Source organism: Raoultella sp. T31 (assembly GCF_002806725.1).
Classification (GTDB): domain Bacteria; phylum Pseudomonadota; class Gammaproteobacteria; order Enterobacterales; family Enterobacteriaceae; genus Klebsiella; species Klebsiella electrica.
On sequence record NZ_PIBO01000001.1, the window covers coordinates 57,672 to 113,621 of the forward strand.

Below are 55,950 nucleotides of genomic sequence, written 5' to 3' on the forward strand. Positions count from 1 at the left end.
GAGCGAATACGAAACGATGCGCGCCAGCATCATTAAAGACATTTAACGCTTGCTGAATACGCTGCCGGGTAGTTTTCTCCCGGCATTTCCGCTACTGTATGCGCCATTTTTCTACCACGACGAGCCCGTTTATGAAAACCGGACCCCTGAACGAAAGCGAACTTGAATGGCTGGACGAGATCCTGTCGAAATACGCCGCCGAGGGCGCCATCCTTGATGTCTCAGAGCTTGACGGCCTGCTGACGGCCATTCTCTCCGGCCCGAAAGATATTGAACCGGCTCAATGGCTGCTGGCCATCTGGGGCGGAGCGGACAATGTGCCGCGCTGGGCGAATGACCGCGAGCGTGACCACTTCGTTAACCTGACTCTGCAGCACATGAGTGATGTTGCCGAGCGTCTGGACGAATATCCCGATCAGTTTGAACCGCTGTTTGGAACCCGCGAAGAGGAAGGTCAGGAGCTGACGATTGTTGAGGAGTGGTGCTTCGGCTACATGCGTGGCGTCACTCTCGGGAACTGGCCTGCACTGCCAGAAGAGCCGCGGAGGGCGCTGGACAGCATTGCTTTACACGGCACGGAAGCGCAGTTCACGGCGGTTGAGGCACTCTCTGTCGATGAGTTTATCGCCAGCGTGGACCGTATCCGCCCGGCAGCGCTCTCGTTGTACCAATACTGGACCGAGCATGCTGAGCCGGACGTCGTGCCGCAACCGATCCGCAATGAAGTCAAGGTCGGGCGTAACGATCCCTGTCCCTGTGGCAGCGGTAAAAAATATAAGCAGTGTTGTTTAGCGAAATAACAAAGGGGCCTGATGGCCCCTTTGTTTATCCTACAGCCGGCAGCAGACCCGCGACGATGCAAAACTGAATAGCGACAATCGCGATACCGCACAGCAGAACCAGCCACAGCGCCGGTGTTCCCCCTGCGAGCCGCCAGGGAGCGTCAGGGTGCTGTTTTCGACTCCGCATCGCCAGCAGCGAGGGCAGGATGAGCGCCAGCACCGCCAGCGCGACGCCGGCATAGCCCAGCGCCATCACGAAACCGCGCGGATAAAACAGGGCAAAAGCCAGCGGCGGGAGGAAAGTGATTGCCCCGCTTTGCAGACGACCGCCGGGGCTGTTTTTGCGCTGAAACAGGTCTGCCAGATAATCAAACAGCCCAAGCGCCACGCCGAGGAACGAGGTGGCCAGCGCGAGGTCGGCGAAGAGATGCACCGCCAGTTCAACGTGCGGCGACGCCACGACTTCGCGCAGCGCGTCCAGCAGTCCGTTCAGCCCGGCATTTTGCGCCAGCAGCGCGGTGAAGGCGGGTGAGTCAATACTGCCGAGCGTCGCCAACTGCCAGAAAATATAGGCCACCAGCGGGATAAAGCTGCCGATGATAAAGACCCGACGCAGCTTGCGAATATCGCCGTTGAGATAGCTGACGATGCTCGGCACGCTGCCGTGAAAACCGAAAGAGGTAAAAATCACCGGGATTGCTGACAGCGCCAGACCTTGCTGGAGCGGGAGCGTCAGCAGGTTGATCCGGTGAATATGCGGCAACAACAGCGCCAGCATAATGGCGAGAAAAATGATCTTGGCGCTAAACAGGAAACGGTTAAACAGATCGACCAGCGATGTGCCGAGGCAGACTACCGCGCCGCCGACGGCGGTAAACAGCAGCACGCCGCCCGCAGGAGGCAGCGACCAGTCCAGCCACTGGTTAAGGCTGGAGGCCAGCAGTTCGCCCGCGCCGCTGATGTAGGCAGCGGTCAACGCATACATCAGAAATAACATGCAGATACCGGTCAGCCATTGCCCGTAACGCCCGAGATAACGTGCCGCCAGCGAACCGAGTCCCATATCGGCAGGGACGTGCTGATAGACCTCCAGCAGTAATAATGCGGTGTAGCACATCAGCGCCCACAGCGCGATCAGTAAGCAGAAGGTGACGCCGAAACCCACGCCCGCAGAAGCCAGCGGCATTGCCAACATCCCTGCGCCGATTGTGGTTCCGGCCACGATTAAAATACTACCCAGAGTGCGGTTCTTCACGTTTCTCTCTATCCATGAAGGAATTAACAATCAAATGTGTCGCGCAGAGTATGTGAAATTATCATTCTCGTCAAATGAGGGTTACAGTGGTTGTAACTTAATGTTTACACTCGCGCGGGCCGCCTGAAGACTGCGCTGGCGCAAAGCTTCCTGCCAGCCGTCGGGCTATTCTGGGCGTTTTACAGGAGGAGTTATGCAATCGATTCATGGTCATGAAGTGCTGCAGATGATGCTCGCCTCGGGCGAACCTTACTCGACGGCCAGCCTTGAGGCGGCAATCGTCGCGCGCTTCGGCGCAGATGCCCGTTTTCACACCTGCTCGGCAGAAAATTTAAGCGCGGCGGAGCTGGTGGCGTTTCTACAGAAAAAGGGGAAGTTTGTTGCCGTAGAGGCGGGGTTTAATACGCGTGAGAGTAAAATTTGTCGGCACTAATTTAGCGGCGAATTTAGCGGCGAAGCCGAAACTTCGCCGCCGGGAGAATTAATTCTGCGAGTCGAGCGTCGCCAGCTCTTTATCAATAAAGTACAGGCCTTCGCCGCTTTTACCGACGAGGGTCAGTTTATCAATGACAGATTTAAATAATTTCTCTTCTTCGTGCTGTTCAGCCACATACCACTGCAGGAAATTAAACGTCGGATAATCCTGATTTGTCATGGCGGCGTGGGCCAGCTCATTAATTTTCCGGGTAATCAGCTGTTCGTGTTCGTAGGTGACGCGGAACAGCTCATCCAGCGATGCATACTCGGCAAACGGCGAGGCGATGGCGTTGATGCAAGGCAGGCTGCCGGTATCGGTCAAATAATCAAACAGGCGCTGCATATGGGTCATCTCTTCCTGCGCATGACGGCGGAGGAATGCGGCGGCGCCTTCAAAGCTGTGGTAGCTGCACCATGCGCTCATTTGCTGATAAAGCAGAGAAGAATAAAGCTCAAGATTCATCTGCTCATTTAGTTTATCGATCATTTCTGTTTTCAGCATCGCGTGTGCTCCGAAAATAAAGACGTAACATAAGGGTGTCGCCACTATAATTTGTTATTAATTTATTTGCAAAAAGTAAATTAAAAAAATTATTTATTAAAAATGAAAATGGGAATAAAACGCATTGGCAATTTAATAAGTAATGAGAATGGTTCCGGTTTAATATTTTAGCCAGGGCATATTATCAAAATAAAAACAGAAATAAGGTATCTGGCGCAGGCAGAAAAATGGACTGCCTGAGCGGAGCTTTGTCGGTGCCCGCGGAGACGGGCGCGGGAAGGGCAGGGGCCACGGGCAAAAATGTGAAGCGTAACGTAATTTATAAAACATCTTTTCATAAAATTTGAAAGTGTGTTTATTAAGTAGTAAAGTCCATCACAACGCTAACGAACGATCGCGGGAGTGTCCGCACAGCATTCAGGAGAGTAAAGCATGAAAATTGCACTGATGATGGAAAACAGCCAGGCCAGCAAAAACGCTATCATCCTCAATCAGTTAAACGCTGTTGCCGATGAAAAAGGCTTCCCGGTTTACAACGTCGGGATGAGTGATGAGCACGACCATCATCTGACCTATATTCATCTGGGCATTATGGCCAGCATTCTGTTGAATTCGAAAGCAGTTGATTTCGTGGTGACCGGCTGCGGCACAGGCCAGGGAGCGCTGATGTCGCTGAACATCCACCCAGGCGTAGTGTGCGGCTACTGTATTGATCCGGCAGATGCTTTCCTGTTCGCGCAAATTAATAACGGTAACGCGCTGTCTCTGCCTTTTGCCAAAGGTTTTGGCTGGGGCGCTGAGTTGAACGTGCGCTTTATTTTTGAAAAAGCCTTCACCGGTCGCAATGGCGAAGGTTATCCACCGGAGCGTAAAGAGCCGCAGGTGCGTAACGCCGGCATCCTGAATGCGGTGAAAGCCGCCGTGGTGAAAGATAACTATCTGGATACGCTGCGTGCTATCGACGCGGAACTGGTTAAAACGGCGGTCTCCGGTCCGCGTTTCCAGCAGTGCTTCTTCGAGAACGGCCAGGATAAAGAGATCGAGGCTTTTGTCCGCCAGATAGTCGGCTAAGTCCCTGGTTTTGTCCCGATAAGGCCAGCTTCCGCTGGCCTTTTTGCTTATTTCTTCCTCGCAGAGACGCTGCTGCCGGCCTCCTGGCTCAGCCGCAGACTATCCACCATTCCCACCAGACAAATTAAGGCAATAAAGACGAAGGAGAGCCGGAAGCTGATCCCCGGCAATGCGGTGAGGCTTAACCACTCGCTGGCTTTTTCACCCAGGCGAATGCCGATCGCGCCAAGGGTGATCCCCATGCCCACGGCCAGCTGCGACGCGGTACTGAACAGCGTATTGGTGTAGCTCATCTGCGCCGGTGGGACGTCGGCAAAAGCAAGCGTGCTCACGCCGGTAAACTGAATCGAGCGGAACACGCCGCCGAGAAACAGGATCAGGCAGATGAGCCAGACCGGAGTCTGCGGCGTGAAAAAAGCGCAGGCGAGCAGGGAGATGACGTTTAGCGTCCCGTTTATCAGCAGCAGGCGGCGGAAGCCGAGCCAACGGATGAGTGGCGTGGTCATGGGTTTAATGGTGAGGTTGCCGACAAACACCGCCAGCACCAGCAGCCCGGAGTGGAAAGGGTCCATACCAAAGCCGACCTGAAACAGCAGCGGCAGCAGAAACGGAACTGCGCTGATGGACGCGCGGAAAAGCGATCCCCCGTACATCGTCACCCGGAAGGTCGGTACCCGTAGCGCATCCAGACGCACCATTGGCCAGTCCGCCCGGCGAAAATGGCGAAGTGCGAACAGCATACATCCTGTCCCAAGCCCCAGCAGGGCCAGGGTTGCCCAGCCTTGCGCGCGGGTATCGCTAAGCAGCTCCATGGCGCTCACCAGGCTCACCATGGCAATCGATGTCGCCAGGAAGCCGGGGAGGTCAAAGGGGCGCCGCTCCTCTTCCCGGATATCGGGAATGATACGCAGCGACAGCGCGATCGCTATCAATCCCAAAGGAACATTAATAAAGAATATCCAGTGCCAGCTGGCGTAGCGGGTAATAAAACCACCCAGCGGCGGGCCGATGATCGGCGCAACCAGCGCCGGCCATGTCAGCGTCGCAATGGCCTGGATGAGTCGATCTTTCGGCGTGGTGCGCAGGACCGCCAGACGGCCGACGGGAACCATCAACGCGCCACCGATCCCCTGCAGAATACGCATGGCGACAAAGGTATCCACGTTGGTGGAAAAGCCGCAAAAAACGGAGGCAAGCGTAAAAATGGCCAACGCCAGCGTGAAGATCTTACGTGCGCCAAAACGATCGGCAATCCAGCCGCTGGCCGGGATCAACACCGCCAGCGTAATCAGGTAGGCGCTGATGCCAATATTGAGGTCAACCGCCGCCATGCCAAAATCCGTTGCCATGTCCGGCAGCGCGGTCGCGATCACCGTCCCGTCAAGAAATTCCATGAAAAATGCCCCGGCGACCAGCAGGGCGGGAGCGGAGAAGGCGTGGCCTTCCCGTGAAGAGATATCTGTACTCATGGTGTCAGCCATCGCCAGGTGAGGTGCCGATCGCGGGAAAAACGCGCGGGCGTTTCACTCTGCGATTTTTCTCAATTTTGTTTAATGTATAAATTATTTTTGTGAAAAAATTGTGAGGTAAAGCATGTTTCTATTGATTTATGTGATGCAAGTCATATTATAAGCCCATAAATGGTAACACCTGCATAACAAAACCGGAGTCGCTTCATGAAGCTGCGCAAAATTCTGAAGAGCATGTTCGAGCAGTACTGCAAAACATTCAAAGATGTACCGCCTGCCGGTATGTTCTGATAAAAAAACCTGCTGCGGCAGGTTTTTTTATCTCGCGGGATTTAGGTTACTATGACGCTCCTCGAAAAAGGAGTAATAAATGTCTCAACATCTCACCGAACAAGACGAACTGGTTTCTGACGTTGTCGCCTGCCAGTTGGTTATCAAACAGATTCTCGACGTCATTGATGTCATCGCCCCTGTTGAAGTGCGCGAAAAAATGACCACGCAACTGAAAGCCATCGATTTTGCCAGCCATCCGGCTTCGGCCGATCCGGTGACGCTGCGTGCGGTCCAAAAAGCGATTGCGCTGATTGAGCTTAAGTTTACGCCGCAGGGTGAAGCTCACTAAGTTGTTTCGCCCCGCTGTCATTGGCGATGGCGGGGCGAAAACCCGATGTTAATGCGAGATAGCGGTCCTTGCTGGCTCTGGCTGCTCATCTTTAAATCGCCTACTGTTGCCCCAGCACTCCTCATAACGGTGGCCGACTAAATCTTCCACAATACTGCGCACATCGGCCGGGATATCGCCAACCTTACCGCCTGCTTTAATCCGCGCCACTTCCTGTAATACCACCAGGTACGCTTGACGATCCAGCTTCATCTGCTTACTGAAGACAATGGCCGCCAGCGCCAGCAGGATCACGCCGCTACAGAACACCACCGCAATGGCGGTGACTGCGCTTTCTGGTTGCGTATGCGCTTTCGACTGGAACCCGTAGAAGCTGAGAATGGCTCCCATCGTGAAGACAATAATCGAACGCAGGATCTTGCCGGAGAAGGTCATGGCGCCCGCATAGATCCCTTCGCGACGGCGTCCGGTATAGATCTCATCAACATCGGCGAGGAAGGTGTAAACGGTACATGGAATGTAGTACACGCCACCGGTCCCGAGACCAAACAGGACCGTGATCCCGAACATTAGAATGGTAGCCAGATGGGCAGGCAGGTGGAAAAACCACAGCGAGGTGTACAGCAACACGGAGAAAATCACGATGCTCAGCGCCAGGATATAGGGCTTGCGGGTTGCTGATCGCATCGATGATGCTGGCGACAGAAAAAATAAATGACGCCTCAATCAGCGTCAGTCCGCAGAAGGTGGTGTAGAAATAAAGTAGCCAGGCGCCGCTGATCGCCAGCGCGCCGCTCCCGAGTAAATTCCCGCCGCCGTAAGCTAGCTGATGGCGTAACAAAATCGGTCTTCCCTGCAACCCTGGTGAGGTTGAAGCCGCGTATCTTGCCATTAACATAAACCTCTTGTTTTAAATTTTTGAAACAATTTTTTATATTATTAATTCCAATGGCGAAAAGTGATCGCCATCACTAATCATCCGCTACGTGATTACACGGAGAAGTAATGCGATCGGCTTAAAAGTTTTTAATGCTTTTCAGGAATAAGAACCGCGCCTGAGCGCCGAATATGATGTTGCGGAAATGGCGAGCGCTGGAACGTTATCGGCGATGGGGAGGCGTAAAGCAGGGAATTGACAGGCGGGTGGCATTTATCCGCGAAGCGGTACCACGGCCATACTGTGATTTGCATCGCTTCTATCGTAAACGTCGGGTGAGGGCGCCGGTCAGGGCGAGGGCGATCAGATGGTGCTGAACATTCCCTCAGGCTTCATCCTCCCTGAGGGAACCGTGGATGTGGCGTTCACCGCTACGGTTTTAATCCTCGCAGTGCGCCACCAGACTGAGCAGATGGCGATCGGTTTGCAGCATACATAAACCGGCTTTATCCGCGTTACGGACCTCTTCAAGTACGCTTTGCAGCAGCATGCCGTCTTGCTGCTGCTCTTTCGCGAGCAGCGCCAGGAAGCGACAGGTGGTGTCATCGCGTTGTGCTTTGGCTTCTTCGGTCAGCCCGGACAGCATGCTGCTGCGCTGTTCATAATCGGCCAGAGTCGCGGTAAACAGCTCTTCGAGGGAGTGACAGCTATGGCTGTAACTGCCTTCATTTTTGACGATCGGCCAGCTTCCGCCGGTCTTCATAAAATCGAATACGCGCATCATCTGCGTCACGTGGGATTGTGCCCGGGAGCGCAAAAAGATGGCGGTACCGTTCAGACGCTGTTGCTCGCACCATTCGCTGAGATGCAGATATAAATTTGATGCACGAAACTCAAGGTTCATCTGATTATTGAGCTTTTGAGCCATTCCAGGAACGACCATAAAAAATGTCCTTATTAAGCTGGAGTTATCATTCGCGCGTCGAAAATCTTCGCCGGTGACGATAAAATGCGAGATTTTTTACGCGTAACATTGTCGGCAAAATAATAAATTTGCAATTTCCCTGTGTGTATCGGTAATTAATTAGTGACTACCGATATATACAGAATACCCCCAAGAGTAGGCTAAGAAAACTCTCAAATGGCCTTGTTTTACTTTTAGTTACAATATGTATGAAAAGCACGTTTTTTAACTCTGTTTACCGTTTTTTATTTATTTAACTAATTGATTTTATTTATTTTTATTAATTTCGGGTTTTTTATGCTATGGATGATATCTACGACATATTTATTAAATATGAATTTAATCCTCTGTTCATAACTCTGTCATATCACATCAACAATTCGCTAAAGAATAAATCATGGTAAATGGCGATGACGCCATTTTTACCGGATGAGATAAACGGAGTTATGAAGTGTATTCTGTTATTAACGGTAATAAAATTTCCCTGAGCGATATTTCATCTGGTGAGAAGCCATATCGGTAAAGGAAACGGCTGAAGAAGGGGGGGGGCTGCGCTTTTCGGCAAACCCGCTGAGAAGGGGGCGACGATAGCCACAAGGATAAGTCTGCTGATGATATGGATAATTTTGCTATATTCAGAATTAATTGTCTGACAATTAGCGCTTTTTTTATGTCATTTTTCGCTAAATCTATGCACGCAATTACTGTAATTCCGCGATGTGATAATGCTCTCGTATGGAGAATTGATTTCCGGTTATTACTTAATGAACAACGGCAGTGCGGTGTGCGATTTTTCTAATGCCTTGTTTTAAGTCTGATAAAAAAATTAAGTCCGATACTTCCCTACAGAAATGCGAAATAAAGCTGGAGTTTACCATGCACAAATTTACTAAAGCGCTGGCGGCGATCGGTCTCGCTGCGGTTATGTCACAATCAGCTATGGCTGAAACACTTAAACTCGGATTTCTGGTGAAACAGCCTGAAGAACCCTGGTTTCAGACCGAGTGGAAATTTGCTGATAAGGCCGGCAAAGATTTGGGCTTTGAGGTGATTAAAATTGCGGTTCCGGATGGCGAGAAGACCCTCAACGCCATCGACAGCCTGGCGGCCAGCGGGGCCAAGGGCTTTGTTATTTGTACGCCTGACCCGAAACTCGGCGCGGCGATTGTCGCCAAAGCCCGCGGATACGATATGAAAGTTATCACCGTCGATGACCAGTTCGTTAATGCCAAAGGTAAACCGATGGAGAGCGTGCCGCTGGTGATGATGGCCGCCAGTGAAATTGGCGCTCGTCAGGGGCAGGAGCTGTATAAAGAGATGCAAAAACGCGGCTGGGATGTGAAGGATACCGGCGTGATGGCGATTACCGCCGATGAACTCGATACCGCCCGCCGTCGTACCACCGGTTCCATCGACGCGCTGAAAGCGGCCGGCTTCCCGGATAAACAGATCTACCGCGTCCCGACCAAATCCAACGATATCCCGGGCGCCTTCGACGCCGGTAACTCCATGCTGGTGCAGCATCCTCAGGTGAAACACTGGCTGATCGTGGGGATGAATGACAACACCGTGCTGGGCGGCGTGCGCGCAACCGAAGGCCAGGGTTTTAAAGCCGGGGATGTGATAGGCATTGGCATCAATGGTGTGGATGCGGTTAATGAACTCTCCAAAGCGCAGGCGACCGGTTTCTACGGCTCTTTGCTGCCTAGCCCGGACATCCATGGATATAAAACCAGTGAGATGCTCTACAACTGGGTCACGAAAGGCGTCGAACCGCCGAAATTCACCGCGGTGACCGATGTGGTGCTGATCACGCGCGACAACTTCAAAGAAGAGCTGGCGAAAAAAGGGCTGTAAGGCCTGGTTGACCCTGCCTCCCGCACTCTGCGGGAGGCTGAGCATAGAAGAGCGGAGTTGTTATGCAACAGTCTACCCCTTATCTCTCATTTCGCGGTATTACCATGACCTTTCCCGGCGTTAAGGCGCTGTCTGATATTAGCTTTGACTGCTACAGCGGACAGATCCACGCCCTGATGGGGGAAAATGGTGCCGGAAAATCGACGCTGCTGAAGATTCTCAGCGGCAACTATATCCCTAGCGCCGGTGATCTGCAGATAGACGGTCAGCCGCGCGTATTCACCAACACCACCGAAGCGCTTAACGCCGGAGTGGCGATAATTTATCAGGAGCTACACCTGATTCCGGAGATGACCGTCGCGGAAAATATCTACCTCGGCCAAATCCCGCATAAGTACGGGTTAGTGAACCGCTCGCTGCTCAACTACGAAGCTCGCCTGCAGCTGGAGCATCTGGGGCTGGATATCGACCCGGAAACGCCGTTGAAATACCTCTCGATCGGCCAGTGGCAGATGGTAGAGATTGCCAAAGCGCTCACCCGTAACGCCAAGGTCATCGCGTTTGATGAACCGACCAGCTCTCTTTCGGCGCGCGAGATAGAGCATCTGTTTCGCGTCATCCGCGAACTGCGTGAGGAAGGGCGCGTGATTATTTATGTTTCGCACCGCATGGAGGAGATTTTTGCCCTCAGCGATGCGATCACCGTATTTAAAGATGGCCGCTACGTCCGTACCTTCGATGATATGCAGACCGTGAATCATGATGCGCTGGTGCAGGCGATGGTGGGGCGTGAGCTGGGCGATGTTTACGGCTGGAAACCACGTGAGTATGGCAAAGAGCGTCTGCGTCTGGAGCAGGTCAAAGCACCCGGCGTGCGTAAGCCGGTCGATCTCTCGGTGCGCGGCGGGGAAATCGTCGGCCTGTTCGGGCTGGTTGGGGCCGGGCGCAGTGAGCTGATGAAAGGGTTGTTTGGCGGAACCCGGATCACCGGCGGTCAGGTGTATATCGACGGCCAGGCGATCGATATTCGTAAACCGGCGCAGGCTATCGAGGCCGGAATGATGCTGTGCCCCGAAGACCGCAAAGCGGAGGGCATAATTCCGGTGCACTCCGTACGCGACAATATCAATATCAGCGCGCGTCGCCGGCATATTCGCGCGGGTTGCATCATTAATAACGGCTGGGAAGCGCACAATGCCGATCGGCATATTAAGTCGCTCAATATCAAAACCCCAGGCCCGGAGCAGCTGATTATGAATCTCTCCGGCGGCAACCAGCAGAAAGCGATTCTGGGGCGCTGGCTGTCGGAAGAGATGAAAGTGATCCTGCTGGATGAGCCGACCCGCGGTATTGATGTGGGCGCTAAGCATGAAATTTATAACGTTATCTATGCCCTGGCGGCCTCCGGCGTCGCCGTCGTTTTCGCCTCCAGCGATTTACCCGAAGTGCTCGGTGTCGCCGATCGTATTGTGGTGATGCGCGAAGGCGAGGTGGCAGGCGAACTGCTGCATGACGATGCCAATGAACAGCAGGCGTTAAGCCTTGCGATGCCAAAAGTGAGCCAGGCGGTCGCCTGAGTAAGGAGTCAATGATGTCCTCTGTTACCACCCCTAATGCCCGCCAGACTTCGTTTAGCTTTGCCCGAATCTGGGATCAGTTTGGCATGCTGGTTGTTTTTGCCGTGTTGTTTATCGGCTGCGTGATTTTTGTGCCCAATTTTGCCTCGTTTATCAATATGAAAGGTTTGGGGCTGGCGATTTCAATGTCCGGTATGGTGGCCTGCGGTATGCTGTTTTGCCTGGCGTCCGGAGATTTTGACCTGTCGGTGGCATCGGTTATCGCCTGCGCAGGCGTAACGACGGCCGTGGTGATTAATCTGACGGAAAGCATGTGGATAGGGATTGCCGCCGGTCTGCTGCTGGGGGCAATCAGCGGGCTGGTTAACGGCTTCGTGATTGCCCGTCTGAAAATTAACGCCCTGATCACCACGCTTGCCACAATGCAGATTGTGCGCGGCCTGGCTTATATCATCTCCGATGGCAAGGCGGTCGGTATTGAAGATGAGCGCTTCTTTACCTTAGGCTATGCCAACTGGTTTGGCCTGCCGGCCCCCATCTGGCTGACCGTCGCCTGCCTGATTATTTTTGGTTTGCTGCTCAACAAAACCACCTTTGGCCGCAATACGCTGGCTATCGGTGGTAATGAAGAGGCGGCCCGACTGGCGGGCGTGCCGGTGGTGCGGACCAAAATAATTATTTTCGTGATCTCAGGCCTGGTGTCTGCCGCCGCGGGGATCATTCTCGCCTCGCGCATGACCAGCGGCCAGCCGATGACCTCGATTGGCTATGAGCTGATCGTCATTTCAGCCTGTGTGCTGGGTGGCGTGTCGCTGAAAGGCGGGATCGGTAAGATCTCTTATGTGGTTGCCGGGATCCTGATCCTTGGCACCGTCGAGAATGCCATGAACCTGCTGAATATCTCGCCGTTCTCTCAGTACGTGGTGCGCGGCGTGATTCTGCTGGCGGCGGTTATCTTCGACCGTTACAAACAAAAAGCAAAACGGACGGCTTAACTCTCCCCCAACCTTTTAGTCTACTCCTCGATTATCGCCAGCGCCCGCTGCGCTGGCGATAGCTATCAAAAATGGCGATCCCGGTCACACTGTCTATACTTACATGGCTAACAATCCGTTAACAACCAGCGTTGTGCTGGCCATGAAAGGAGGAAAACAGGGTGGCTGACAAGATATCTGTACCGCCTGTGCCAACCGAACATCATGCCTTTTTCTTTGACCTCGACGGCACGCTTGCCGATATCAAACCTCATCCCGATCAGGTTGTTATCCCCACACAAGCGCTTCAGGCGCTACGGCAGCTTGCGCAGCAGCAGAGTGGGGCGGTGGCATTGATTTCAGGGCGCTCCATGGTTGAACTTGATGCGCTTACCCATCCATACAGGCTGCCGCTGGCCGGTGTTCACGGGGCAGAACGCCGCGATATCAATGGTAAAACGCACATTGTCACGCTTCCTGATGCGCTGCTCCGCGAACTGGATCAGCAGCTGCGGGCTGCGCTGGAGACGATGCCGGGGTGTGAACTTGAACACAAAGGGATGGCGTTTGCGCTGCATTATCGCCAGGCGCCAGCGTACCAGAGCGCGGCGCTGTCGCTGGCGCAGGGGATTGTCAAACGTTATCCGATCCTCGCATTGCAGTTGGGTAAGTGCGTGGTGGAGATTAAGCCGCGTGGGGTCAATAAAGGGGAAGCGATCGCGACGTTTATGCAGGAGGCGCCGTTTCAGGGGCGCAAACCGCTATTCGTTGGCGACGATTTGACGGACGAAGCCGGGTTTAGCGTCGTGAATCAGCTCGGCGGCATGTCGATAAAAGTTGGCAAGGGCGACACCCAGGCGCAATGGCGTCTGCCGGATGTCGCGGCCGTTCAGCATTGGTTAATCAGCATCGCAAATAATAAGCCACAACCAGATGCGCAAAATGACAGGAGAGAGGGTTATGGGGCGCTTAATCGTAATATCTAATCGTATTGCGCCGCCGAATGATAAAAAGGCCAGCGCGGGCGGCCTGGCCGTGGGCATTTTGGGCGCGCTGAAGGCCGCCGGTGGATTATGGTTTGGCTGGAGCGGAGAGATAGGGGATGACCAGAAGCCGCTAGACACGGTGACGCGAGGGAATATCTCCTGGGCTTCGTTTACGCTCAATGAACGGGATCATGACGAGTACTACAACCAGTTTTCCAACGCCGTGCTGTGGCCCGCATTCCACTATCGCCTGGATCTGGTGGACTTCCAGCGCCCGTCCTGGGACGGTTACCTGCGGGTTAATGCCAACCTGGCGAAAAAGCTGCTGCCGCTGATTGAGCCCGATGATATTTTGTGGATTCATGATTATCATCTGCTGCCTTTTGCCAGCAAGCTGCGCAAACTTGGGGTCAATAACCGTATCGGCTTCTTTTTGCACATCCCGTTCCCGACGCCAGAGATTTTTAATGCGCTCCCCCCGCATGCAGAACTACTGGAACAGCTCTGCGACTACGATCTGCTTGGCTTCCAGACTGATAACGACAGGCTGGCGTTTCTTGATAGCATCTCGCTACAGACCCGGGTGGTGACGCGAGATGGCCGACATCATGAGGCATGGGGTAAACATTTCCGTACCGGGGTTTATCCGATAGGCATCGATCCTGACGAGATTGCGCGGAGTGCGAAGGGGCCGCTGCCGCCCAAACTGGCGCAGCTAAAAAGCGAGCTCAAGGGGGTAAAAAATATCTTCTCCGTTGAGCGGCTGGATTACTCTAAAGGTCTGCCGGAACGTTTTCTCGCCTATGAAGCCCTGCTGGAAAAATACCCGCAGCATCACGGTAAGATTCGCTATACGCAGATTGCGCCAACCTCCCGCGGTGAGGTGCAGGCCTATCAGGATATTCGCCATCAACTGGAGACCGCCAGCGGCAGAATCAATGGCCAGTACGGGCAGTTGGGCTGGACGCCGCTGTACTATCTGAATCAACATTTTGAACGCAAACTGCTGATGAAGGTCTTCCGCTATTCCGATGTCGGACTGGTGACGCCTCTACGTGACGGGATGAATCTGGTGGCGAAGGAATTTGTTGCCGCCCAGGATCCGCAGGATCCCGGCGTGCTGGTTCTGTCGCAGTTTGCCGGCGCGGCAAATGAGTTGACCAGTGCGCTGATCGTCAATCCCTACGATCGCGACGAGGTGGCCGCGGCGCTGGATCGCGGCCTGACGATGCCGCTGGCGGAACGGATTGCGCGTCATGCGCAGATGCTGGCGGTCATCAAGGATAATGATATTCATCGCTGGCAGGAGCGGTTTATCGCCGATCTGAAGCAGGTGGAACCGCGTAGTGAGGAGAGCCAATTGCAACGCAAAGTCTCGACTTTCCCCAGACTGGCATAAGTGAGGTAAGCGCGATACAGGCTGACGCCCTGGCGTCAGCCTTTTTCCAGGGAGACCAGTAAAACGTCCACGCCGCTGCTGCCGACGATACTTTTCGCCGAGCAGGTGGCGCGCGAAAACAGGCTATGGTTGTGATTGCCGCATATCACCAGGTCCACGTGATGCTGCTGGCAAAAATCCTTGATGTGGTGGTTCAGTTCGCCGCTGGCAATCGTTACGTTATCAATAGGGTAATCGGCTTCTTTCGCCAGAGCGGAGAGAAAATCTCGCGTTTCTTCATGCATTAAGTCCCGCAGGTTTTCCAGCATTGGCGCCGCAAACTGGTTATATAGCTCCGGGTCGGTGGCCAGCGTAATCAGACTGACTTTGGCATCCAGCGGGCGCGCGATAGAGACCGCTTTATTGATAAGCACGCGGCTTTCCGGCGTTGGGGCGACGGCAACGAGCAGATGAGAATAGGGCATCAGGCCTCCTTCAGATACGCGAATCGATACGCGAAATAACCCTTCCTCCTTTCTTTACTCCCATTTTTTATCTCCCGCAAGGTCTGTCCATCACACATCAGGCGCCCGGTTTTTAGGCGGGAGCAATCACGTTTTCGCCAGCCGGGATTTAGTTTTGGTCATTCGTTTTGCCATAAAAGAAACGCCGTTTTATAAATAGGTGATGCGTGTCTGTCGGCTTGATAAGCGTCGCGCCATCGGCCATTTCCCCGGCGGCGCGGGCTTGCCGGGGCTCCCCCCCCCCTAAGCAACAAAACCCGACATGGCCGGGTTTGACGCTTAGCAGCGCCAGGTGGTGTCGCTGCCGGGTGTATTTTTTGTAGGCCTGATAAGCGTAGCGCCATCAGGCATTTCCCCGGCGGCGCGGGGCTTGCCGGGGCTACAACTCCTGCGCCATCGGCATTTCCCCGGCGGCGCGGGGCTTGCCGGGGCTACAACTCCTGCGCCATCAGGCATTTCCCCGGCGGCGCGGGGCTTGCCGGGGCTACAACCCCTGTGCCATCAGGCATTTCCCCGGCGGCGTGGGGCCTGCCGGGGCGACAAAATCACCGGCCTGACTTACATACGCTCGACGGTTTCAATCCCCAGCGTATCCAGACCCTGCTTCAGGGTTCTGGCCGTCAGCTGCGCCAGCTTCAGGCGGCTGTTGCGTACGGTTTCGCTCTCGGCGGTGATAATCGGGCAGTGCTCGTAGAAACCGGAGAACAGGCCGGCCAGATCGTAGAGATAGGCACACATGACGTGCGGCGTCCCTTCACGGGCCACAACGGTCAGCGTCTCTTCGAACTGCAGCAGGCGCGCGGCCAACTGCGCTTCGCGCTCTTCGCTAATGATAACCGGCGCCGCAGCCAGCGCCTGCGCGTCAACTTCCGCTTTACGGAACACGGACAGCACGCGGGTATAGGCATACTGCATATACGGCGCGGTGTTGCCTTCGAACGCCAGCATATTATCCCAGTCAAACACGTAGTCGGTGGTCCGGTTTTTGGACAGATCCGCGTACTTCACTGCGCCAATACCGACCGCATTGGCCAGTTGTTCCAGCTCATCGGCAGGCATCTCCGGATTCTTCTCGGCCACCAGGCGGCGCGCGCGCTCCAGCGCTTCGTCCAGAAGATCGGCAAGCTTCACGGTACCGCCGGCGCGAGTTTTGAACGGCTTACCATCTTTGCCCAGCATCATGCCGAACATGTGATGTTCCAGCGGTACCGATTCCGGCACGTAGCCCGCTTTACGCACGATAGTCCACGCCTGCATCAGGTGCTGGTGCTGACGGGAGTCGATATAGTAGAGCACGCGGTCGGCGTGCAGCGTTTCATAACGATACTTCGCACAGGCGATATCGGTCGTGGTGTAGAGGTAGCCGCCATCCTTTTTCTGGATGATGACGCCCATCGGTTCGCCTTCCTTGTTTTTGTACTCATCAAGGAATACCACGGTCGCGCCTTCGCTCTCGGTCGCCAGACCTTTCGCTTTCAGATCGGCAACAATACCTGGCAGCATCGGGTTGTAGAGACTTTCCCCCATCACGTCATCGCGAGTCAGGGTGACGTTCAGACGATCGTAGGTAATCTGGTTTTGGGTCATGGTGATATCAACCAGCTTGCGCCACATCTCCAGGAAGTACGTGTCGCCACCCTGGAGTTTTACCACGTAGTTACGGGCGCGTTCGGCAAAGACTTCATCTTCGTCATAATGCTTTTTCGCATCGCGGTAGAAGCCTTCGAGATCGGACAGCGCCATCTCGCCGGCGTTTTCCTGCTGCTGTTTTTCCAGCCAGGCGATTAGCATACCGAACTGGGTGCCCCAGTCGCCAACGTGGTTCGCGCGGATCACCTTATGACCGAGAAACTCCAGCGTACGGACGGCGGCGTCACCGATGATGGTGGAACGCAGATGGCCGACGTGCATCTCTTTGGCGACGTTTGGCGCGGAGTAGTCAACGACGATAGTTTGCGCCTGCGGCTGAGCGACGCCCAGGCGCTCTGATGCCAGCGCGCTGTTCACATTTTCTGCTAAAAAGGCCGGGTCGAGGAAAATATTGATAAAGCCGGGCCCGGCGATTTCAACCTTGTTGGCAATCCCGTTAAGGTCGAGATGAGACAGTACCTGCTCTGCGAGTTGTCGCGGCGCCATACCCAGTTTTTTCGCTACTGCCATCACGCCATTGGCCTGATAGTCGCCGAACTGGATTTTTGCTGACTGGCGGACCTGAGGTTCGCAATCGGCAGGCGCACCTGCCGCGATCAGGGCCTGGCTGACTTTTTCTGAGAGAAGAGCCTGAATATTCACCGGAATACCTTACGTTTAAGGCGCTATAACCCCTGCGGGGCGGCGCCGGAATGTGGACAAATTAGGGCAGGAGTATACTGCATTTGCGCCCATGCGTCAGCACCGCGCGCGCGTTGCCGGGCGGCACGCTTAATGAATCGCCACTCGGCGCGCCCCGCGGAAGATTCCCGGTTGGTCGCCGCCGGGAAACACGATAAATTACCCCCCTTTGACGTGCATTGAGGTGCAGTATGGCAAACTGGCAGCAAATTGATGAGCTAAACGATATTTCCGCGGATCTGCCGCGTTTCACCGACGCGTTAAGCGGACTGGCCAGGCGACTTGGTCTGGATATCTCCCCGCTGGATGCCGACCATATTTCCCTGCGCTGTCACCAGAACGCCACGGCGGAGCGCTGGCGTCGCGGTTTTGAACAGTGCGGCACGCTGCTGTCGGAAAATACCATCAACGGTCGACCTGTCTGCCTGTTTAAACTGAATGAGCCGGTTTCGGTGGCCCACTGGCGTTTCAGCGTGGTTGAGCTGCCGTGGCCGGGGGAAAAACGCTATCCGCATGAAGGATGGGAACACGTTGAAATCGTGCTGCCGGGCGAGCCGGATGCGCTCAATGCCCGCGCGCTGGCGCTGCTGTCTGATGAGGGATTGAGTCAGCCGGGGATTTTTGTCAAAACCAGCTCGCCGAAAGGCGCGCGCGAACGACTGCCAAACCCGACTCTGGCGGTGACGGACGGCAGCGTCACGATTAAATTTCACCCGTGGTCAATTGAGCAAATTGTCGCTAGCGAACAATCTGATGCGTAACAGTGTGAAGCGACGCGGTATTTGAACGGATAAATCATGACATGCTGTGTTGCCCGCAGCGTAAGGAGAAGGAAATGACGCTACTGGAAGTCTGCTGTTATAGCATGGCCTGTGCGCAAGAGGCGCAGCGTTGCGGCGCCGATCGCATTGAACTCTGCGCCGCGCCGCATGAAGGGGGATTAACCCCGTCGCTGGGCGTGTTGAAAACAGTACGTGAAACGGTGACCATTCCGGTGCATCCGATTATTCGCCCGCGCGGTGGTGATTTTTGCTACACCGAAAGCGAGTTTGCGGCGATGCTCGAAGATGTAGCGACGGTCAGGGAGCTGGGTTTTCCCGGCGTGGTCATTGGCGTGTTGGATGTCGATGGTCAGGTCGATAGCGCGCGCATGCAAAAAATCATGGCGGCGGCCGGTTCGCTGGCGGTCACGTTTCATCGGGCTTTTGATATGTGTGCGGATCCGTATCAGGCTTATCGTGCGCTGGCCGATTCCGGCGTCGCCCGTATCCTGACATCGGGTCAGCAGGCGAGCGCTGAAAAAGGTCTTTCATTAATTATGGAACTTATTGCCCTGGGGGATACTCCAACAGTTATGGCTGGTGCAGGTGTTCGAGCGGCCAACCTGGCAAAGTTTCTCCAGGCAGGCGTAAAAGAGGTGCACAGCTCGGCCGGGCACTGGGTGCCATCGCCAATGCGCTTTCGTCATTCCGGGTTATCAATGTCCGCCGATGCCGACGCAGATGAATATTCGCGCTATGCCGTTAATGGCGTAGCGGTGGCAGAAATGAAGCAAATCATTTCTGCGCAGAGAAGTTAAACCGTTTTTTGCTGCACATCATGTCGCCCAATATGATGATTGCCCGTACCAGGCCCCTGCAATTTCAACAGGGGTCTTTTTTTGACCTTTATTTGCGCAGCGCTGACTTTTTCGCCAGCGACTGCTGGGTTTCGGGTTTGTTGGCAATAATCACCGCGCGCACCGGCGCCGGGTAACCTTCAAGCGTTTTACTGCTGTCGTCGGGGTCGAGGAAGTCAGCCAGCGACTCCGTAATCATCCATTCGGTACGGCGCTGCTCTTCGGTAGTGGTGGCGCAGACATCGACAATCCGCACATCGACAAATCCACACTTCTCCAGCCACATTTTCAACGCCGCGGCCGACGGAATAAAGTAGACGTTGCGCATCTGCGCATAGCGGTCGCCCGGTACCAGCACGCTATTTTCATCCCCTGCGATAACCAGCGTCTCCAGTACCAGTTCGCCACCGTCGACCAGCTGATCTTTGAGCTGCCATAAATGGTCGAGCGGCGAGCGGCGGTGGTACAGCACGCCCATCGAAAAGACGGTATCGAAGGCGTTGAGCGGCGGAAGCTGCTCAATACCCAGCGGCAGCAGGTGGGCGCGCCGATCGTTACCCAGCAGCTTACGCACCGCTTCAAACTGGCATAAAAACAGCTGCGTCGGGTCGATCCCCACCGCCAGATGCGCGCCGGCGCCGATCATGCGCCACATGTGATACCCGCTGCCGCAGCCAACGTCGAGAATCGTGCGCCCGGTCAGGTCGGAGAGGTGCGGCAATACGCGCTCCCATTTCCAGTCAGAACGCCATTCGGTATCGATATTCACGCCGTAAAGCGAGTAGGGCCCTTTGCGCCAGGGCATCAGGTTTTTCAGCAGGTTTTCTATGCGTAGCCGATGGCCTTCGCTTAACGGCGTTTCGCTTTCGGCGGTGACGCTATGCAGCAGGTCCAGGCGATACGGGGCCAGTTCGGGCAGAAACTCTACGGCCCGTTCCCACTCGCGGAATTTGCCGTGCAGAGCTTCCCGTTGCCAGGCCGCTACCTGCGCGGGGAGGGTCTCCAGCCAGTGAGATAGCGGGCTGAGAGCGATACGTTGATAAAAATGATTGAAATCGATCATGCTTTTTCCTCTGATTTCACCGCCACCAGTGAACCAAAGTTAAAGCACTGGAACCACAATTCGGCATGTTCAAAACCGGCTTTATGCAGGCGGGCTTTGTGCGTTTCGACCGAATCGGTCAACATGACGTTTTCCAGCATGCTGCGCTTCTGGCTGATTTCCAGCTCGCTGTAGCCATTGGCGCGCTTAAAGTCGTGATGCATGTTGAACAGCAGCTCGCCAACATGCGCATCTTCAAAACTGAATTTTTCGGACAGCACCAGCGCGCCACCGGGGTTCAGCCCCTGGTAAACCTTATCCAGAATAGCCTGGCGTTCATCGGGGGCCAGAAACTGAATGGTGAAGTTCAGCACCACCATGGAGGCGTTGTCGATGGCGATATCACGAATATCGCCTTCCACAACCTCAACGGGCGTTGGCGCTTTGTAGGCATCGATATGGCGACGGCAGCGCTCGACCATAGCCGAAGAGTTATCCACCGCCACAATTTTGCAGCCAGGGTGGGCAATGTTACGCCGGATAGAGAGCGTTGCCGCCCCAAGCGAGCAGCCGAGGTCGTAAACCTGGGTATCGGGCTGAACGAAGCGTTCAGCCAGCATGCCGATCATAGAAATGATATTGGAATAGCCGGGCACGGAGCGCTGGATCATATCCGGGAAGACTTCAGCAACCCGTTCATCAAAGGTCCAGTCGCCGAGGCTGGCAATCGGCGCGGAAAAAAGCGTATCGCGGTGAGACATAACGTTAAACCCGAAAAAACGAAAACGGCGTATTGTGCGCTAATGTAAGGAGAAAACCAACTCCCAGGGCATATACCACAGATTCGCGAGCACCATCAGCAGCAGGGCGCACCAGGTGGCGCTCATTCCGGAGCGACGCCAGCTGAAGAGCCGGTGGTGAAAACCGTAAGAGTGCATCAGTCGTCCGGCAATCAGCAGCATTCCGCAGAGGTGCACCATCCAGTTTTGCGCGCCATTCATCTCCATAAACAGCAACAGAATGATACCAATGGGCACATACTCAACGGCATTGCCGTGCACGCGGATAGCAACCTGCAGCTCGCTAAACCCTCCGTCACCATACCCGACGTGGTATTGCGTGCGCAGGCGTACAACATCGAAAGAAAACTTGATGAGCAATAACGCACCCAACACCGCGTACAGCGCGCTGACCATACAAAAAACTCCCTTTTACTCTTTCAGATGGCTCCGATTAGCATAGCAGGATATCAGAAAAGCGCGGTTTGCTGCGGAATTGACGGTGCGTCCCCGACTTCAGGCATCACCCGGCGTAAATCTTGCCAAAGCGTGCTGACCAGCTCCGGGGCCTGCGCGATGTCCGGGGTGTGGAGAAATAAATAGGGGGTCGTCGACGGGCTCCATTTCGCTAAGGTCTGCAGCCAGACACCAAACAGCCGGTGGTTATGGGCCATGTCGTCGCTGCCGATAAAGCGTACCAGCGGATTACCCGCGGTCACCACGGCATGAACCGGGAGTTTGGGCTTTTTACGCTGGGCGTCAATCATCGCCGGATTTCTCGCGATGGCGCTATGCACCGGGCGACTGTCGAGGATGGCGCGATTCACGTTACGTTGATGCAGCCCGCGATTGAGCGCCTTTTCGGCGTCCCCTTTGGCGAAAAACTCCGGATGCCGCACTTCGACGCCATAGGTGAAATGGGCCGGCAGCGTATCGAGAAACTGCCACAGGGCAGGGAGATCGCCGGGGCCAAAGGTGGCGGGCAGCTGCAGCCAGTACTGGCCAATACGTGTTTCCAGCGGTGCCAGACGGTCAAAAAACTCACGACTTAAATCATCACAATGACGCAGCGCGGCCTGGTGCGTAATCGTCGCCGGGAACTTAAAACAGAAGCGAAAATTATCGTGGGTTTGCTCATACCAACGGCTGACTATTTCAGCCTTCGGCAGGGCGTACAGGGTCGTGTTGCCTTCCACGCAGTTAAAGTGGCGAGCATAATCTTCAAGGCTGGTGATGCCCAGACGCACCCACTTAGGGTGCGACCATTGGGGGAGCCCGATATAAATCATAAGGCGGCGAGAACGTCCTCGGTACTGCGCACGCGAGCGATGCGCGGGAAAATATGCGTCATGCTGCCCTGGTGCTGCCCGGTTGAGGCGGCGCTGCAGGCGTCTTCAACAATAACCAGATTGAAACCCAGCTCCCAGGCATTGCGCGCGGTGGATTCAACGCCGATGTTGGTGGCGATGCCGCAGAGAATAATCGTATCAATACCGCGACGGCGTAGCTGCAGCTCGAGGTCGGTGCCATAGAAAGCGCCCCACTGGCGTTTAGTGACCTCGATATCGCTCTCCTGCTTGCCTAGTGCTGCCGGCCAGGCCCACCAGTTTTCCGGCAGCGCATGCGCGGCGCTCTGAGCATCAACCGGTTGCTTTAGCGCCTCGGCAAAATCAGCGGACCAGCCTACGCGGACCATAATGACCGGTGAACCGTGCTGGCGGCACTTTTCAGCCAGACGGGCCGCGCGCGTTACCACGTCATCGGCACGATGCGGCCCGCCGGCGAAGGGCAAAATGCCCTCTTGCAGATCGATGACGACGAGCGCTGTTTTTTTTGCGTTGAGTTCTGGCATGGTATCCCCGTATCTTCTTCTGTGATTTGGCCGTTACAATACCGTTGCCGATCCGGCTCAAGGGTAACAATTTTTGTTAATTTTTGTGAGCACAGGCAATAAGCGTACAGCAAAGCAACGTACAAACTGCGTCGGGCTTATCGTGCGGCGGAAATTCTATTATAATGACCGCCTTTTTTCATTCAGTTGTGACATTCAGCTAAAGCTGCGACTCCGTCGCCTGCGAGGCAGGCAACAATCCGCCTGCGGCTAAGTTAAGGGATATCTCATGCGTACAGAATATTGCGGACAGCTACGTCTGTCCCACGTGGGGCAGCAGGTGACTCTGTGTGGTTGGGTCAACCGTCGTCGTGATCTTGGAAGCCTTATCTTCATTGATATGCGTGACCGCGAAGGCATCGTGCAGGTGTTTTTCGATCCGGATCGTGCGGAGGCGTTAAAGCTGGCTTCCGAACTGCGCAATGAGTTTTGCATCCAAATCACCGGTACCGTGCGTGCGCGCGACGAAAAAAACGTCAACAGCGAGATGGCCACTGGCGACATCGAAGTGCTGGCTTCTTCGCTGACAATCATCAACCGTGCAGAAGCGCTGCCGCTTGACTCCAATCATGTCAACACCGAAGAAGCGCGACTGAAATACCGTTACCTGGACCTGCGTCGTCCGGAAATGGCTCAGCGTCTGAAAACCCGTGCGAAAATCACCAGCTTCGTACGCCGCTTTATGGACGATCACGGTTTCCTCGATATCGAAACCCCAATGCTGACCAAAGCGACCCCGGAAGGCGCGCGCGACTATCTGGTGCCGAGCCGCGTTCACAAAGGCAAATTCTACGCCCTGCCGCAGTCTCCTCAGTTGTTTAAACAGCTGCTGATGATGTCCGGCTTCGACCGTTACTATCAGATAGTGAAATGCTTCCGTGACGAAGACCTGCGTGCGGACCGCCAGCCGGAATTCACCCAGATCGACGTCGAAACCTCCTTTATGACCGCGCCGCAGGTGCGGGAAGTGATGGAAGATCTGGTTCACAAACTGTGGCTGGACGTGAAAGGTGTCGACCTGGGCGCCTTCCCGGTGATGACCTTCGCGGAAGCCGAGCGCCGCTACGGCTCTGATAAGCCGGATCTGCGCAACCCAATGGAGCTGGTCGATATTGCCGACCTGGTGAAGGCCGTCGAGTTTGCCGTCTTCTCCGGCCCGGCCAATGATGCCAAAGGTCGCGTCGCCGCGCTGCGCGTGCCTGGCGGCGCGGCGCTGACCCGTAAACAAATTGATGAGTATGGCAAGTTCGTTCAGATTTACGGCGCGAAAGGCCTGGCTTACATGAAAGTCAACGAGCGTGCGAAAGGTCTCGAAGGCATCAACAGCCCGGTGGCGAAATTCCTCGACGCAGACATCGTGGAAGCGATTCTTGCGCGCACCGGCGCCCAGGATGGCGATATGATTTTCTTCGGCGCGGATAACAAGAAAGTAGTGGCCGATGCGCTGGGCGCGCTGCGTCTGAAGCTGGGTAAAGACCTGAGCCTGACCGACGAAAGCAAATGGGCACCGCTGTGGGTTATCGACTTCCCGATGTTCGAAGATGATGGTGAAGGCGGACTGACCGCGATGCACCATCCGTTTACTTCGCCGAAAGACATGAGCGCGGATGAACTGAAAGCGGCGCCGGAAACGGCGATTGCGAACGCCTACGATATGGTCATCAATGGCTACGAAGTGGGGGGCGGCTCCGTGCGTATCCATAATGGCGACATGCAGCAGACCGTCTTCGGTATTCTGGGCATCAACGAGCAGGAACAGCGTGAAAAATTCGGCTTCCTGCTGGACGCGCTGAAATACGGTACGCCGCCGCATGCCGGTCTGGCCTTCGGTCTTGACCGTCTGACCATGTTGCTGACCGGTACCGATAATATCCGTGATGTTATTGCCTTCCCGAAAACCACCGCGGCGGCCTGTCTGATGACCGAAGCGCCGAGCTTTGCTAACCCGGCTTCGCTGGGCGAGTTAGGTATTCAGGTTGTGGCGAAAGAGACAAAAGAGTCTGCGGAGAATAAGTAAGATGTCATTCAAGCTTCCCGTTTCCGTTCTGGTGGTCATTTATGCCGAAGATACGAAGCGGGTGCTGATGTTGCAGCGACGCGACGATCCCGCCTTCTGGCAGTCGGTAACCGGCAGCCTGGAAGCGGGGGAGAGCGCAGCGCAAGCCGCCGAGCGTGAAGTAAAGGAAGAGGTCGCGATTGATGTTGCTCATGAGCAACTGACCTTAATGGACTGTCAGCGCACGGTGGATTTCGAGATATTTTCTCATTTACGTCATCGCTACGCGCCGGGCGTTGAGCGCAATACGGAATTTTGGTTCTGTCTTGCGCTCCCTCATGAACGCCAGATTGTCTTCACGGAACATCTGGATTACCGCTGGGTCGATGCGGCAGAAGCCGCCGCCTTGACCAAGTCGTGGAGTAACCGGCAGGCGATTGAAGAATTTGTAATTAACGCCGACTAATCTTCCCGGCCATTCGCAGGTCGAAAGGCTGCGGGAAGCAGGCATTTTTGGAGAGTTTTTTATGGCAGGTCATAGTAAATGGGCCAACACCAAACACCGCAAAGCGGCACAGGATGCCAAGCGCGGTAAGATCTTTACTAAAATCATTCGTGAGCTGGTTACCGCAGCGCGTCTGGGCGGCGGCGATGCCGCTTCCAACCCGCGTCTGCGTGCGGCAGTGGATAAAGCGCTGTCCAACAACATGACCCGCGACACGCTGAACCGCGCTATCGCCCGTGGCGTTGGCGGCGACGAAGACGCGAACATGGAAACCATCATTTATGAAGGTTACGGCCCTGGCGGCACCGCGGTCATGGTTGAATGTCTGAGTGACAACCGCAACCGTACCGTTGCCGAAGTTCGTCACGCTTTCAGCAAAACCGGCGGCAACCTCGGTACCGATGGTTCCGTGGCCTATCTGTTCAGCAAAAAAGGGGTCATCTCTTTTGAAGCGGGCGATGAAGACGTGATCATGGAAGCGGCGCTGGAAGCCGGTGCGGAAGACGTGGTGACCTATGACGATGGCGCGATTGACGTCTATACCGCATGGGAAGAGATGGGCGCGGTGCGCGATGCGCTGGAAGCGGCTGGCCTGAAGGCTGACGCGGCCGAAGTATCGATGATTCCGTCGACCAAAGCGGATATGGATGCGGAAACCGCACCGAAACTGCTGCGTCTGATCGATATGCTGGAAGACTGCGATGACGTGCAGGAAGTGTATCATAACGGCGAGATCTCTGATGAGGTCGCCGCAACGCTCTAATGTTGCTGACCGTTAAATCACTAACCGGAGGTGCGTGATGGCCATAATTCTCGGCATTGACCCGGGGTCACGCATTACCGGTTATGGCGTGATTCGTCAGGTCGGGCGGCAGCTGAGCTATCTTGGCAGCGGCTGTATCCGGACCAAAGTTGACGATTTACCGTCGCGCCTGAAGCTGATTTATGCTGGCGTGACGGAAATTATCACCCAGTTTCAGCCGGACTATTTCGCCATTGAGCAGGTATTTATGGCGAAAAACGCCGACTCAGCGTTGAAGCTGGGGCAGGCGCGCGGCGTGGCGATTGTCGCGGCGACGAATCAGGACCTGCCGGTGTTTGAGTATGCCGCGAGGCAGGTTAAGCAAACCGTTGTCGGCATCGGCAGCGCGGAAAAAAGTCAGGTGCAGCACATGGTGCGCACGTTGCTTAAGCTTCCCGCCAACCCCCAGGCGGACGCGGCGGATGCGCTGGCTATCGCCATTACCCACTGCCATGTCAGTCAGAACGTGGCTCAGATAAGCGAGACGCGGCTCAATCTGGCGCGTGGGCGCTTACGATAACCCCAAATCAGGCTGGATATTCATCCAGCCTTTTTTTATGATACCGCAGATACTTTAGCCCTTAACGCAGGAGCTCCATGTGATAGGCAGACTCAGAGGCATCGTTCTCGAAAAACAACCCCCGCTTGTGTTACTGGAAACGGGAGGCGTGGGCTATGAAGTACATATGCCAATGACCTGTTTTTATGAACTGCCGGATGTGGGCAACGAGGCCATCGTTTTTACCCATTTTGTCGTTCGCGAAGATGCGCAGCTGCTGTATGGTTTTAATAACAAGCAGGAACGCACCTTGTTCAAAGAGCTGATTAAAACCAACGGCGTCGGGCCAAAGCTGGCGCTGGCGATTCTCTCCGGTATGTCGGCGCAGCAGTTTGTTAACGCCGTGGAGCGTGAGGAGCTGGCGGCCCTGGTGAAACTGCCGGGTATCGGTAAGAAAACGGCTGAGCGTCTGATCGTGGAAATGAAAGACCGGTTCAAAGGTCTGCACGGCGATCTGTTTACGCCGGCGGCGGATCTGGTGCTGACGTCACCTGCTGGCCCGTCTGATGATGACGCGGAGCAGGAAGCGGTTGCTGCGCTGGTGGCGCTGGGCTATAAACCTCAGGAGGCCAGCCGGATGGTAAGCAAAATCGCGCGCCCGGATGCCAACAGTGAAACGCTAATTCGCGAAGCGCTCCGCGCCGCGTTGTGAGGTAAGGGATGATTGAAGCAGACAGGCTGGTATCGGCAGACAGTGCCGGGTTTGAAGAGACGGCCGACCGCGCAATCCGCCCGAAATTGCTGGCAGAGTATGTCGGTCAGCCGCAGGTGCGCTCGCAAATGGAGATTTTTATCCAGGCGGCAAAGCTGCGCGGCGATGCGCTCGATCACCTGCTGATCTTTGGCCCGCCGGGGTTGGGGAAAACGACGCTGGCGAATATCGTCGCCAATGAGATGGGCGTCAACCTGCGCACCACCTCCGGTCCGGTGCTTGAGAAGGCGGGCGACCTGGCCGCTATGCTCACCAATCTCGAACCCCACGACGTGCTGTTTATTGATGAAATACACCGCCTTTCACCGGTAGTGGAGGAGGTGCTGTATCCGGCGATGGAAGACTATCAGCTGGATATTATGATCGGCGAAGGGCCCGCGGCGCGTTCTATAAAAATCGATCTGCCGCCGTTTACCCTGATTGGTGCTACCACGCGCGCGGGGTCATTAACCTCGCCGCTGCGTGACCGCTTCGGTATTGTGCAGCGCCTGGAGTTTTACCAGGTTCCTGACCTGCAGCATATCGTCAGCCGCAGCGCTCGCTATATGGGGCTGGATATGAGCGACGAAGGCGCGCTGGAAGTCGCCCGGCGCGCGCGCGGAACGCCGCGTATCGCTAACCGCCTGCTGCGCCGGGTGCGCGACTTTGCCGAGGTGCGCCATGATGGCACCATTTCGCTGGAGATTGCCGCTCAGGCGCTGGACATGCTCAATGTTGATGCGGAAGGGTTCGACTATATGGACCGCAAACTTCTGCTGGCGGTGATCGATAAATTCTTCGGCGGTCCCGTCGGCCTGGATAACCTGGCGGCGGCGATTGGCGAAGAGCGGGAAACTATCGAGGACGTTCTGGAACCGTATCTGATCCAGCAAGGTTTTTTGCAGCGCACGCCGCGCGGGCGCATGGCGACGGTACGCGCCTGGAATCACTTCGGCATCACGCCGCCGGAGATGCCGTAGCCTGGCGCCCGGCAGGGGCGCGATGGCCGCGTCCCGAGCGGGCAGGGATGACGGCCCCGGTCGACTCGCCGTGGCCGGGGAGGAGAGGCGGCTCAGGTTGCGGATTTTTTCATCATGCTGAAGATAAACAGCAGCGCGGCGCACAGCACCACGGACGGGCCGGCGGGGGTGTCATAAAACGCCGAGAAGGTCAGCCCGCCGCTGACTGCCAGAATGCCCACGCCAACGGCTGTCGCAGCCATCTGCTCCGGCGTGCGGGCAAAGCGGCGCGCCGTCGCGGCAGGGATTATCAGCAGCGAGGTGATAATCAACGCGCCGACGAACTTCATGGCGACGCCGATGGTCAGCGCGGTGACCAGCATCAGCAGCAGTTTCACCCGCTGTAGCTTTACGCCATCGACAAACGCCAGATCGGGGCTGATGGTCATCGACAGCAGATTGCGCCACTGCCAGAGCAGGATGGTCAGCACAATCGCCACGCCAATGGCGATAGAGATCAAATCTTCCGGCGTCACCGCCAGTAAATCGCCAAACAGATAGGCCATCAGGTCGACGCGAATATTCGACATCAGACTGACCACCACCAGGCCAAGCGACAGCGCGCTGTGCGCCATAATCCCCAGTAAGGTATCAAGCGCCAGATGCGGGCGTTTTTCCAGCCACACCAGGCCGCCTGCCAGCATTAAGGTCACGGCGATCACCGCATAAAACGGATTTACGTTAAGCAGCAGTCCGAAGGCCACGCCAAGCAAAGAGGCGTGAGCCAGGGTGTCGCCGAAATAGGACATCCGGCGCCAGACCACAAACGACCCGAGCGGGCCTGCCGCACAGGCAAGCATAATCCCGGCCAGCCAGCCGGGTAACAGGAGTTCAATCATCAGCGCTCATTTCCCCTACGCAGTACAATCCGCCCCTGTAGGTCATGGCGGTGATTATGATGGTGACGATAAATTCCCAGCTGTTCCGCGCCGCGCTGGCCAAACATCGAGATAAACTGCGGATGCATGGAGACCACTTCCGGGGTGCCAGAGCAGCAAATATGTTGATTCAGGCACAGCACCTCATCGGTTTTCGCCATCACCAGATGCAGGTCGTGGGAGACCATCAGCACCGAGCAATTAAGCTCCTGACGCAACTGGTTTATCAGATCGTAGAGGGCCACCTGGCCGTTAACGTCGACGCCCTGCGTGGGTTCATCCAGCACCAGCAGCTGCGGCTGGTTGAGCAGGGCCCGGGCCAGCAGCACGCGCTGGGTCTCGCCACCGGAGAGTTTTTGCATCGGCGCTTCAATCAGGTGTCCGGCCTGGACACGTTTCAGCGCTGGCAGGATATCCTGCCGGCGGGTGCCGGGACGTAAGCGCATAAATCGGCTGACGGTCAGCGGCATCGTGGCGTCAAGATGCAATTTTTGCGGGACGTAGCCAATCCGCAGATGATTCTCGCGCTTGATAACACCGTCCGTCGGTGCTACCAGACCAAGAACCACCCGCACAAGCGTGGATTTGCCTGCGCCATTAGGGCCGAGTAAGGTCAAAATTTTGCCGGGCTTTAGCGTCAGCGAAATGTCAGACAGTACGCGTCGTTGGCCGAAGGCGACCGAGACGTTTTCAAGAGTTACAAGATTTGTCATGTCAAATTAGGGGTTGCACAAGCTAGTGAATGTTATAATATCACATCTTTCTCATTCATTACGATGACTAGACGCATTATGTTACATAAAAATACGCTTCTTTGCGCTGGACTTAGCGCCGTTTTTTTGTTCGCTCAGACTTCTGCGGCAAATGCCGCCGTGGTTACCTCAATGAAACCCTTAGGCTTTATCGCTTCCGCTATCGCTGATGGCGTCACGCAGACGCAGGTGCTCCTGCCTGACGGCGCCTCAGAGCATGACTACTCACTGCGTCCTTCTGATGCAAAACGCTTACAGAACGCAGACTTAGTGGTCTGGATTGGTCCAGAGATGGAAGCGTTCATGGACAAGTCAACGCAAAGCATTGCGGCGAATAAAAAGGTGACCATCGCTGAGCTTGCCGGCGTGAAACCGTTGCTCATGAAAGGGGCGGATGACGACGATGACGATCATGGTCATGAACACGCCGCAGGGGAAAATAGTGACGGCGATCACCATCATGGTGTTTACAATATGCATCTATGGTTATCCCCAGAGATAGCGCGGCTTTCAGCGGTTGCAATCCACGATAAATTATTGGAACTTATGCCGCAGAGTCGAGCCAGACTTGACGCCAACCTGAAAGAATTTGAGGAAAATTTAGCCTCAACCGATAAGCAGGTGAGTAACGAGCTCGCACCGCTGAAAGGCAAAGGGTATTTCGTTTTTCATGATGCCTATGGCTACTTTGAAAAACACTACGGTCTGACCTCGCTGGGGCATTTTACCGTAAACCCTGAAATACAGCCCGGTGCGCAGCGTTTACACGAAATCAGAACACAGCTGGTTGAGCAAAAAGCGACGTGCGTTTTTGCTGAGCCACAGTTCAGGCCAGCCGTTATAGAAGCTGTTGCCAGAGGCACCTCTGTGCGCATGGGAACTCTGGACCCTCTCGGTAGCGGAATTAAGCTGGGTAAAGAAAGCTACCCGCAGTTCCTCGACCAACTGGCGAAACAGTATTCGAGCTGCCTGAAAGGAGATTAACGAGGAAGTGAATACGTGCAACAGATAGCCCGCGCTGTCTCTCAGGCATTCAACAATTTGCCACGACCTCATCGCGTCATGCTGGGGTCGTTGAGCGTTCTGACATTAGCGGTCGCCGTCTGGCGACCCTATATCTACCATCCGGAATCCGCCCCTATCGTCAAGACTATCGAGCTGGAAAAAAGCGAAATCCGCTCACTGCTGCCGGAAGCCTCCGAGCCTATCGACCAGGCGCCGCAGGAAGAAGAAGCCATTCCTCAAGATGAACTTGATGATAAAGCCGATAGCGAATCAGGCGGCCACGAATACGTGGTCTCCACCGGCGATACGCTGAGCAGCATCCTCAACCAGTACGGTATTGATATGGGCGATATCGCCCAGCTCTCCTCCGCCGACAAAGAGTTGCGAAACCTGAAAATCGGCCAACAGCTCTCGTGGACCTTAACGGCAGAAGGGGATTTGCAAAGCCTGACATGGGAAATGTCGCGCCGTGAAACCCGCACCTATGACCGGGTCGCTAACGGCTTTAAAATGAGCAGCGAGCAGCAGAAAGGGGAGTGGGTCAACAACGTGCTGAAAGGCACCGTGGGCGCAAGCTTTGTCGCCAGCGCTCGTGAAGCCGGGCTGACCAGCACGGAAGTGAGCGCAGTGATCAGAGCGATGCAGTGGCAGATGGACTTCCGCAAGCTGAAAAAAGGCGATGAGTTCTCGGTACTGATGTCGCGCGAAATGCTTGATGGTAAACGGGAACAGAGCCAACTGCTGGGCGTGCGTTTGCGCTCAGAGGGCAAGGATTATTACGCGATTCGCGCGGAGGACGGCAAGTTCTACGATCGCAACGGTACCGGTCTGGCGAAGGGCTTTATGCGCTTCCCGACGGCGCGCCAGTTCCGCGTCTCATCGAACTTTAATCCGCGTCGTCTGAATCCGGTGACCGGGCGCGTGGCCCCGCACCGCGGCGTCGATTTTGCGATGCCGCAGGGGACGCCGGTTCTTGCGGTCGGCGATGGTGAGGTCGTGGTGGCTAAGCGCAGCGGCGCGGCGGGATACTATGTGGCGGTACGCCATGGTCGTACCTATACCACCCGCTATATGCATCTGCGTAAACTGCTGGTGAAACCGGGGCAGAAAGTGAAACGCGGCGATCGTATTGCGCTGTCAGGTAACACCGGTCGTTCTACCGGCCCGCACCTGCACTATGAGGTGTGGATTAACCAGCAGGCCGTGAACCCATTAACGGCGAAACTGCCGCGTACCGAAGGGTTGAGCGGTTCCGATCGCACCGATTACCTGGCGCAGGTCAAAGAGGTTATGCCGCAACTGCGGTTTGACTAGCAGGATCTCAATGCAAGCCGGTGCCTGTCGCGCGCCGGCTTTTTCTTTTGTAGGTTCCCCGTCGTATCGCTAAACTATACCCACAATAAGTCGCCTTACGGCTTCTGAGGCTGCAACTTGCGGTTTGACGGTGCGGTTTGACGGTGCGGTTTGACGGTGCGGTTTGACGGGATTACCCCCATTATCTTTTTTTATGCAGTACGGCTGTGGACTGGGCATGGAAACGAAAAAAAATAATATTGAGTTTATTCCAAAATTTGACAAATCCTTTTTACTCCCGCGCTACTGGGGTGCCTGGCTGGGGGTTTTTGCGTTTGCCGGCATCGCCCTGACGCCCCCCTCTTTTCGCGATCCGATCCTCGGTAAACTGGGACGTGCGGTGGGTCGGCTGGCGAAAAGCTCACGCCGTCGTGCGCAGATAAACCTGCTGTACTGCTTCCCGGAAAAGAGCGAGCAGGAGCGCGAGGCAATTATTGATGAAATGTATATGTCGGCGCCGCAGGCGATGGTCATGATGGCCGAGCTGGGGCTGCGGGATCCGGCTCATGTGCTCTCCCGCGTCGACTGGCAGGGCAAAGAGATCATCGAAGAGATGCAGCGTAATAACGAAAAGGTGATCTTTCTGGTGCCGCACGCCTGGGGGGTAGATATTCCGGCGATGTTGATGGCTTCGGGCGGTCAGAAAATGGCGGCAATGTTCCATAACCAGGGGAATCCGGTCTTCGACTACGTGTGGAATACCGTCAGACGTCGCTTTGGTGGGCGTATGCATGCGCGCAACGATGGCATTAAACCGTTTATCCAGTCGGTCCGCCAGGGCTACTGGGGCTACTATTTGCCCGACCAGGATCACGGCGCCGAGCACAGCGAGTTCGTCGATTTTTTCGCGACCTATAAAGCCACCCTGCCGGCGATTGGCCGACTGATGAAAGTCTGCCGCGCGCGCGTGGTGCCGCTGTTCCCGGTTTATGATGGCAAAACGCATCGTCTGACGGTGCTGGTGCGTCCGCCGATGGATGATCTGCTGGATGCCGATGATCACACGATCGCGCGACGAATGAATGAAGAGGTCGAGATTTTCGTCAAGCCGCATACCGAGCAATATACCTGGATCCTCAAATTGCTGAAGACGCGTAAACCGGGGGAAATCGAGCCTTATCAGCGCAAAGAGCTCTTTGCGAGAAAGAAGTAGCGCCTGCCTGCATCTTCCCGGCCCAGCCACAGAGAGCCAATGAACCTGGCGGGTTCATTGGCTGTATTGTCGGAGTAAAGCCACATGCTCGCTTATCAACCGGTAGCGGTATTCCGGGCGGCCGGTGAGACCATAGTGGTTATTGGTGAAGAGGATCCCCGTCTTTTCCAGCCAGATTAAATACTTACGGCACGAAACTCTGGAGATTTGCAGTGCGTTGGCTATCTCATTGGTTGAAAAAGCGTTCTCCTGATGGCTATCAATCCATTGGCACACCAGGCGCAGCGTTTGCGGCGTTAATCCCTTAGGTAAGCGGCGGGTGTTATCCGGGCGCTGAATACCGTTGCGCAGTAAATCATCAACATCGGACTGCTCGAAGCAGGATTTGGCGTGTTGCAGCTCGCGTCGTTTGCGCCATGTCAGCAGCGCCTCTTCAAAGCGCGGGAACTGAAACGGTTTAATTAAGTAATCCACCACGCCATAGTGCATCGCCGTCTGGACGGTTGCCGCATCAGCGGCGGAGGTAATCATGATCGCATCGATGCTGCGGGCGTTGGTACGCAGGGTGGGCAGCAGATCCAGCCCATTCTCTTGCTGCATATACACATCCAGCAGGACCAAATCGATCGCGGGCGTATGATTCAGCATCTGCTCGGCTTCCCCCAGCGTTGAGGCGATACCGCAGCAGCGAAAGTCGGCGACCCGGCTGATAAACAGCCGGTTCAGCTCCGCAACCATCGAATCATCATCCACAATAAGCACATTGAACATGCGCGGCTCCTTAGACTATCGGGAAGCATGGGGGGCGACGCCTGGATGCTTCCCGCAGGTTTAATGAAGGACGGTGTGGCTACAGCGATGAACGCTTATAGGAGGTGTAACGCGCGTGCCAGAACGTTTTATCAATATTGGCGATCAGCTCTTCCTCGCTGAGTTTGGCGGCGACGCCTTCGGCCTGGGCCACCAGGGCGACATCAAGGGCGATGGCCCGGGAAATCATCTCAATATCTTCCACCGCCGGTAATAATCCGCCTTTGCCGGTGGTGGCTAACGGCGAGTGGGCCGCCAGCGTTTTACTGCAGGTAATCAGCATGGCTTCGGTGACGCGCTCCGCTTTGACCGCCAGGATACCTAACCCCAGACCGGGGAAAATATAGGCGTTGTTGCACTGCGTGATATCATAGGTCTCACCCTGGCAAAACACCGGTTCAAACGGGCTACCGGTGGCGATCAGCGCGCTGCCCTGGGTCCATTCGAGCAATTCTTTCGGCTGCGCTTCGGCACGGGAGGTCGGATTAGAGAGCGGCATCACAATTGGCCGCGGGCAGTGGCGGTGCATTTCTTTGATAATCTCTTCACTGAACAGACCCGGCTGGCCGGAGACGCCAATGAGTACGGTCGGGTGCACATTGCGCACGACATCCATCAACGACAGGTTGGCAGACGTCACATCCCAGTGGGCAATGGTGTCTCGCGGCGTCACGAGGCTTTGCTGAAAATCGAGCAGATTGGGCATCTCGTCGGTCAGTAAACCAAAACGATCGACCATGAAGACCTTGTTGCGGGCTTCTTTCTCCGACAAACCATCATCCACCATCAGCGCAATAATTTTTTCGGCAATCCCGCAGCCGGCGGAGCCGCCGCCGAGGAAAACAACCCGCTGGTCGCGTATACGGGTGCCCGCCACTGCGGCGGCGGCAATCAGTGTACCGGTGGTGACGGCGGCTGTGCCCTGGATGTCATCGTTGAAGCAGCACAGTTGGTTGCGATAACGCTTAAGCAGGCGGCCGGCATTCTTCTGGGCAAAATCTTCAAATTGCAGCAGGACATGCGGCCAGCGACGTTTTACCGCATCGACAAACATATCCATAAACTCCATATATTGATCGTCGTTAATGCGCGGATGACGCCAGCCCATATACAGTGGGTCTTCCAGGTGCTTCGTATTGTTGGTTCCGACATCGAGCATCACAGGCAGCGTCGATGCAGGATGAATGCCGCCGCAGGCGGTATACAGTGAGAGTTTGCCAATCGGAATCCCCATCCCGCCGATCCCCTGATCGCCCAGACCAAGAATACGCTCGCCATCGGTGACGACGATCACCTGAATATCGTTGCGGGAGAAGCTTTGCAGCATCTCATCAATGTGATGGCGGTTAGGCCAGGAAATAAACAGACCGCGCCCGCGGCGGTAAATCTCGGAGAAGTGTTCGCAGGCTTCTCCAACGGTTGGCGTATAAATGACCGGCAGCATCTCTTTCATATGGCTGCGCAGCAAATGATAAAAGAGCGTCTCGTTAGTATCCTGAATATTCCGCAGATAGATATGCCGGGAAATGTCACGCTTAAATTCACTGAACTGCTTCCACGCGCGATCCGTCTGTTCTTCGATGGTTTCGACATTATGCGGCAGTAATCCCTGAAGATTAAAAGCCGTTCTTTCCCCCTCGGTAAAAGCGAGTCCTTTATTTAATAGCGGATTTTCCAGCAGAACTGCGCCATTGTAAGGGGTATATAATGTTTCTTTGGCTAACATTTCGTGACTCCTGAACATTGTTTAAATAAATACAGGTTTAACCCGGTAAATACTATTTCGCCGGGGACGGCAGTTAAGAAATTAAATAAATCATGATGCCTTCGGTAACCACCCCAATGGCGGTGCCGAGTAAAATCGAGGATGAGGCCGGTTCAATATAGGTATCGCTGCGCAGCGCAAACATTCCGGCGGCGATGGCCGAAGGGGTTGCACCAATAATAATGACCTGCTGCATCAGCGTGTGGCTAAGACCGAAAGCCAGGCCTGCCACGGCCATCATGGCGGGCTGAATCAGATTTTTAATACTGATGTTGGTGCAGGTCTGAATATTGACCGTCGGGCGTTCTCCATAAAACAGCAGACCAAGCGCGAACAGCGACAGGCCGCCGGCAATTTTCCCGACCATTTCAATCGGCATGCTGAGCATATGCGGCAGCTGTACGCCAGCAAGGCTCAGCAGCACCCCGGTGATGGGAATCCAGACGATAGGGTTTCTGATAGCCTTCATCAGGTTTTGCGCAATCAGCTTGCCGGCATGAATGTCCTCTCCATCATCAGCGGCATGTTTATCGCCCATACGAATCAGGATTATCGTCAGGGGAATCATGAAGACGCTGGTGATTAAGTTGCCGATAAGCACGCCAAGAAACCCTTCAGGCCCAATCAGGACGGCAAGGACCGGCGCACCGAAATAGGCCATATCAGGAAATGCACATACCAGGGACTGGAGCGCGCTGGTTTTGATATCATGGCGGAAAACGTAGCGTGAGATCAGCAGGGTAAGAAAATAGGACCCCATCAGGCCAATCACTAATACGGCCATAAAGGCGAAGTTTTTAATTTTATCCGGGTTGGTATTTAATGCCCCAATAAAAAGATGAAAGGGCAGAGCAAACCGGATGACGACGGTGGCTAACACCGAGGCGTCTTCACGACGGGTATAGCCTAACTTACCGCTGAGCCAACCGAGTAACATGATAAACACTAATGGGAACAATGATTGCAATAGCAGCGTAGGCATAAATTATCCTGAAAATAGTGTGTAGGGTTCGTTGTGTTTTTTAATCTAGCGATCCCCTATGGTATGAAAGGTGATTGAAATCACAGTGGCGGTTGTTTAAATAATTTCGCTTTGGGAACTTTACTTACAAATGCGACCTCAGCGATTAACTCCTTGTTTTTCATGGTTGCTAATAACCAAATGTCGTGATGAATAACTTTAACTACGCCGTGATAATTTAAATTACTTAAAGTGGAGTTTCTAACTTAGTCACAAAGTCGTGAGCGCAGTCTGTTATTTTCTTTTTTAAAGGAAAGCCCTGTGCTACCGTTTTTATGTTTTTAATTCGAATACCTCTTCATTTTTTGCTTTTTATTATTATTTGACTGCGCAATTTTAATATTGCGCGACGACCCTACGCCATCTATCACAATGCAGGTGAAACATGAAAAATAATTCACTCAACCATCCGGTAGAACAAACGCACTCGAGCGAGCAAGCTCCACGCTTCTTATCCAATGTTTCCAACGTTGACGTCGGCGCCGTACCTTTAACGTTGTTTGTCGGTATCGCGACGATTGTCGCTGTCTCTGCAATGGCGGGACTGCTGCCAAAGAATATGATTGGCGGACTGGCGGTCATCATGACCCTCGGATTCGCTCTGGCCAAAATCGGGCGAATGGTACCGGTGCTTAAAGATATCGGCGGCCCGGCCATTTTGTGTCTGATGATGCCGTCGGTACTGGTCTATTTCGGGGCGTTTGATCCCCATACGCTGAGCACCGTGCATCTGTTGATGAAAGAGGCCAATTTACTCTATTTTGTCATCGCCTGCCTGGTGGTCGGCAGTATTCTGGGCATGAACAGAACCATTCTTATTCAGGGTATGGTGCGCATGTTCGTTCCGCTGATTGTGGGGACCGGGGCGGCGATCGCGACGGGTCTGCTGGTGGGGAGCCTGTTCGGCTACAGCATATACCATACCTTCTTCTTTATTATTGTGCCGATTATCGGCGGCGGCATTGGGGAAGGGATCCTGCCGCTGTCGCTGGCATATTCAGCGATCCTCGGGCAAACGCCGGATGTGTATGTCGCACAGCTGGCACCTGCCGCGGTAGTGGGGAACATCTTCGCCATCATCTGCGCGGGCTTTCTGGCACGCCTGGGTGTCCGCCGCCCGGCGCTGTCCGGCGACGGCATGTTGATTCGTAGCCATGATGATAACCACGTTTTCTCGCAGTCGCAGGGAGGGCAGTCCACCGACTTCCAGCTGATGGGAGCCGGGTTGTTAATGATCTGCGCATTTTTCATCGTTGGCGGGTTGCTGGAGAAAGTGCTGCATATTCCGGGACCGGTATTGATGATTCTGGCCGCCGTCCTGTGCAAATACAGCAAAATTATCCCCGCCGCGATGGAGCTGGGGGCGCACAGCTGCTACAAATTCGTTTCTGCAGCTCTCGTCTGGCCGCTGATGATCGGTCTTGGAATGCTGTATGTCCCGCTGGAGAGCGTGGTTTCCGTCTTCTCCATCGGCTATGTCGTCGTGTGCGGTTCCATCGTCATTGCCATGGCGTTGAGCGGGTTTTTCATCGCTTCCCGGTTGAATATGTATCCCGTTGAAGCGGCGATCGTCACCAGTTGCCACAGCGGGCTGGGCGGCACCGGGGATGTGGCGATACTCTCGGCATCGAATCGCATGTCGCTGATGCCGTTTGCACAGATTGCCACCCGTATTGGCGGTGCTTCAACGGTGATCGCGGCGACGCTGCTGCTGAGCTGGATTGTCTGATTAAGGATAAAAAAACCTGCCAGATCAGGCTGGCAGGTAGGGGGCACGATGGGGGCGGTATTACTCGACGGTCAGAATACGCGTGGTGTTGGTGCTGCCGATGGTGCTCATGACATCACCCTGAGTGACGATAACGAGGTCACCCGAAACCAGATAGCCTTTATCGCGCAGCAGGTTCACCGCATCGTGCGCCGCAGCGACGCCGTCGTTGGTGCTGTCGAAGTAAACCGGCGTTACGCCGCGATACAAGGCGGTCAGGTTCAGGGTATGTTCATGGCGGGAGAGGGCGAAAATGGGCAGGCCAGAGCTAATGCGTGAAGTCATCAGCGCGGTACGACCTGACTCGGTCATGGTGATGATCGCGGTGACGCCTTTCAGGTGGTTCGCCGCATACATCGCTGACATGGCAATCGCCTCTTCAACGTTGTCGAACTGGACATCCAGGCGGTGCTTGGACACGTTGAGGGTCGGGATTTTTTCTGCGCCCAGACAGACGCGCGCCATCGCGGCCACGGTTTCCGACGGATACTGGCCAGCGGCGGTTTCCGCTGAGAGCATCACGGCATCGGTACCGTCGAGGACGGCGTTGGCGACGTCCATGACTTCCGCGCGGGTTGGCATCGGGTTAGTTATCATCGACTCCATCATCTGAGTCGCGGTGATGACCGAACGGTTCAACTGACGGGCGCGGCGGATCAGCGCTTTCTGAATACCCACCAGTTCCGGGTCGCCGATTTCAACGCCAAGGTCGCCACGGGCAACCATCACGACGTCAGAGGCCAGAATAACATCGTCCATCGCGTCCTGATCGCAAACCGCTTCCGCACGCTCGACTTTCGCCACGATACTGGCATCGCAACCGGCTTCGCGCGCCAGACGGCGGGCATAGTTCAGGTCTTCGCCACAGCGCGGGAAGGAGACGGCCAGGTAATCAACGCCGATTTTCGCCGCGGTGACGATGTCCGCTTTGTCTTTCTCCGTCAGCGCTTCAGCGGACAGGCCGCCACCCAGTTTGTTGATACCTTTATTGTTTGACAGCGGTCCGCCGACGGTGACCTCGGTGAACACTTTCAGACCCCGAACTTCGACCACTTTCAGCTGTACGCGGCCATCGTCCAGCAGCAGGATATCGCCAGGCACGACGTCCGCCGGCAGGCCTTTATAATCAATACCGACTTTCTCTTTGTCGCCTTCGCCTTTAGCCAGCTCTGCATCAAGCAGGAATTTGTCGCCGATATTAAGAAAAATTTTACCTTCTTTGAAGGTGGAAACGCGAATTTTGGGGCCTTGCAGATCGCCCAGGATGGCCACATGACGGCCCAGTTTTGCTGCGATTTGACGGACTTTATCCGCCCGCATCTGATGATCTTCCGGGGTACCGTGAGAGAAGTTCATACGTACTACGTTAGCGCCTGCGGCGATCACCTTTTCAAGGTTGTTATCACGATCGGTTGCCGGGCCTAAGGTCGTTACGATTTTGGTTCTGCGAAGCCTTCTGGACATGTAATACTCCGTTGACTAAAACAACTTTGGTGTTGCGTGAACATGGAATCGGCGGTGCCGGCCAGCAATGTCGCTATGCCGGAACGTAACCGAAGGTGTAATGGGTCACTACCTAATTATCAAGTTTTATGGGTTATCGCTGTGTACAGGCAGTTCTTTATCAAAACGCGATTCTTTCAATGCTTCCTTGACCCTCTTCAAGTTATCTCTGAATTTCGCTCCCCGACGGAGGGTAAAGCCGGTGGCCAGCACATCTATCACCGTCAACTGGGCAAGACGTGAAACCATGGGCATATAGATATCCGTATCTTCGGGGACATCAAGCGTAATCGACAACGTCGCCTCTCGCGCCAGCGGGGTCCCCGGCGACGTAATGGTGATGACCATGGCATCGTTTTCACGCGCCAGCCGCGCCAGTTCGACCTGGCTTTTCGTCCGGCCAGTATGTGAGATAATCACGACCACGTCATCATCATTGCAATTCATACAACTCATGCGTTGCAGGACAATGTCGTCGGAGTAGATAACCGGAACGTTAAAACGGAAAAATTTGTTCATGGCGTCATGCGCGACGGCGGCCGAAGAGCCGAGGCCAAAGAAGGCAATTTTCTTGGCCTGCGTCAGAAGGTCGACGGCGCGATTCACCGCTGACATATCGAGAGAGTGGTGGACCTGATCTAAACTGGCCATGGCGGACGCGAAAATTTTTCCCGTATAGGACTCTACGCTGTCGTCTTCATCGACATTGCGGTTAACATAGAGAGTACCGTGTGCCAGGCTTTGTGCCAGGTGAAGTTTAAAATCGGGAAAGCCGCGGGTTTCCAGGCTCCGGCAAAAGCGGTTAACGGTCGGTTCGCTGACGCCCGCCTCCAGCGCCAGGGCCGCAATGCTTGAATGAATCGCCTGAGCAGGCGTAGCAAGAATGACTTCCGCCACTTTGCGTTCGGATTTGCTAAGGTGTTCCAGTCGGGACTGGATTTTTTCCAGCATGTTCATGGGTAACGGAGCGCTCATCAGTGGAAGCGATTTCATTAATGGATGAAATCATCAGGCGTTTTAGCAAGAATATACCTCTCCGTTATGACAAGCGGGGAAGAATAACGTTAAAAAATGTTGTTTTTTTTCATTACATGATCAGAGTCGTATTTTATTAACCTGAAACCGGTCGTAAGAACGAACAAGTCTGGCCGTTTGCCTGAATAGTCGCCGGAAGTTTTCGCCACGTGCGGTTTAACGTCGGGAATGGCGGCCTGAGGGTTTCGGGAAGTTCGTAAACACAGTACAGTGTAGTGTAAGAAAATTACAAATATAGCCTGGCATAAGCACCAGTCTATCAACTGAGGAGAATGACATGGCGGTAACGCAAACGGCCCAGGCATGCGATCTGGTCATTTTCGGCGCTAAGGGTGACCTGGCGCGTCGTAAATTGTTGCCTTCCCTGTATCAGCTTGAAAAAGCTGGCCAGATCAACCCGGAGACCCGGATTATCGGGGTCGGACGTGCTGACTGGGATAAAGATGCTTACACCAGGGTCGTACGTGAGGCGCTTGAAACCTTCATGAAGGAAAAGATTGATGAAGGTTTGTGGGAAACCCTGAGCGGACGTCTGGATTTTTGTAACCTTGATGTGAACGATACCAAAGCGTTTTCCCGTCTGGGCAAAATGCTGGATCAGGAAAAACGTGTCACCATCAACTATTTCGCGATGCCGCCGAGCACCTTTGGCGCCATTTGCAAAGGCCTCGGTGAAGCCAAACTGAACGCCAAACCTGCGCGCGTGGTGATGGAAAAACCGCTGGGTACCTCTCTGGATACTTCTCGCGAGATCAACGACCAGGTCGGCGAATTCTTTGAAGAGTGCCAGGTTTACCGTATTGACCATTATCTTGGCAAAGAAACGGTGCTCAACCTGCTGGCGCTGCGCTTTGCTAACTCCCTGTTTGTCAATAACTGGGACAGCCGCACGATCGACCACGTCGAAATCACCGTCGCGGAAGAAGTGGGCATCGAAGGCCGCTGGGGTTACTTCGATCAGGCCGGGCAAATGCGCGACATGATCCAGAACCACCTGCTGCAAATCCTGTGCATGATAGCGATGTCGCCGCCGTCAGACCTCACTGCCGACAGCATTCGCGATGAAAAAGTAAAAGTGCTGAAGTCGCTGCGCCGTATCGACCGTTCCAACGTGCGTGAGAAAACGGTCCGCGGTCAGTACACCGCCGGCTTCGCCCAGGGGAAAAAAGTCCCGGGCTACCTCGAAGAAGAGGGGGCGAACAAATCCAGCAATACCGAGACCTTCGTGGCTATCCGCGTGGATATCGATAACTGGCGCTGGGCCGGCGTGCCGTTCTACCTGCGTACCGGTAAACGTCTGCCGACCAAATGCTCTGAAGTGGTGGTGTATTTCAAAAGCCCCGAGCTGAACCTGTTTAAAGAGAACTGGCAGGAGCTGCCGCAGAACAAGCTGACGATTCGTCTGCAGCCGGATGAGGGGGTGGATATTCAGGTACTCAACAAAGTGCCGGGTCTTGACCACAAACACAATCTGCAGATAACCAAGCTGGACCTGAGCTATTCGGAAACCTTCAACCAGACTCACCTGGCGGATGCCTATGAACGTCTGCTGCTGGAAACCATGCGCGGTATCCAGGCGCTGTTCGTGCGTCGCGATGAGGTCGAAGAGGCGTGGAAGTGGGTTGACTCCATTACTGAAGCCTGGGCTGCCGATCGCGATGCGCCGAAGCCTTACCAGGCTGGTACCTGGGGGCCGGTCGCTTCGGTGGCGATGATCACCCGTGACGGTCGTTCCTGGAACGAATTTGAATAGTGCGGATGTTATCCGGATGGGTTATTTTACCGGTAACATGATCTGACGCAGCAAGTCGCATAATTTTTGCTCTTTTAAGCCCCGGGAGGATTCACCCCCGGGGCTTTTTTTATTACACTGCGAACAGATATTTTGCCGCTGAGCTGCAGTATTGGTGCCTTTCACCTTTTAAGAAGTTGTTAAAATGCTGTGGCCGGACAGATAAAAATTCAGGAGCCTTTATGAATTCGACAATGTTACGGGTAACAAATCGCATTATCGAACGGTCGCGCGATACCCGCACTGCCTACCTCGCACGGATTAACCAGGCGAAGACCGATACCGTCCATCGCGCGCAGCTGGCGTGCGGTAATCTCGCCCACGGCTTTGCTGCCTGTCAGTCGGACGATAAAGCCTCGCTGAAAAGCATGTTGCGTAACAATATCGCCATTATTACCTCCTACAACGACATGCTTTCCGCCCACCAGCCCTATGAGTACTACCCGGATATCATTCGCAAAGCGCTGCATTCGGTAAATGCGGTAGGCCAGGTCGCGGGGGGAGTTCCGGCGATGTGCGATGGTGTCACCCAGGGGCAGGACGGGATGGAACTCTCGCTCCTGAGCCGCGAAGTGATTGCCATGTCCGCGGCGATTGGTCTGTCGCATAACATGTTCGACGGCGCGCTGTATCTGGGCGTATGTGACAAAATCGTCCCCGGCCTGACGATGGCCGCGCTCTCCTTCGGCCACCTGCCGTCAGTGTTCGTACCGTCTGGCCCGATGGCCAGCGGTCTGCCAAATAAAGAAAAAGTCCGTATCCGCCAGCTGTATGCCGAGGGGAAAGTCGATCGTATGGCGCTGCTGGAATCTGAAGCGGCGTCCTACCACGCGCCGGGTACCTGCACATTTTACGGTACGGCGAACACCAACCAGATGGTGGTGGAGTTTATGGGCATGCAGCTCCCAGGCTCGTCGTTTGTGCATCCGGATGCCGAACTGCGCCAGGCGCTGACCGCCGCCGCCGCACGCCAGGTGACACGCATGACCGGTAACGGCAATGAATGGATGCCGTTAGGCAAAATGTTTGATGAGAAAGTGGTGGTCAACGGGATCGTTGCGCTGCTGGCAACCGGCGGGTCGACCAACCATACAATGCACCTGGTGGCGATGGCTCGCGCGGCGGGGATTATCATTAACTGGGATGATTTCTCCGATCTCTCCGACGTTGTGCCGCTGCTGGCGCGCCTTTACCCGAACGGCCCGGCGGATATTAACCACTTCCAGGCCGCGGGCGGCGTACCGGTGCTGGTACGTGAGCTGCTCAAAGGTGGCCTGCTGCACGAAGATGTCAACACCGTGGCCGGTTTTGGTCTCTCCCGTTACACCATGGAGCCGTGGCTGAATAACGGCGAGCTGGACTGGCGCGAAGGGGCGACGGCGCCTTTAGACGAGCAGGTTATTGCCACTTTCGACAAGCCATTCTCTCGCCATGGCGGGACGAAAGTGCTCAGTGGCAACCTCGGGCGCGCGGTGATGAAAACCTCGGCCGTACCGGTTGAGAACCAGATCATTGAAGCGCCAGCGGTGGTGTTTGAAAGCCAGCACGACGTCTTGCCTGCTTTCGAAGCTGGCATGCTGGACAAGGATTGTGTGGTGGTTGTTCGCCATCAGGGGCCAAAAGCGAACGGCATGCCAGAATTACATAAACTTATGCCGCCACTTGGTGTATTATTGGACCGCCGTTTCAAAATTGCACTGGTGACCGATGGCCGACTCTCTGGTGCATCAGGCAAGGTCCCGTCAGCAATCCACGTTACGCCTGAAGCGTACGATGGCGGGCTGCTGGCAAAAGTACGTGATGGCGACATCATCCGCGTTAACGGGCAGACGGGCGAACTGACGCTGCTGGTGGATGACGCTGAACTGGCGGCACGCCAGCCGCATGTTCCTGACCTCAGCGGTTCGCGCGTCGGGAGCGGCAGGGAAATGTTTGCAGCGCTGCGTGAGAAACTCTCCGGAGCAGAACAGGGCGCAACCTGCATCACTTTTTAAGACGATACAATTTGTAGATCTGGCGAGAGAGAAACTCTGATGAAAAACTGGAAAACAACTGCAGAAGCAATCCTCACCAACGGCCCGGTTGTCCCGGTGATCGTGGTGAAAAAGCTGGAACACGCTGTGCCGATGGCCAAAGCGCTGGTTGCCGGCGGCGTACGCGTACTGGAAGTCACGCTGCGTACCGCATGCGCGCTTGATGCGATCCGCGCGATTGCGAAAGAAGTGCCGGAGGCGATTGTCGGCGCAGGTACCGTCACAAACGTAGAGCAGCTGAAAGCGGTCACCGAGGCTGGCGCGCAGTTTGCTATCAGCCCGGGTCTGACCGAATCCCTGCTGAAAGCGGCGACTGAAGAAGGGACCATCCCGCTGATCCCGGGGATCAGCACCGTCTCCGAACTGATGCTGGGCATGCAGTATGGCCTGAAAGAGTTCAAATTCTTCCCGGCAGAAGCTAACGGCGGCGTAAAAGCGCTGCAGGCGATTGGCGGTCCGTTCGCGCATATCCGTTTCTGCCCGACTGGCGGGATCTCTCCGGCGAACTACCGCGACTATCTGGCGCTGAACAGCGTGCTGTGCATCGGCGGTTCCTGGCTGGTTCCGGCGGATGCGCTGGAAGCCGGCGATTACGCGCGTATTACCAAAATTGCTCGCGAAGCGGTTGAAGGCGCGAAGTAATTTTCACGCCCTGAACAATCGCGAAGTCCAGACCCGATCGCGTTGACGCGACCGGGTTTTTTTATCCCTGAACCAGCACGGCCGACGCGGCGGCTTTCGCGCGCGCCACCGCCTCATCGACGCTATCGGCGACGGCCAGCGTGACGCCCAGCCGACGAGAACCGTCAATCTCCGGTTTACCGAACAGACGCAGCTGGAGTCCCGCGCCTACCGCGCCCTGAAGATTGCTAAAGGTGACGTTCTGGCTGGTGAGCTGCGGCAGAATGACCGCGGAGGCCGCCGGGCCATACTGGCGAATCGCGCCAACCGGCAGGCCGAGGAAAGCACGAACGTGCAGGGCAAATTCCGAGAGGTCCTGGGAAATCAGCGTTACCATCCCGGTGTCGTGCGGGCGAGGGGAGACTTCACTGAAGATAACCTCATCGCCGCAGACGAACAGCTCCACGCCAAACAGACCGTAGCCGCCGAGCGCCAGTACGACTTTGCTGGCAATCTCCTGCGCGCGGGTCAGCGCCTGCTCGCTCATCTGCTGTGGCTGCCAGGATTCGCGGTAATCGCCATCCTCCTGGCGATGGCCGACCGGCGCGCAGAAATGGACGCCGTCGACCGCGCTGACGGTAAGCAGGGTTATTTCAAAATCGAAATTGACCACTCCCTCGACGATAACCCGACCGGCGCCAGCGCGACCGCCTTGTTGCGCGTAGCGCCAGGCCTCTGCCAACTGATCAGAGTGACGAATAAAGCTCTGGCCTTTACCCGAAGAGCTCATGACCGGCTTCACGATACAGGGCAGGCCAATCTCCGCGACGGCTTCGCGAAAGGTCGCTTCGCTGTCGGCAAAGCGGTATGCCGAGGTGGGAAGCTGCAGCTCTTCTGCGGCCAGACGGCGAATACCTTCGCGATTCATGGTCAGTTTCGCCGCACGAGCGGTGGGGACGACTTTCTGTCCGGCCTGCTCCAGCTCCACCAGCATATCCGTGGCGATGGCTTCAATTTCCGGCACGATAAAATCGGGCTTTTCTTGCGCAATCAGCGCGCGCAGCGTTTCACCGTGCAACATGTTGATGACGTGCGAACGGTGCGCCACCTGCATGGCCGGCGCGTCGGGATAGCGGTCGACCGCGATAGTCTCAATACCCAGCCGTTGGCACTCAATAGCGACTTCTTTACCCAGTTCGCCGGAACCTAACAACATCACTCGCGTCGCTGCCGGACGCAGCGCTGTGCCTAATAACGTCATGACTCTTTTCCACAGTAAAAAAACATGCGTCGCATTATAAACGAAAACGTTTGCGTCTGTCTTTACGGCTGTTGGTTGAGTCGCCGGTGAAAATTTGCTATACTGTATAAAAATACAGTATAAGAGGCTGCACAATGGCGGTTGAAATTAAATATGTGGTGATCCGCGAAGGTGAGGAAAAAATGTCGTTTACCAGCAAAAAAGAGGCCGATGCTTACGACAAAATGCTCGATCTTGCCGACGTCCTCAACGACTGGCTGGTAGCGTGCCCGCTGACGCTGGACGAAACCCAGCGCGATGAAATGGCAATGTGGCTGGCGGAACGCAAAGAGACATTGAACCACATCCTGAGATCGGGAAAGCTCCCGGAAGCGGAAGATGCTACGGGCGGGCAGGTTTCCCAGGATGAGAGCGCCGCGGCCGAAGCCTCAGAGGCCGCAGCGGAAGGGACGAGCGAACAACCCGCGGTACCCGCGCCCGCAAAATTGCGCAAGGCGAAGGCCGCCTGAGTGCGGCCGAATTTGCGCATCTTTAGTTGCTCATAACATTTCCTGACATCTCGTCGTTTAGGCTGATGACATCGCGTAATAAGCAACGAGGGAAATCATGGCTAACTGGCTTAATCAACTCCAGTCCCTGCTGGGTCAGCAGGGACCGTCTTCCTCATCAGGCGAGCGGCCGGATGGTAAAAGCTTCCTTCTGCCCGGGGCGCTGGGCGGGCTGGCGGGGCTGCTGGTGGCGAGTAAATCATCGCGCAAGCTGCTGGCCAAATATGGCTCCAGCGCACTGCTGGTTGGCGGCGGCGCGGTGGCGGGGAGCGTGCTGTGGAACAAGTATCAGCAGAAAATGCGGGAACATTCGCCGGCGCAATCTACCGCTTCCGCTGCACAGCCTGGCGGGTCGTCAACCTCGCCAGCCTCCGGGCTCGATGCGCGTAGTGAACGACTCATTCTGGCGCTGGTGTTCGCCGCTAAAAGCGACGGGCACATCGATGACAGCGAACGGGCAAACATCGAAGAGCAACTGCGCGCCGCCGATATTGCCGTGCAGGGGCGTGTATTGATCGATCATGCCCTGGCGCAGCCGCTTGACCCGCAGCGCCTGGCACAGGGCCTCAACAGCGAGCAAGAGGCGCTGGAAATCTATTACATCAGCTGCGCGGCGATTGATATCGACCATTTTATGGAGCGCAGCTATCTCAATGCCCTCGGTGAGGCTTTAGGGCTGCCGCCGCCAGTGCGTGCCGACATCGAACGGGATATCCAGGCGCAAAAACAGACGCTTTCTCCCTAAATCAGCAGGTTTTGCTTGCAACGCGGGCCACTTTTGCCACCCTTATAGACACGCCATCCTTCAAGCCGCTTCTTGAATGATTTTGTGTATGAAATACAGGATGCAGAAGACCAAAAGATGCCACCAAAAGCAAAACGAATCCCCCACGCCATGACCCTTCATGGCGATACCCGTATCGATAATTATTTCTGGCTGCGCGACGACGAACGTTCGCGGCCGGAAGTGCTGGATTATCTTCGCGAGGAAAATGAGTACGGACAGCAGGTCATGTCCACTCAGCGTAGCCTGCAGGAGCGGGTGCTAAAAGAGATTATTGACCGTATCCCGCCGCGCGAAGTCTCCGCGCCCTACAGCAAAAATGGCTACCGCTATCGTCAGGTGTATGAGCCGGGCTGTGAATACGCTATCTATCAGCGCCAGTCGGTGCTGAAAGAGGAGTGGGATGAATGGGAGGTGCTGCTCGATAGCAATCAGCGCGCGGCGCAGAGCGAATTCTATACTCTCGGCGGGCTGGGCATTTCGCCGGATAACACGCTGATGGCGCTGGCGGAGGATTATCTCTCCCGAAGGCAATATAGCCTGCGCTTGTGCAATCTGCAAAATGGCGAATGGTACCCTGAAGTGCTGGAAAACGTTTCGCCGGAATTTGCCTGGAGCAATGATTCGCAGACGCTGTGGTATGTCCGCAAGCACCCGACTACGCTGCTGCCTTATCAGGTCTGGCGGCACACCGTGGGCGCGTCGCCGCTTTCCGACGTGCTGGTCTACGAGGAGACGGATGAAACCTTCTACGTCAGCCTCCATACCACCACCTCCCGGCAATTCGCCGTGATCTATCTTGCCAGCGCGACCACCAGCGAAGTACGGCTGCTGAATACCGAAATGCCGGATGCGGAACCGGTGTGTTTCCTGCCGCGACGTAAAGATCACGAGTACAGTCTCGATCATTATCAGCATGCCTTTTATCTTCGCTCCAACCGCGAGGGGAAAAACTTCGGTCTCTATCGTACCCATGAACGCGACGAACAGCAGTGGGAGACGCTGATTGCCCCGCGCCAGGAGGTGATGCTCGAGGGATTCACCCTGTTTACCGACTGGTTGGTGGTCGAGGAGCGCCAGCGCGGGTTAACCAGCCTGCGTCAGATCAACCGCAAGACCCGGGAAGGGGTTGGGATCGCCTTTGATGACCCGGCCTACGTGACCTGGCTTGCCTATAATCCGGAGCCGGAAACTTCCCGCTTGCGCTACGGATACTCATCCATGACCACGCCGGATACGCTGTTTGAGCTGGATATGGATACCGGTGAGCGGCGGGTACTGAAACAGCAGGAAGTCAAAGGGTTTGAGGCCAGCCATTATCGCAGTGAACATCTGTGGATTAAGGCCCGGGATGGCGTGGAGGTTCCTGTTTCGCTGGTTTATCGGCGTGAACATTTCCGCAAGGGCGTCAGCCCGTTGCTGGTCTATGCCTACGGGTCGTATGGTGCCAGTGAAGATGCTGATTTCAGCGCCAGCCGCTTGAGCCTGCTCGATCGTGGTTTTGTGTTTGCGATTGCCCACGTTCGCGGCGGCGGTGAATTAGGGCAGCAGTGGTACGAAGACGGCAAGTTCCTGTGTAAGAAAAATACCTTTAACGATTATCTCGATGTCTGCGATGCGCTGCTGGCGCAGGGGTATGGCAATCCTCGCCTGTGCTACGGCATGGGCGGCAGCGCGGGCGGGATGTTAATGGGCGTCGCCATCAATGAGCGGCCGGAGCTGTTTCACGGGGTGGTCGCTCAGGTTCCATTTGTCGATGTTCTGACCACCATGCTCGACGAGTCTATTCCGCTGACGACCGGGGAATTTGAGGAGTGGGGAAATCCGCAGGACGAAGAGTACTATCGCTATATGAAGAGCTACAGTCCTTACGATGGCGTCACGGCGCAGGCCTATCCCCACCTGCTGGTTACCACCGGTCTGCACGATTCCCAGGTGCAATACTGGGAACCGGCAAAATGGGTGGCGAAGCTGCGCGAGCTGAAAACGGACGATAACCTGCTACTGCTGTGCACCGATATGGATTCAGGGCACGGCGGGAAGTCGGGGCGCTTTAAAAGCTATGAAGGGGTGGCGCTGGAGTTTGCCTTTTTGATTGGCCTGGCGCAGGGGACGTTACCCGGCCAGGCGGACGTTTAGCGTCGCTACTCCCCGAGATAGTGCTTGAGGGTCAAGCGCAGCTCGGGGCTCATCCGATCCAGGTTATTGAACAGCCAGCGTAAATAGCCTGGGTCGTTTTCTGCGATTTCGGCCACCGCCTTGCCGCGATATTTACCGAAGGTAAAGGTGGTTAACAGCGACGGGCGACCGGTAATGGTCGCCATCTCCTCAGGCTGCCAGCCGGAAACGTTGATAATATCGAGAAGCAGCGCGGCGGTGATATAGCAGTCGTACAGCGCGCGGTGTTGATGCAGCCCCGCAGGCGTTGCGACACTCAGCTTACGCGATTTATACAGCCCCATATTGCTGTATTTAATCCCGGGCCACAGGCGACGGGCCAGCTTCATGGTGCAGATCCACTCTCCGTGCATTTCCGGTAACACCCGGCGGTCGAAGCTGGCGTTGTGGGCGACATACCACCGACTGCCGATGTAATGCGGCAGCACCTCTTCAATCCACGGTTTATCGGCGACCATCTCTTCGGTGATCCGGTGAATCGCCATAGCCTGGGGGCTGATAGGCCGGTCGGGACGAACCAGATGGCTCATGGGGTTGGTTATCTGACCATCGACAATATCAACAGAGGCGATTTCAACAATGCCTCCCTGCAGTCCGCAGGTTTCCGTATCGATTACGCGTAGCATGGCTCACTCCGGCCCAAAGAAACCAGCGTAATGGAATGCGCAGCGCTTGCCAACCGGGACGTCCGTAGGGGACAGGAATTATTTCGCTTTGGGTTCATAGGGCAGGCGCGACAGCGAAACGGACGCCAGGCGATGGGCGATCAGACGTTCACGGAACCAGTCGCGCAGATGTGACGGCTGCTCCCGCTCCACTAAATCGGCGACCACGGGCATATTGTAACGCTCTTTAAAGGCGACACCGGCTGCGGCAAGGTCGACGTTCACTTTGTCCATCTCGTCCTGCGAAATTTTGGCCAGATTTTTTTCCATTTGGTTTCTCCTTCATGATGCCGAAAACCGATCGGGCGCGACGTCGGACCGGGACGCATCGCTCGACTACGCCATTATACAGGGTTATTCTCTGTGCTACATACATAACGAAAAGGAATGACGATTATGCGTACCATCGCCGGGCGCGCGCTGCGCGCCTCCGTTTTTGTCGCCGGTTTCCTGGTCAGCGCTGCGGCCTTTGCCCATGCGCATCTTCAACAGCAAACGCCGGCCGCGGATTCTACTGTCGCCGCTTCTCCCACATCGCTGACCCTGAGCTTTTCTGAAGGTATTGAAACCGCCTTTAGCGCAGTGACCCTGACCGGTCCGCAGCAGAACGCTATTGCGACCGGCAAGCTGGCGCGCAGCGACAGCAATAAAGCGCAACTGATTGTTCCGCTGACGCAGTCGCTGTCCGCGGGGGAGTATACCGTTGACTGGCACGTGGTCTCTGTTGATGGCCATAAAACCAAAGGGCAATACCACTTTACCGTGAAATAACCCATGCTCACGGGAATCTATATCGCTCTGCGCTTCGTCCACTTTCTCTCGCTGATGGTGGCGTTTGGCTGCGTGCTGTACGGCGCGTGGTGGGCGCCGCCGGCCTTGCGGCGATTGCTGATGCAGCGCTTCTTCCCGCTACTGCGGCATCTTTTGCTGCTCAGCGCACTCTCTGCGCTGCTGATGCTGATGGTGCAAGGCGGCCTGATGGGTAACGGTTGGCCGGACCTCTGGCAACCGGCTATCTGGCAAGCCGTCGCGGGCACCCGCTTTGGCAGCGTCTGGGTCTGGCAGATCCTGCTGGCGTGGGTTGCGCTGGCGATCGCGTGGCTCAAACCGCGTCGTCCGGCGCGTTTACTGCTGGTACTGCTGTGCGCGCAGATCTTGCTGATGGCGGGCGTGGGCCATGCGGTCATGAGCGAGGGCGTGCGCGGCGCGGTGCAGCGGACTAACCACGCTGTGCATCTGTTCTGCGTCGCCGGCTGGTTTGGCGGGCTGCTGCCGTTCATCTACTGCCTGCGCCTGGCGCACGGGCGCTGGCGGCAAGCCGCTATCGGCACCATGATGCGCTTTTCTCGCTACGGGCATCTGGCGGTCGCCGGCGCGATCGCCAGCGGCGTGGTGAGTGCATTGCTTATCCAGGGTGGATTATTCCGTGATTCGCCGTGGGGAGAGATGTTATTGATCAAATGTGCCCTGGTCGCAGGGATGGTAGCAATTGCGCTGGTGAACAGGTATGTTCTGGTGCCACGTATGTCGGTGAACGGAACGCGAGCGGAGTCGCTCATTTTGCGCACCACGCAGGTTGAAATGGCGCTTGGAGCATTGGCGCTGCTGGCCGTCAGCCTGTTTGCAACCTGGGAACCTTACTGAATTAACTGGCTAAATCATGAAAAAAACTCTTTTAACTCTGTTGTTACTGGCAAGCTCCGGCGTCGCGCTGGCGGCACCGCAGATTATCACCGTTAGCCGCTTCGAAGTGGGGAAGGATAATTGGGCGTTCAATCGCGAGGAGGTGATGTTGACCTGCCGCCCGGGGAATGCGCTGTATGCCATTAACCCCAGCACGCTGGTGCAGTATCCGTTGAATGACGTTGCTGAGCAGCAGGTGAAGGCGGGTAAAACCAGCGCGCAGCCGATCTCTGTGATCCAGGTCGACGATCCGCAACATCCGGGACAAAAAATGAGCCTGGCGCCATTTATTGAGCGCGCGCAGAAGCTTTGCTGATCCCCGCGCGTATCTTACTGTATTAGCATATAAAAAACCGCCAGCATTCCTCTCAGGAAGCGGCGGTTTTTTGTTGGCACTGACCATTTTGCCAGGAATTATTCGACCACTTTTGTTGCGGACTGGAAAACCTGACGCGGTAAACTATTCTTATAAGGCAAGGCGACTTAGCCTGCATTAATGCCAACTTTTAGCGCACGGCTCTCTCCCAAGAGCCATTTCCCTGGACCGAATACAGGAATCGTGTTCGGTCTCTTTTTATCTGAAACTTATCAAATCGCTACATAATAAGACCGCAAATCATCCCGCATTTCGCGTTACGGTCTTTTCCCCTTATACCACAACAAAAAACGCCTTCACATTCTCTTTACAGAAAATCTGAGCCGGATTACGGGTCAGCCTCAGGCGATGGCGCACCGCGCTTTTGGAGAGCAGGCCGCCATCTGAGCGGGATATTCGGGCGCCGAATATACGCCGGGATATGATTTTATGGCGAACTATTTGGCTGCTTATTGATAGCAAATAAAAGGGCGGGGTGAAGAAGGTGGCGTGATGAAAACAAGGCATTATTCAGGGGCGGTGAATGACGGATACAGCTGAGATTCAAGGTAGCTGACGAGGGCCCAAACTTCACCGCTGAAAATAAACCAAAGCGCAGCGAGCAAAATTATTATCACGATAACCAGAAGGGCAATTTCACTTTTACTCATAACTTCAATGACTACCCGAAAGGAAAACGATGAAGGTATGATAGTAACGAAACCACAGGATAAGATGCAAACGCCGTGATTTAAAAACGGCGTTTGTTTGATATGAACAGGTGTTAGTCCGTCAGAGTTGGGGAGTCAGCTGCGCGACCTGCGCGGTCAGTTCGTCCAGCAGCTGAAAACGGCGGCGGTATTCTGCCCGCTTTTTACTGGCTATCTCTTCCAGTGATTTTCTTTCCATCTGTAACGGTAAGCGCCAGCGCCAGGCGCCATCGGCTACGCCATCAATAGACTGCCAGAACTCATCATAGCTGGCGTGGAAATGGCGCCCCTTGCTGAGACGATAGCGCAGCGCGCGGAAAACGTGACCGTTATCGCTGACGCCATAAATGGCCTGAATGTGACTTCTTGCGGCCAGCGCCCAGATAAATTCGAGCAGCAGGCGTTTAGGAAACAGACCATAGCAGGCGCGGGTGGCGAGTTTGATGACTTCGTGCGGCACATCGCGTCGCGGCCCCTGCAGTCCGCCGATAACCAGCTGCCATTGCTCCTGCTGGCGCACGACGCTGAACGTGGCGCTGGCCAGCAGCGTCTGGTTGCCGTCGTGCAGCCACAATGTGGTTTCGCCTTCGCGCTCGGCTTTACCTGCGGAGGAGGCGGAGAGAGTGAAGCGGGCTTCATCTTTGCCCTGTAATTCCAGCAGGGTCGTCTCGTTGGCGGCGGTCATCGCGGCAGCCAGCTTCGTGCCTGACAGTGAGTCGATGAACTGATAGTGACTGATAATCGCCTGGGCGCGCTGGCTGGCGTTTAACCCACGTCTCAGATACTGGCGGTGAACTTTACCCGGCAGGGTAACCTGTGCGGCAAGTAACTGATTAAAGTCAGGACGCCCGGAAAGATTATCCAGCATCGCGCGCGTTGGCGTATAAAATAAGGCCGTACGCAATAAAAATTTAAGCCGGTAATTACGCTTTTGCCAAATCGGAGCGGGAATAAGTCTGCCCATCACCAGATCGGCAATAAGATGGGTGCGTGTCTGTTGTGCGAAGGCGGAGTGCAGGCTATTGTCCGTCACGATAAAATACCTCGTTGTTATTTAGCCTCTATTTTAAGGGCCCGGTGAGGTGAGATTAATATCCTGGCGGACTATATTTCTGTTTCGTTTATATTTGATTGAGGTGGGGATCTTCGGGAGAGCCGGGGAACGAATTAACTATAATTGCATCAGGAGGACAAAATATGTATCAACACATCGATGGTTCGGCCTGGCGCAATATCTGGCTGATTGGCGATCTGCACGGCTGCTTTGCCTTATTGATGAGCCAGTTGCGGCATATAAAATTCGACCCTTACCAGGATCTTCTCGTTTCCGTGGGCGATTTGATCGATCGCGGGCCGCAAAGCGCGAAATGTCTCGCGCTTCTCGACTGCCGCTGGTTCTGTGCGGTGCGCGGTAATCATGAACAGATGGCGCTGGATGCGCAGGAGAGCGGGGTGCAGACGCTATGGGCCATGAACGGAGGCCACTGGTATCAGGAGAGCACGCGCAGCGAACGGCGACACATTGACGAACATCTCAGGAGCTGTCGCCAGCTGCCGCTGATCGTGGAACTCAGCGCCGGATCGCAGCGTCATATTGTGGCCCACGCCGATTACCCGGCGGCGACCTATCGTTGGCAGCAGCCGGTCGACGAACAACAGGTGCTCTGGAGCCGACAACGGCTGATGGATCATCTGGCTGGTCGACATGGCGCGATAGGCGGAGCGGACC

Annotated in this window: 56 protein-coding genes and 1 pseudogene (2 of these 57 running past the window's edge); 33 read left to right on the top strand and 24 right to left on the bottom strand. The window is 55.5% G+C overall.

Features of this window, described 5'->3' with window-relative positions; translation table 11 throughout:
* Together CWM52_RS27045 and CWM52_RS00310 are read left to right on the top strand one after the other, a co-directional pair.
* Window positions 1-46 carry the 3' portion of a hypothetical protein gene (locus CWM52_RS27045; protein ID WP_416308781.1) on the top strand. It extends 26 nt beyond the left edge of the window, so the window shows 46 of its 72 coding nt (coding positions 27-72); its start codon lies beyond the left edge, outside the window; the stop codon is at window positions 44-46.
* A gap of 85 nt (window positions 47-131) precedes the next feature.
* Complete coding sequence (locus tag CWM52_RS00310) at window positions 132-800, top strand: YecA family protein (protein WP_100682465.1); 669 nt, start codon at window positions 132-134, stop codon at window positions 798-800.
* A 25-nt stretch (window positions 801-825) separates the two neighbouring features.
* On the opposite strand, the gene tyrP is transcribed toward CWM52_RS00310, so the two are convergent.
* Window positions 826-2,037, bottom strand: coding sequence for a tyrosine transporter TyrP (tyrP, locus tag CWM52_RS00315; protein ID WP_100682274.1), 1,212 nt, complete (start codon window positions 2,035-2,037; stop codon window positions 826-828).
* Window positions 2,038-2,230: 193 nt separating this feature from the next.
* On the opposite strand from tyrP, the gene CWM52_RS00320 reads away from it, so the two are divergent.
* Window positions 2,231-2,470, top strand: a complete 240-nt coding sequence (locus tag CWM52_RS00320; RefSeq protein ID WP_100682275.1) for a YecH family metal-binding protein — start codon at window positions 2,231-2,233, stop codon at window positions 2,468-2,470.
* 48 nt (window positions 2,471-2,518) lie between these two features.
* Here the strand turns inward: CWM52_RS00320 and ftnA are convergent, their stop codons facing one another.
* A complete protein-coding gene (gene ftnA / locus CWM52_RS00325; RefSeq protein WP_100682276.1) occupies window positions 2,519-3,016 on the bottom strand; it encodes a non-heme ferritin in 498 nt (165 codons plus the stop codon).
* A 432-nt stretch (window positions 3,017-3,448) separates the two neighbouring features.
* Between ftnA and CWM52_RS00335 the strand changes: the two genes are divergently transcribed.
* Window positions 3,449-4,087: an RpiB/LacA/LacB family sugar-phosphate isomerase gene (locus tag CWM52_RS00335; protein WP_100682277.1), complete on the top strand. Its 639-nt coding sequence runs from the start codon at window positions 3,449-3,451 to the stop codon at window positions 4,085-4,087.
* 47 nt (window positions 4,088-4,134) lie between these two features.
* On the opposite strand, the gene CWM52_RS00340 is transcribed toward CWM52_RS00335, so the two are convergent.
* On the bottom strand, window positions 4,135-5,556 hold the full coding sequence (locus CWM52_RS00340) for an MFS transporter (protein ID WP_100682278.1): 1,422 nt from the start codon (window positions 5,554-5,556) through the stop codon (window positions 4,135-4,137).
* A gap of 207 nt (window positions 5,557-5,763) precedes the next feature.
* Here CWM52_RS00340 and azuC point away from each other — a divergent pair, with 207 nt between their 5' ends.
* A complete protein-coding gene (gene azuC, locus CWM52_RS00345) occupies window positions 5,764-5,847 on the top strand; it encodes a stress response protein AzuC (RefSeq protein ID WP_015583995.1) in 84 nt (27 codons plus the stop codon).
* A 79-nt stretch (window positions 5,848-5,926) separates the two neighbouring features.
* Window positions 5,927-6,178, top strand: a complete 252-nt coding sequence (locus CWM52_RS00350; protein ID WP_004864113.1) for a DUF2766 family protein — start codon at window positions 5,927-5,929, stop codon at window positions 6,176-6,178.
* A 48-nt stretch (window positions 6,179-6,226) separates the two neighbouring features.
* Here the strand turns inward: CWM52_RS00350 and CWM52_RS00355 are convergent.
* Together CWM52_RS00355 and CWM52_RS00360 are read right to left on the bottom strand one after the other, a co-directional pair.
* Window positions 6,227-7,019, bottom strand: a pseudogene (locus tag CWM52_RS00355) (MFS transporter).
* Between the two features lie 475 nt (window positions 7,020-7,494).
* On the bottom strand, window positions 7,495-7,998 hold the full coding sequence (locus tag CWM52_RS00360; RefSeq protein ID WP_100682279.1) for a non-heme ferritin-like protein: 504 nt from the start codon (window positions 7,996-7,998) through the stop codon (window positions 7,495-7,497).
* 897 nt (window positions 7,999-8,895) lie between these two features.
* Here CWM52_RS00360 and CWM52_RS00370 point away from each other — a divergent pair.
* The 5 genes from CWM52_RS00370 (at window position 8,896) to otsA (ending at window position 14,812) form a co-directional block, all read left to right on the top strand.
* Window positions 8,896-9,876 carry an arabinose ABC transporter substrate-binding protein gene (locus CWM52_RS00370; protein WP_100682280.1) on the top strand — a complete coding sequence of 327 codons (981 nt, stop codon included), beginning with the start codon at window positions 8,896-8,898 and terminating at the stop codon, window positions 9,874-9,876.
* A 62-nt stretch (window positions 9,877-9,938) separates the two neighbouring features.
* Window positions 9,939-11,453 (top strand): L-arabinose ABC transporter ATP-binding protein AraG, encoded by a 1,515-nt coding sequence (gene araG / locus CWM52_RS00375; protein ID WP_100682281.1) that lies wholly within the window; start codon window positions 9,939-9,941, stop codon window positions 11,451-11,453.
* A gap of 14 nt (window positions 11,454-11,467) precedes the next feature.
* Window positions 11,468-12,448 (top strand): L-arabinose ABC transporter permease AraH, encoded by a 981-nt coding sequence (gene araH / locus CWM52_RS00380; RefSeq protein ID WP_100682282.1) that lies wholly within the window; start codon window positions 11,468-11,470, stop codon window positions 12,446-12,448.
* A gap of 161 nt (window positions 12,449-12,609) precedes the next feature.
* Window positions 12,610-13,413: a trehalose-phosphatase gene (gene otsB, locus CWM52_RS00385; RefSeq protein WP_100682283.1), complete on the top strand. Its 804-nt coding sequence runs from the start codon at window positions 12,610-12,612 to the stop codon at window positions 13,411-13,413.
* Window positions 13,388-14,812, top strand: a complete 1,425-nt coding sequence (gene otsA / locus CWM52_RS00390; RefSeq protein ID WP_100682284.1) for an alpha,alpha-trehalose-phosphate synthase — start codon at window positions 13,388-13,390, stop codon at window positions 14,810-14,812. Before otsB ends, otsA begins: the two co-directional genes overlap by 26 nt.
* Window positions 14,813-14,847: 35 nt before the next feature.
* On the opposite strand, the gene uspC is transcribed toward otsA, so the two are convergent.
* Together uspC and argS are read right to left on the bottom strand one after the other, a co-directional pair.
* The gene (gene uspC / locus CWM52_RS00395) at window positions 14,848-15,276 is read right to left on the bottom strand and encodes a universal stress protein UspC (protein WP_100682285.1); all 429 of its coding nucleotides are present in this window, start codon (window positions 15,274-15,276) and stop codon (window positions 14,848-14,850) included.
* Between the two features lie 597 nt (window positions 15,277-15,873).
* Window positions 15,874-17,607, bottom strand: a complete 1,734-nt coding sequence (argS, locus tag CWM52_RS00400; RefSeq protein WP_100682286.1) for an arginine--tRNA ligase — start codon at window positions 17,605-17,607, stop codon at window positions 15,874-15,876.
* A gap of 230 nt (window positions 17,608-17,837) precedes the next feature.
* Between argS and CWM52_RS00405 the strand changes: the two genes are divergently transcribed.
* Window positions 17,838-18,407: a VOC family protein gene (locus tag CWM52_RS00405; RefSeq protein ID WP_100682287.1), complete on the top strand. Its 570-nt coding sequence runs from the start codon at window positions 17,838-17,840 to the stop codon at window positions 18,405-18,407.
* A 74-nt stretch (window positions 18,408-18,481) separates the two neighbouring features.
* Window positions 18,482-19,225 (top strand): copper homeostasis protein CutC, encoded by a 744-nt coding sequence (gene cutC, locus CWM52_RS00410; protein ID WP_100682288.1) that lies wholly within the window; start codon window positions 18,482-18,484, stop codon window positions 19,223-19,225.
* 88 nt (window positions 19,226-19,313) lie between these two features.
* Here cutC and cmoB read toward each other — a convergent pair whose 3' ends face one another.
* The 5 genes from cmoB to CWM52_RS00435 are packed head-to-tail and all read right to left on the bottom strand — an operon-like array spanning window position 19,314 to window position 22,937.
* Complete coding sequence (cmoB, locus tag CWM52_RS00415) at window positions 19,314-20,327, bottom strand: tRNA 5-methoxyuridine(34)/uridine 5-oxyacetic acid(34) synthase CmoB (RefSeq protein WP_100682289.1); 1,014 nt, start codon at window positions 20,325-20,327, stop codon at window positions 19,314-19,316.
* On the bottom strand, window positions 20,324-21,067 hold the full coding sequence (gene cmoA, locus CWM52_RS00420) for a carboxy-S-adenosyl-L-methionine synthase CmoA (protein ID WP_100682290.1): 744 nt from the start codon (window positions 21,065-21,067) through the stop codon (window positions 20,324-20,326). Before cmoA ends, cmoB begins: the two co-directional genes overlap by 4 nt.
* Window positions 21,068-21,106: 39 nt before the next feature.
* Window positions 21,107-21,502, bottom strand: a complete 396-nt coding sequence (locus CWM52_RS00425) for an MAPEG family protein (protein ID WP_100682291.1) — start codon at window positions 21,500-21,502, stop codon at window positions 21,107-21,109.
* 53 nt (window positions 21,503-21,555) lie between these two features.
* Entirely contained in the window at window positions 21,556-22,374 is an 819-nt protein-coding gene (locus CWM52_RS00430) for a DUF72 domain-containing protein (protein ID WP_100682292.1), read from the bottom strand.
* On the bottom strand, window positions 22,371-22,937 hold the full coding sequence (locus CWM52_RS00435; RefSeq protein ID WP_100682293.1) for a hydrolase: 567 nt from the start codon (window positions 22,935-22,937) through the stop codon (window positions 22,371-22,373). The genes CWM52_RS00430 and CWM52_RS00435 overlap by 4 nt, the downstream gene beginning before the upstream one ends.
* A gap of 268 nt (window positions 22,938-23,205) precedes the next feature.
* On the opposite strand from CWM52_RS00435, the gene aspS reads away from it, so the two are divergent.
* From aspS to ruvB, 6 genes are all read left to right on the top strand, one after another.
* On the top strand, window positions 23,206-24,993 hold the full coding sequence (gene aspS, locus CWM52_RS00440; RefSeq protein ID WP_100682294.1) for an aspartate--tRNA ligase: 1,788 nt from the start codon (window positions 23,206-23,208) through the stop codon (window positions 24,991-24,993).
* 1 nt (window position 24,994) lies between these two features.
* Entirely contained in the window at window positions 24,995-25,438 is a 444-nt protein-coding gene (nudB, locus tag CWM52_RS00445) for a dihydroneopterin triphosphate diphosphatase (RefSeq protein ID WP_100682295.1), read from the top strand.
* A 61-nt stretch (window positions 25,439-25,499) separates the two neighbouring features.
* Window positions 25,500-26,240 (top strand): YebC/PmpR family DNA-binding transcriptional regulator, encoded by a 741-nt coding sequence (locus CWM52_RS00450; protein WP_100682296.1) that lies wholly within the window; start codon window positions 25,500-25,502, stop codon window positions 26,238-26,240.
* A gap of 37 nt (window positions 26,241-26,277) precedes the next feature.
* A complete protein-coding gene (gene ruvC, locus CWM52_RS00455) occupies window positions 26,278-26,799 on the top strand; it encodes a crossover junction endodeoxyribonuclease RuvC (RefSeq protein WP_100682297.1) in 522 nt (173 codons plus the stop codon).
* A gap of 79 nt (window positions 26,800-26,878) precedes the next feature.
* Window positions 26,879-27,490 carry a Holliday junction branch migration protein RuvA gene (ruvA, locus tag CWM52_RS00460; protein ID WP_100682298.1) on the top strand — a complete coding sequence of 204 codons (612 nt, stop codon included), beginning with the start codon at window positions 26,879-26,881 and terminating at the stop codon, window positions 27,488-27,490.
* An 8-nt stretch (window positions 27,491-27,498) separates the two neighbouring features.
* Window positions 27,499-28,509: a Holliday junction branch migration DNA helicase RuvB gene (gene ruvB / locus CWM52_RS00465; RefSeq protein WP_100682299.1), complete on the top strand. Its 1,011-nt coding sequence runs from the start codon at window positions 27,499-27,501 to the stop codon at window positions 28,507-28,509.
* Between the two features lie 92 nt (window positions 28,510-28,601).
* On the opposite strand, the gene znuB is transcribed toward ruvB, so the two are convergent.
* Together znuB and znuC are read right to left on the bottom strand one after the other, a co-directional pair.
* Entirely contained in the window at window positions 28,602-29,387 is a 786-nt protein-coding gene (gene znuB / locus CWM52_RS00470; RefSeq protein ID WP_100682300.1) for a zinc ABC transporter permease subunit ZnuB, read from the bottom strand.
* The gene (znuC, locus tag CWM52_RS00475; protein WP_100682301.1) at window positions 29,387-30,139 is read right to left on the bottom strand and encodes a zinc ABC transporter ATP-binding protein ZnuC; all 753 of its coding nucleotides are present in this window, start codon (window positions 30,137-30,139) and stop codon (window positions 29,387-29,389) included. The genes znuB and znuC overlap by 1 nt, the downstream gene beginning before the upstream one ends.
* 78 nt (window positions 30,140-30,217) lie before the next feature.
* On the opposite strand from znuC, the gene znuA reads away from it, so the two are divergent.
* From znuA to lpxM, 3 genes are all read left to right on the top strand, one after another.
* On the top strand, window positions 30,218-31,162 hold the full coding sequence (znuA, locus tag CWM52_RS00480) for a zinc ABC transporter substrate-binding protein ZnuA (RefSeq protein WP_100682302.1): 945 nt from the start codon (window positions 30,218-30,220) through the stop codon (window positions 31,160-31,162).
* Window positions 31,163-31,177: 15 nt separating this feature from the next.
* Window positions 31,178-32,497, top strand: a complete 1,320-nt coding sequence (mepM, locus tag CWM52_RS00485) for a murein DD-endopeptidase MepM (RefSeq protein ID WP_100682303.1) — start codon at window positions 31,178-31,180, stop codon at window positions 32,495-32,497.
* A gap of 217 nt (window positions 32,498-32,714) precedes the next feature.
* Complete coding sequence (gene lpxM / locus CWM52_RS00490) at window positions 32,715-33,689, top strand: lauroyl-Kdo(2)-lipid IV(A) myristoyltransferase (protein WP_100682304.1); 975 nt, start codon at window positions 32,715-32,717, stop codon at window positions 33,687-33,689.
* A gap of 54 nt (window positions 33,690-33,743) precedes the next feature.
* Here the strand turns inward: lpxM and dcuR are convergent, their stop codons facing one another.
* From dcuR to CWM52_RS00505, 3 genes are all read right to left on the bottom strand, one after another.
* Window positions 33,744-34,460 carry a two-component system response regulator DcuR gene (gene dcuR / locus CWM52_RS00495; RefSeq protein ID WP_100682305.1) on the bottom strand — a complete coding sequence of 239 codons (717 nt, stop codon included), beginning with the start codon at window positions 34,458-34,460 and terminating at the stop codon, window positions 33,744-33,746.
* A 79-nt stretch (window positions 34,461-34,539) separates the two neighbouring features.
* The gene (locus tag CWM52_RS00500) at window positions 34,540-36,225 is read right to left on the bottom strand and encodes an NAD-dependent malic enzyme (RefSeq protein ID WP_100682306.1); all 1,686 of its coding nucleotides are present in this window, start codon (window positions 36,223-36,225) and stop codon (window positions 34,540-34,542) included.
* 73 nt (window positions 36,226-36,298) lie between these two features.
* Entirely contained in the window at window positions 36,299-37,246 is a 948-nt protein-coding gene (locus CWM52_RS00505; protein ID WP_100682307.1) for an AEC family transporter, read from the bottom strand.
* 424 nt (window positions 37,247-37,670) lie between these two features.
* Here CWM52_RS00505 and CWM52_RS00510 point away from each other — a divergent pair, with 424 nt between their 5' ends.
* Window positions 37,671-39,014: a 2-hydroxycarboxylate transporter family protein gene (locus CWM52_RS00510; RefSeq protein WP_100682308.1), complete on the top strand. Its 1,344-nt coding sequence runs from the start codon at window positions 37,671-37,673 to the stop codon at window positions 39,012-39,014.
* 60 nt (window positions 39,015-39,074) lie between these two features.
* On the opposite strand, the gene pyk is transcribed toward CWM52_RS00510, so the two are convergent.
* A complete protein-coding gene (gene pyk, locus CWM52_RS00515) occupies window positions 39,075-40,517 on the bottom strand; it encodes a pyruvate kinase (RefSeq protein WP_100682309.1) in 1,443 nt (480 codons plus the stop codon).
* Between the two features lie 126 nt (window positions 40,518-40,643).
* Window positions 40,644-41,549, bottom strand: coding sequence for a MurR/RpiR family transcriptional regulator (locus CWM52_RS00520; protein ID WP_165785325.1), 906 nt, complete (start codon window positions 41,547-41,549; stop codon window positions 40,644-40,646).
* 319 nt (window positions 41,550-41,868) lie between these two features.
* Between CWM52_RS00520 and zwf the strand changes: the two genes are divergently transcribed.
* The 3 genes from zwf to CWM52_RS00535 all read left to right on the top strand — a co-directional run bounded on the left by zwf (window position 41,869) and on the right by CWM52_RS00535 (window position 46,058).
* Window positions 41,869-43,344, top strand: coding sequence for a glucose-6-phosphate dehydrogenase (gene zwf, locus CWM52_RS00525; protein ID WP_100682311.1), 1,476 nt, complete (start codon window positions 41,869-41,871; stop codon window positions 43,342-43,344).
* A 221-nt stretch (window positions 43,345-43,565) separates the two neighbouring features.
* A complete protein-coding gene (edd, locus tag CWM52_RS00530; protein WP_099001800.1) occupies window positions 43,566-45,377 on the top strand; it encodes a phosphogluconate dehydratase in 1,812 nt (603 codons plus the stop codon).
* A gap of 39 nt (window positions 45,378-45,416) precedes the next feature.
* Window positions 45,417-46,058, top strand: a complete 642-nt coding sequence (locus CWM52_RS00535; RefSeq protein ID WP_100682312.1) for a bifunctional 4-hydroxy-2-oxoglutarate aldolase/2-dehydro-3-deoxy-phosphogluconate aldolase — start codon at window positions 45,417-45,419, stop codon at window positions 46,056-46,058.
* A gap of 61 nt (window positions 46,059-46,119) precedes the next feature.
* On the opposite strand, the gene purT is transcribed toward CWM52_RS00535, so the two are convergent.
* Window positions 46,120-47,298, bottom strand: coding sequence for a formate-dependent phosphoribosylglycinamide formyltransferase (gene purT / locus CWM52_RS00540; RefSeq protein WP_100682313.1), 1,179 nt, complete (start codon window positions 47,296-47,298; stop codon window positions 46,120-46,122).
* Between the two features lie 134 nt (window positions 47,299-47,432).
* Here purT and CWM52_RS00545 point away from each other — a divergent pair, with 134 nt between their 5' ends.
* The 3 genes from CWM52_RS00545 (at window position 47,433) to ptrB (ending at window position 50,769) form a co-directional block, all read left to right on the top strand.
* Window positions 47,433-47,807: a YebG family protein gene (locus tag CWM52_RS00545; RefSeq protein ID WP_100682314.1), complete on the top strand. Its 375-nt coding sequence runs from the start codon at window positions 47,433-47,435 to the stop codon at window positions 47,805-47,807.
* 97 nt (window positions 47,808-47,904) lie between these two features.
* Window positions 47,905-48,591 carry a tellurite resistance TerB family protein gene (locus CWM52_RS00550; protein ID WP_100682315.1) on the top strand — a complete coding sequence of 229 codons (687 nt, stop codon included), beginning with the start codon at window positions 47,905-47,907 and terminating at the stop codon, window positions 48,589-48,591.
* A gap of 117 nt (window positions 48,592-48,708) precedes the next feature.
* Complete coding sequence (gene ptrB / locus CWM52_RS00555) at window positions 48,709-50,769, top strand: oligopeptidase B (protein WP_100682316.1); 2,061 nt, start codon at window positions 48,709-48,711, stop codon at window positions 50,767-50,769.
* A gap of 5 nt (window positions 50,770-50,774) precedes the next feature.
* Here the strand turns inward: ptrB and exoX are convergent, their stop codons facing one another.
* Together exoX and CWM52_RS00565 are read right to left on the bottom strand one after the other, a co-directional pair.
* Entirely contained in the window at window positions 50,775-51,434 is a 660-nt protein-coding gene (exoX, locus tag CWM52_RS00560; protein WP_100682317.1) for an exodeoxyribonuclease X, read from the bottom strand.
* Between the two features lie 78 nt (window positions 51,435-51,512).
* A complete protein-coding gene (locus tag CWM52_RS00565) occupies window positions 51,513-51,743 on the bottom strand; it encodes a DNA polymerase III subunit theta (RefSeq protein ID WP_004863978.1) in 231 nt (76 codons plus the stop codon).
* A 126-nt stretch (window positions 51,744-51,869) separates the two neighbouring features.
* Here CWM52_RS00565 and yobA point away from each other — a divergent pair, with 126 nt between their 5' ends.
* From yobA to CWM52_RS00580, 3 genes are read left to right on the top strand one after another with little or no spacing between them, the layout of a single operon-like run.
* The gene (gene yobA, locus CWM52_RS00570; protein WP_100682318.1) at window positions 51,870-52,244 is read left to right on the top strand and encodes a CopC domain-containing protein YobA; all 375 of its coding nucleotides are present in this window, start codon (window positions 51,870-51,872) and stop codon (window positions 52,242-52,244) included.
* A gap of 3 nt (window positions 52,245-52,247) precedes the next feature.
* Complete coding sequence (copD, locus tag CWM52_RS00575; RefSeq protein WP_100682319.1) at window positions 52,248-53,117, top strand: copper homeostasis membrane protein CopD; 870 nt, start codon at window positions 52,248-52,250, stop codon at window positions 53,115-53,117.
* A gap of 16 nt (window positions 53,118-53,133) precedes the next feature.
* A complete protein-coding gene (locus CWM52_RS00580; protein WP_165785326.1) occupies window positions 53,134-53,472 on the top strand; it encodes a YebY family protein in 339 nt (112 codons plus the stop codon).
* A 566-nt stretch (window positions 53,473-54,038) separates the two neighbouring features.
* Here CWM52_RS00580 and CWM52_RS26230 read toward each other — a convergent pair.
* A complete protein-coding gene (locus CWM52_RS26230) occupies window positions 54,039-54,182 on the bottom strand; it encodes an Ecr family regulatory small membrane protein (RefSeq protein WP_141964342.1) in 144 nt (47 codons plus the stop codon).
* A gap of 121 nt (window positions 54,183-54,303) precedes the next feature.
* Window positions 54,304-55,275, bottom strand: a complete 972-nt coding sequence (locus CWM52_RS00585; RefSeq protein WP_206057662.1) for a VirK/YbjX family protein — start codon at window positions 55,273-55,275, stop codon at window positions 54,304-54,306.
* 143 nt (window positions 55,276-55,418) lie between these two features.
* Between CWM52_RS00585 and pphA the strand changes: the two genes are divergently transcribed.
* Window positions 55,419-55,950 carry the 5' portion of a protein-serine/threonine phosphatase gene (pphA, locus tag CWM52_RS00590; protein ID WP_100682322.1) on the top strand. The gene runs 122 nt beyond the window's last position, so the window shows 532 of its 654 coding nt (coding positions 1-532); it begins with the start codon at window positions 55,419-55,421; its stop codon lies off the right edge, out of view.

Coding starts and splice junctions, on each gene's coding strand:
- ruvC (WP_100682297.1), top strand. CDS start 26,278: ATGGCCATAATTCTCGGCATTGACCCGGGGTCACGCATTACCGGTTAT.
- CWM52_RS00430 (WP_100682292.1), bottom strand. CDS start 22,374: ATGATTTATATCGGGCTCCCCCAATGGTCGCACCCTAAGTGGGTGCGT.
- otsA (WP_100682284.1), top strand. CDS start 13,388: ATGGGGCGCTTAATCGTAATATCTAATCGTATTGCGCCGCCGAATGAT.
- znuC (WP_100682301.1), bottom strand. CDS start 30,139: ATGACAAATCTTGTAACTCTTGAAAACGTCTCGGTCGCCTTCGGCCAA.
- edd (WP_099001800.1), top strand. CDS start 43,566: ATGAATTCGACAATGTTACGGGTAACAAATCGCATTATCGAACGGTCG.
- CWM52_RS00360 (WP_100682279.1), bottom strand. CDS start 7,998: ATGGTCGTTCCTGGAATGGCTCAAAAGCTCAATAATCAGATGAACCTT.
- ftnA (WP_100682276.1), bottom strand. CDS start 3,016: ATGCTGAAAACAGAAATGATCGATAAACTAAATGAGCAGATGAATCTT.
- CWM52_RS00320 (WP_100682275.1), top strand. CDS start 2,231: ATGCAATCGATTCATGGTCATGAAGTGCTGCAGATGATGCTCGCCTCG.
- CWM52_RS26230 (WP_141964342.1), bottom strand. CDS start 54,182: ATGAGTAAAAGTGAAATTGCCCTTCTGGTTATCGTGATAATAATTTTG.
- exoX (WP_100682317.1), bottom strand. CDS start 51,434: ATGCTACGCGTAATCGATACGGAAACCTGCGGACTGCAGGGAGGCATT.
- ruvB (WP_100682299.1), top strand. CDS start 27,499: ATGATTGAAGCAGACAGGCTGGTATCGGCAGACAGTGCCGGGTTTGAA.
- uspC (WP_100682285.1), bottom strand. CDS start 15,276: ATGCCCTATTCTCATCTGCTCGTTGCCGTCGCCCCAACGCCGGAAAGC.
- znuB (WP_100682300.1), bottom strand. CDS start 29,387: ATGATTGAACTCCTGTTACCCGGCTGGCTGGCCGGGATTATGCTTGCC.
- dcuR (WP_100682305.1), bottom strand. CDS start 34,460: ATGTTCAATGTGCTTATTGTGGATGATGATTCGATGGTTGCGGAGCTG.
- CWM52_RS00500 (WP_100682306.1), bottom strand. CDS start 36,225: ATGTTAGCCAAAGAAACATTATATACCCCTTACAATGGCGCAGTTCTG.
- CWM52_RS00435 (WP_100682293.1), bottom strand. CDS start 22,937: ATGCCAGAACTCAACGCAAAAAAAACAGCGCTCGTCGTCATCGATCTG.
- CWM52_RS00520 (WP_165785325.1), bottom strand. CDS start 41,549: ATGAAATCGCTTCCACTGATGAGCGCTCCGTTACCCATGAACATGCTG.
- ptrB (WP_100682316.1), top strand. CDS start 48,709: ATGCCACCAAAAGCAAAACGAATCCCCCACGCCATGACCCTTCATGGC.
- CWM52_RS00405 (WP_100682287.1), top strand. CDS start 17,838: ATGGCAAACTGGCAGCAAATTGATGAGCTAAACGATATTTCCGCGGAT.
- copD (WP_100682319.1), top strand. CDS start 52,248: ATGCTCACGGGAATCTATATCGCTCTGCGCTTCGTCCACTTTCTCTCG.
- zwf (WP_100682311.1), top strand. CDS start 41,869: ATGGCGGTAACGCAAACGGCCCAGGCATGCGATCTGGTCATTTTCGGC.
- nudB (WP_100682295.1), top strand. CDS start 24,995: ATGTCATTCAAGCTTCCCGTTTCCGTTCTGGTGGTCATTTATGCCGAA.
- CWM52_RS00545 (WP_100682314.1), top strand. CDS start 47,433: ATGGCGGTTGAAATTAAATATGTGGTGATCCGCGAAGGTGAGGAAAAA.
- CWM52_RS00450 (WP_100682296.1), top strand. CDS start 25,500: ATGGCAGGTCATAGTAAATGGGCCAACACCAAACACCGCAAAGCGGCA.
- azuC (WP_015583995.1), top strand. CDS start 5,764: ATGAAGCTGCGCAAAATTCTGAAGAGCATGTTCGAGCAGTACTGCAAA.
- CWM52_RS00565 (WP_004863978.1), bottom strand. CDS start 51,743: ATGGAAAAAAATCTGGCCAAAATTTCGCAGGACGAGATGGACAAAGTG.
- CWM52_RS00310 (WP_100682465.1), top strand. CDS start 132: ATGAAAACCGGACCCCTGAACGAAAGCGAACTTGAATGGCTGGACGAG.
- CWM52_RS00370 (WP_100682280.1), top strand. CDS start 8,896: ATGCACAAATTTACTAAAGCGCTGGCGGCGATCGGTCTCGCTGCGGTT.
- CWM52_RS00350 (WP_004864113.1), top strand. CDS start 5,927: ATGTCTCAACATCTCACCGAACAAGACGAACTGGTTTCTGACGTTGTC.
- CWM52_RS00550 (WP_100682315.1), top strand. CDS start 47,905: ATGGCTAACTGGCTTAATCAACTCCAGTCCCTGCTGGGTCAGCAGGGA.
- CWM52_RS00425 (WP_100682291.1), bottom strand. CDS start 21,502: ATGGTCAGCGCGCTGTACGCGGTGTTGGGTGCGTTATTGCTCATCAAG.
- CWM52_RS00505 (WP_100682307.1), bottom strand. CDS start 37,246: ATGCCTACGCTGCTATTGCAATCATTGTTCCCATTAGTGTTTATCATG.
- CWM52_RS00535 (WP_100682312.1), top strand. CDS start 45,417: ATGAAAAACTGGAAAACAACTGCAGAAGCAATCCTCACCAACGGCCCG.
- lpxM (WP_100682304.1), top strand. CDS start 32,715: ATGGAAACGAAAAAAAATAATATTGAGTTTATTCCAAAATTTGACAAA.
- CWM52_RS00510 (WP_100682308.1), top strand. CDS start 37,671: ATGAAAAATAATTCACTCAACCATCCGGTAGAACAAACGCACTCGAGC.
- CWM52_RS00340 (WP_100682278.1), bottom strand. CDS start 5,556: ATGAGTACAGATATCTCTTCACGGGAAGGCCACGCCTTCTCCGCTCCC.
- cmoB (WP_100682289.1), bottom strand. CDS start 20,327: ATGATCGATTTCAATCATTTTTATCAACGTATCGCTCTCAGCCCGCTA.
- yobA (WP_100682318.1), top strand. CDS start 51,870: ATGCGTACCATCGCCGGGCGCGCGCTGCGCGCCTCCGTTTTTGTCGCC.
- CWM52_RS00580 (WP_165785326.1), top strand. CDS start 53,134: ATGAAAAAAACTCTTTTAACTCTGTTGTTACTGGCAAGCTCCGGCGTC.
- araH (WP_100682282.1), top strand. CDS start 11,468: ATGTCCTCTGTTACCACCCCTAATGCCCGCCAGACTTCGTTTAGCTTT.
- pyk (WP_100682309.1), bottom strand. CDS start 40,517: ATGTCCAGAAGGCTTCGCAGAACCAAAATCGTAACGACCTTAGGCCCG.
- cutC (WP_100682288.1), top strand. CDS start 18,482: ATGACGCTACTGGAAGTCTGCTGTTATAGCATGGCCTGTGCGCAAGAG.
- aspS (WP_100682294.1), top strand. CDS start 23,206: ATGCGTACAGAATATTGCGGACAGCTACGTCTGTCCCACGTGGGGCAG.
- araG (WP_100682281.1), top strand. CDS start 9,939: ATGCAACAGTCTACCCCTTATCTCTCATTTCGCGGTATTACCATGACC.
- cmoA (WP_100682290.1), bottom strand. CDS start 21,067: ATGTCTCACCGCGATACGCTTTTTTCCGCGCCGATTGCCAGCCTCGGC.
- CWM52_RS00335 (WP_100682277.1), top strand. CDS start 3,449: ATGAAAATTGCACTGATGATGGAAAACAGCCAGGCCAGCAAAAACGCT.
- purT (WP_100682313.1), bottom strand. CDS start 47,298: ATGACGTTATTAGGCACAGCGCTGCGTCCGGCAGCGACGCGAGTGATG.
- znuA (WP_100682302.1), top strand. CDS start 30,218: ATGTTACATAAAAATACGCTTCTTTGCGCTGGACTTAGCGCCGTTTTT.